The organism is Pseudomonas sp. SAS7, assembly GCF_052112345.1.
GTDB classification, from domain to species: domain Bacteria; phylum Pseudomonadota; class Gammaproteobacteria; order Pseudomonadales; family Pseudomonadaceae; genus Aquipseudomonas; species Aquipseudomonas putida_Q.
Map to the genome: position 1 here is coordinate 170,080 of NZ_JBEGGO010000011.1, position 56,203 is coordinate 226,282.

Consider the following 56,203-nt stretch of genomic DNA (forward strand, 5'->3'; position numbering starts at 1 on the left):
CCCAGATTTCAGCTTCGCCGCAGAGAATGCCGGGGGCCGCTGCGCGACCCTTTCGCGGCACAAGGCCGCTCCTACAGGGGAGGCGTTAAACCAAGTGGGCGTGGTCGCAAAGGCTGGCACCTTTGTTGCTTTACGTAGGCTATTCGCCGCATGAGTGTCAAAAAAATGCGGCCGCAGGAGAGAGAAGGGTCATGAGCCAAGGTGTTGAATTCAATCGTCTGATGCTGGACATGCGGGCCATGCAGGCCGATGCCATGTCGCTGCCCAAGGTCACCGCCGCCCCCGAGCTGGCGCCGGGGCAGAGTACCTTTGCCGACATGCTTGGCCAGGCCATCGGCAAGGTGCATGAGACCCAGCAGGCATCGACCCAGCTGGCCAATGCCTTCGAGATCGGCAAGAGCGGCGTCGACCTGACCGACGTGATGATCGCTTCGCAAAAGGCCAGTGTGTCGATGCAGGCCATGACCCAGGTACGCAACAAGCTGGTCCAGGCGTACCAGGACATCATGCAGATGCCGGTTTGAGGACGGACGTAGACCATGGCTGAAGCAGTCGTCGACAACCCCCCCGCCAAGACGGGCCCGGCAGCGGCCAAGCGCCCGCTGCCAGGTATGTCGTTCCTGGAAAACATCGCGCAGATGCCCATGCTGCGCCAAGTCGGCCTCATGGTCGGCCTGGCGGCCAGCGTGGCAATCGGCTTTGCCGTGGTGCTGTGGTCGCAACAACCCGATTACCGTCCGCTGTACGGCAGCCTGTCGGGCATGGACACCAAGCAGGTCATGGACACCCTGGCTGCTGCTGACATCCCCTATAACGTCGAGCCCAACTCCGGTGCTCTGCTGGTCAAGGCCGACGACCTCTCCCGTGCGCGCCTGAAACTGGCGGCCGCCGGCGTGGCGCCCAGCGATGGCAATGTTGGCTTCGAACTGCTCGACAAGGAGCAGGGCCTGGGCACCAGCCAGTTCATGGAAGCCACTCGCTACCGCCGCAGCCTGGAAGGCGAGCTGGCGCGTACCGTTTCCAGCCTGAACAACGTCAAGGCCGCACGCGTGCACCTGGCTATCCCGAAAAGCTCGGTGTTCGTGCGCGACGACCGCAAGCCCAGCGCCTCGGTACTGGTCGAGCTGTACCCGGGCCGTGCCCTGGAAGCCGGTCAGGTGTCGGCCATCGTCAACCTGGTGGCAACCAGTGTGCCGGAGCTGGACAAATCCCAGGTCACCGTGGTCGACCAGAAAGGTAACTTGCTGTCCGAGCAGCTGCAGGACTCTGCCCTGACCGAGGCCGGCAAGCAGTACGACTACAGCCGCCGCATGGAAAGCATGCTCACCCAGCGCGTGCGCAACATCCTGCAGCCCGTGCTGGGCAATGACCGCTACAAGGCCGAGGTGTCTGCCGACCTGGACTTCAGTGCCGTCGAGTCCACCGCCGAGCAGTTCAACCCCGACCAGCCGGCGCTGCGCAGCGAACAGTCGGTTGACGAACAACGCGCCAGCAGCCAGGGCCCGCAAGGCGTGCCTGGCGCGCTGAGCAACCAGCCGCCAGGCGCTGCCTCGGCACCGCAAACCACTGGTGGCGCCGCTACCCCGGCCGCAGCCATTCAGCCTGGCCAACCGCTGGTGGATGCCAACGGCCAGCAGATCATGGACCCGGCCACCGGCCAACCGATGCTCGCACCGTACCCGTCGGACAAACGCCAGCAAAGCACCAAGAACTTCGAGCTGGACCGCTCCATCAGCCACACCCGCCAGCAGCAGGGGCGCATGACCCGCCTGTCGGTGGCAGTGGTGGTGGACGACCAGGTCAAGATCGACCCGGCCACCGGCAACACCAGCCGTGCACCGTGGGCTGCCGAAGATCTGGCGCGCTTCACCCGCCTGGTGCAGGACGCGGTCGGCTTCGACGCTAGCCGTGGTGACAGCGTGACGGTGATCAACGTGCCATTTGCCGCCGACCGTAACGAAGAAATTGCCGATATCGCCTTTTACCAGCAGCCATGGTTCTGGGACATCGTCAAGCAAGTGCTGGGCGTGGTGTTCATTCTGGTGCTGGTGTTCGGCGTGCTGCGGCCGGTGCTCAACAACATTACAGGGGGCGGCAAGCAGGCTGCTTCGGATAGCGACATGGAGCTGGGCGGCATGGTGGGGTTGGATGGCGAACTGGCCAACGACCGCGTCAGCCTGGGTGGCCCGACAAGCATTCTGCTGCCTAGCCCGAGCGAGGGTTACGAGGCACAGCTCAACGCAATCAAAGGCCTGGTGGCCGAAGACCCGGGCCGTGTAGCCCAGGTCGTCAAAGACTGGATCAACGCCGATGAGTGATAACCGAGCCGTTACCGCCAAGCTGAGCCGTGTCGACAAGGCGGCAATCCTCCTGCTTTCGCTGGGCGAGACCGATGCGGCCCAGGTGCTGCGCCACATGGGCCCCAAGGAAGTGCAGCGGGTGGGTGTGGCCATGGCGCAGATGGGTAATGTGCACCGTGACCAGGTCGAGCAGGTGATGAGCGAGTTCGTCGACATTGTCGGCGACCAGACCAGCCTGGGCGTGGGGTCCGATGCCTACATCCGCAAGATGCTCAACCAGGCCTTGGGCGAGGACAAGGCCAATGGCCTGGTCGACCGCATCCTGCTGGGTGGCAACACCAGTGGCCTGGACAGCCTGAAATGGATGGAACCGCGCGCGGTAGCCGACGTGATCCGCTACGAGCACCCGCAGATCCAGGCTATCGTGGTCGCTTACCTCGACCCTGACCAGGCCGGCGAAGTGCTGAGCAACTTCGACCACAAGGTGCGCCTGGACATCGTCTTGCGCGTGTCGTCGCTGAACACCGTGCAGCCGGCGGCGCTGAAAGAGTTGAACCAGATCCTCGAGAAGCAGTTCTCGGGCAACTCCAACGCCGCGCGCACCACCTTGGGCGGTATCAAGCGCGCTGCCGACATCATGAACTTCCTGGACAGCTCGGTGGAAGGTGCACTGATGGATGCGATCCGCGAAGTCGACAGCGACCTGTCGGAGCAGATCGAAGACCTGATGTTCGTCTTCAACAACCTGGCCGACGTCGACGACCGTGGCATCCAGGCGCTGCTGCGCGAAGTGTCGTCCGACGTGCTGGTGGTGTCGCTCAAGGGCGCCGACGAGCGGGTCAAGGACAAGATTTTCAAGAACATGTCCAAACGTGCCTCCGAACTGCTGCGCGACGACCTGGAGGCCAAGGGGCCGGTGCGGGTCAGCGACGTGGAAACGGCGCAGAAGGAAATCCTCACCATCGCCCGCCGCATGGCCGAGGCCGGCGAGATCGTGCTCGGCGGCAAGGGTGCCGAGGAAATGATCTAAAGCATTTGCGCTCTACAGGCCGACACCGCACTTTGTAGGAGCGGCCTTGTGTCGCGATAGGGCCGCAAAGCGGCCCCAGATTTCAGCTTCGCCGCAACTATTGCCGGGGCCGCTTTGCGGCCCTGTCGCGACACAAGGCCGCTCCTACAAGGGGGCGCGTTGGTTGCTGATGGCTTTTGAGTACTTTAAAACATGTCCAGCAAAGAACATCACCCCAGCGACCTGATCCGCGCCCGCGACCTCGAGGGCGTGGACGTGTGGACGCTGCCCAGCTTCGACCCGGAGCCAGAGCCCGTACCCGAGCCTGAGCCGGAACCCGAGCCGGTCGAGGAAGAGATCGAGGAAGTGCCGCTGGAAGAAGTCCAGCCGCTCACCCTGGAAGAGCTCGAGGCCATCCGCCAGGAAGCCTACAACGAAGGCTTCGCCACCGGCGAGCGAGAGGGCTTTCACAGCACCCAGCTCAAGGTCCGCCAAGAGGCCGAGGCGGCCCTGCAGGCCAAGCTCGACAGCCTTGAGCAGCTGATGGCCAACCTGATGGAGCCGATCGCCGAGCAAGACACCCAGATCGAGAAAACCCTCGTGCACCTGGTGGCGCACATGACACGTCAGGTGATCGGCCGCGAATTGCGCAACGACTCCAGCCAGATTACCCAGGTGCTGCGCGAAGCCCTGAAGCTGCTGCCCGTGGGCGCGGACAATATCCGCATCCACCTCAACCCGCAGGACTTCGAGCTGGCCAAAGCCCTGCGCGAACGCCATGAGGAAAACTGGCGGTTGCTGGAAGACAGCGCACTTCTGCCGGGGGGCTGCCGTATCGAAACTGCCCATAGCCGCATCGATGCGACCATGGAAACGCGCATCGAGAAAGCCGTGGCGCAGTTGTTCGACCAGTTGCACGACCATTCCCTGCACCCGGCGGCGCCAGACATGTCGGTAGACCTGGACGCCCCGGTCGAGCGTTCGGTGGAAAGCCCTGATGCACCTTAAGCGCACCAGCTTCGGCAAGCGCCTGGGCAGTTATGCCGAGGCCATCGAGCTGCCGGCCCAGCCCATCGTCGAAGGCCGCCTGCTGCGCATGGTCGGGCTCACCCTGGAGGCCGAAGGCCTGCGCGCCGCGGTGGGTAGCCGCTGCCTGGTGATCAACGACGACAGCTACCACCCGGTCCAGGTAGAAGCCGAAGTCATGGGTTTTGCCGGGCCCAAGGTGTTCCTCATGCCCGTCGGCAGCATTGTCGGTATCGCCCCCGGCGCCCGGGTGGTGCCGCTGGATGACGGCGGCCGGCTGCCCATGGGCATGAGCATGCTCGGCCGTGTGCTGGACGGCGCGGGGCGTGCGCTGGATGGCAAGGGCGGGATGAAGGCCGAGGACTGGGTGCCGATGGACGGCCCGGTGATCAACCCGCTCAACCGTGACCCCATCAGCAAGCCGCTGGACGTGGGCATCCGCAGCATCAATGGCCTGCTGACCGTCGGTCGCGGCCAGCGCCTGGGCCTGTTCGCCGGTACTGGCGTAGGTAAGTCGGTGTTGCTGGGCATGATGACCCGCTTCACCGAAGCCGAGATCATCGTGGTTGGCCTGATCGGCGAACGGGGCCGTGAGGTGAAGGAGTTCATCGAGCACATCCTGGGCGAAGAAGGCCTCAAGCGTTCGGTGGTGGTGGCTTCGCCTGCCGACGATGCGCCGCTGATGCGCCTGCGTGCTGCCATGTATTGCACGCGCATTGCCGAGTACTTCCGCGACAAGGGCAAGAACGTGCTGTTGCTGATGGACTCGCTCACCCGTTTCGCCCAGGCCCAGCGTGAAATTGCCCTGGCCATCGGCGAGCCACCGGCCACCCGGGGTTACCCGCCGTCGGTATTCGCCAAGCTGCCCAAGCTGGTGGAGCGGGCGGGCAATGGCGAGGCGGGCGGTGGTTCGATTACCGCGTTTTACACCGTGTTGTCCGAAGGTGATGACCAGCAGGACCCGATCGCCGACTCGGCGCGCGGTGTGCTCGACGGCCACTTCGTGCTGTCCCGCCGGCTGGCCGAAGAGGGCCATTACCCGGCCATCGACATCGAAGCCTCGATCAGCCGGGTGATGCCCCAGGTGGTCGATGCCGACCACTTGCGCCAGGCGCAGAAGTTCAAGCAGCTGTGGTCGCGCCTGTCGCAAAGCCGCGACCTGATCAGCGTGGGCGCCTATGTGGCTGGCGGTGACCCGGAAACCGACCTGGCCATTGCCTTGCAATCGAAGCTGGTGGAGTTTCTGCGCCAAGGCCTGCAGGAGAATGTGGGCATGGCGCAGAGCCGCGAACAGCTGGGGGCGATCTTCACGCCCCCGGCGGGCTGATAGGCCATGGCGCTGCCCGGACGCGCTGCGCGCCTGGCGCCGGTGGTGGACATGGCCGAGGAAGCCGAGCGCAAGGCCGCCCAGCGCCTTGGGCATTTCCAGCAGCAGGTGGCCACGTCCCAGGCCAAGCTGGCCGAACTCGAACGGTTTCGCGAGGATTACCAGCTGCAGTGGATCAACCGCGGCGGGCAGGGGGTCAATGGCAGCTGGCTGGTCAACTACCAGCGTTTTCTGGGGCAGCTGGAAACGGCCATGACCCAGCAGCGCCAGAGCCTGGTGTGGCACCAGAACAACCTCAACAACGCCCGTGGCACCTGGCAGCAGGCCTATGCCCGGGTAGAGGGTTTACGCAAGCTGGTGCAGCGCTACCTGGACGAAGCCCGGCGCGCCGAAGACAAGCGTGAGCAGCGGCTGCTGGATGAACTGTCGCAGCGCCTGCCCCGCCAAAACCACTTTTAATCCTGTCTTGCACCATCAATCAGGCAACCGCGCGCCCCTGTAGGAGCAGCCTTGCGCTGCGAAGAGGCCATTGCAGCCAAAGCTAATCTTTGGCGTTACCGGCCTCTTCGCAGCGCAAGGCTGCTCCTGCAGGGGCCACGTCGCCTGCTGGAGCCATATCCTTGCCACCCATGCCATCGCCTGCTAAACCTTAATGGAGTTGCATTCGCCATCATCGAAGGAATCGCTAGCATGGCAGTCGAGACTGATTTTTCGCAGGAAGGGAAAAAGCTGACGATCAAGATCAAAGGGCGCTTCGATTTCGGCAAACATCAGGAATTTCGTGACGCCTACGAACGCCAGCCCTATAGGCCTGATTCGGTAATCGTTGACCTGAAAGACACCACCTACCTCGACAGTTCTGCGCTCGGCATGCTGCTGTTGCTGAGGGACCATGCGGGCGGCGATGAGTCGGATGTGCGCGTGGTGCACGCCAGCTCCGATGTGCGCAAGATCCTCGCCATCTCCAATTTCGAAAAATTGTTCGACATCAGTTGAGCGCCGACATGCCGCCCCAACAGGCGTTGAGCGTGCTGGTCGCCGAAGACGGTGCCGCCGATAGAATGCTGTTGGCGCAGATCGTGCGCCGCCAGGGCCATCAGGTATTCACCGCAGAAAACGGCGAGCAGGCGGTGGCGCTGTTCGTCGAGCGGCGCCCGCAGCTGGTGCTGCTGGATGCGCTGATGCCGGTGATGGACGGCTTCGAGGCGGCGCGGCAGATCAAGGCCCTGGCCGGTGAGGCGCTGGTGCCGATCATTTTCCTGACGTCGCTGAATGAGGAAGAGGGCCTGGTGCGCTGCCTGGAGGCCGGGGGCGATGACTTCATGGCCAAGCCCTACAGTGCGGTGATCCTCGGCGCCAAGATCCGCGCCATGGACCGCCTGCGCCGGCTGCAGGCTACCGTGCTGGAGCAGCGTGACCAGATTACCCGGCATCACCACCACCTGCTCAACGAGCAGCGGGTGGCCAAGGCGGTGTTCGACAAGGTGGCCCACTCCGGCTGCCTTTCTGCCCCCAACATCCGCTACCTGCAATCGCCCTATGCGCTGTTCAACGGCGACCTGATGCTGGCCGCGTTCACGCCGGCCGGTGACATGCGTGTGCTGCTTGGCGATTTCACCGGCCATGGTCTGCCAGCGGCGGTAGGGGCGATGCCGCTGGCCGAAGTGTTCTACGGCATGACCGCCAAGGGCTACGGCATGGCGCAGATCCTGCGCGAGATGAACGCCAAGCTCAAACGCATCCTGCCGGTGGACATGTTCTGCTGTGCACTGCTGCTCGACCTCAGTTTGCAGCGCGGTTCGGTCGAGGTGTGGAACGGGGGCATGCCCGATGGCTATCGCCTGTCGGTAAATGGCCATATGCTATCATCACTGAGTTCTCGGCACCTGCCGCTGGGTATCCTGGCTGCAGAGCGTTTCGATGACAGCACTGAAGTGCTGCCGTTGGCGCCGGGCGAGCGCTTGTTGCTGTTGTCGGACGGCGTGCTGGACACCGCCGATGACCAGGAACGGTTATTCGGCGTGGAGCGTTTGCGTGCGGTGCTGGCCGACAACCGCGACCCTGCGCAGCTGTTCGATGAAGTGATGCAGGCGCTGGAGCAATTTGGCGGGCACCCGCGTGATGACATCAGCCTGTGCGACATCCGCATGTTCAGCGCTGAGGAGCGGGTGCCGGCGCCGATGATCTACTCTGATAGCGGCCGCTCCAGCCCCCTGGACTGGTCGCTGGGGTTCGAGGTGCGTGGCGAGAGCCTCAAGCGCTTCAATCCGGTGCCGTACCTGGTGCAGTTGCTACAGGAAATACACGGCCTGCGTGCGCGCACCGGCAGCCTGCACGCAGTGCTCAGCGAACTGTATTCCAACGCCCTGGAACATGGCGTGTTGGGCCTGGACTCGCGGCTCAAGCGCGATGTACAGGGGTTTGCCGATTATTATCAGGAGCGCGCCCGGCGTCTGAGTGCGTTGACCGACGGTTTCGTGCGTATCGACTTTACGGTTGAACCGCATGCCGATGGCGGGCGTCTGATGATTGAGGTCCTCGACAGCGGCGCCGGGTTCGATGTGCAGCGTGTGCTGTCGCGGCCCTCGCTGGCGAAGGGCCTGAGCGGGCGGGGCCTTAACCTGATTCAGCGGCTGGCCAGCAATGCCCGCTGGAGCGAAGGCGGGCGTTGCGCACATGTGGAGTTCGTATGGTGAGCCACAGGCTGGCTCGGGCATAATCTGGCTTGATCAAGGAGTGAACAAGTGACTGACATGCATATTGACCACAAGGTCCTCAGTGACCTGCGTGAAGTCATGGAGGATGGCTACCTGCAGTTGGTGCAAACCTTTCTCGACGACTCTGAACGGCGCCTGAGCCAGCTGCACGCGGCCAAAAGCGCCGAAGAGCTCGGTGCGGCCGCCCACAGCTTCAAGGGCAGCAGCAGCAACATGGGCGCCGTGGCCTTGGCTTGCCTGTGCCAGCAACTGGAAGACCGCGCGCGGCAGCGCCCGCTGTATGGGATCGAAGACCTGATCAACCGCATTGATCTGGAATATGTCGAGGTGCAGCACTTCTACCGCGATGAGCATCAGCGTATTTCTGCAGGCTGATGTGTAAGTTGGCGCGAGTCTTGCTTTTCTCCGGCTGGATGATCTTTCTGTTCCTGGCGCGGAGACCGCTCAATGCCTGTCGCACCCAACCCTTTGTTGCAAGCCAACGCCATTACCAGCACCTCGCGTTCGGCCACCGCGCAGGCGGATAAACCGCTGCAGGCGCTGGGTGACAAGGGCGACGGCTTTGGCCAGGTGATGGCCAGGCAGGGGCGTGACAAGGCCGTCGGGCAGGATGACAAGGCTGCCCCGGCCAAGCCCAAAGACAAACCTGAGGCGGCAGCGGGTGGCAAGAAAGACCCCACCGACAAAACTGCGGTTGCCGATGACGGCAACAAATTGCCAGCTGACGACGCGGCCCAGGCCGATATCGGGCTGCGTGATGCCAGCCTGGTGGCCGGCCAGGTCACCGACGCCCAGCCTGGTGCGCAACTGATCCAGGCCCAGGCCGAGGCCGTCGCGCCGGTACTGCAGGCTGCCACGGCGCAGGTTGCTGCGCTGCCCGAAGAACCCGCTGCCGAAGAAGCCTTCGACCCCGATGCCGACCCGTTGGCCAACCTGCCAACCTTGCGCCTGGCGTTGGAACATAGCGCCCAGGCCAAGGGGGGTACTTCGGCACATGCGCTGGATCCGTCCCGGGCCCAAGGCGAAGATGGTCAGGCAGCCGTCAATACCTTGGCGAATCTGGTGGACAACAGCGAGGGTGAAGCGGGTGAGGCGAGTGACAAGGCCTTTGGTGCCTTGCTTGAAGATGGCCTGAAAGACACCAAGAGCGCCAGCAGCGACACCCGCATCGATGATTTCGCCAATCGCCTGGCCAGCCTGACCCAGGCTGCCACGGCCAAGACCGCCAATGCCGTGCCGGCCAATGCCAGCCCGTTGCACCAGCCATTGCCGATGAACCAGGGTGCCTGGGCCGAGGGCCTGGTCAACCGGGTCATGTACCTGTCCAGCCAGAACCTCAAGTCGGCGGATATCCAGTTGGAGCCGGCGGAGCTGGGTCGCCTGGACATTCGCGTCAATGTTGCGACGGACCAGTCGACCCAGGTCACCTTCATCAGCGGCCACGCCGGTGTGCGTGATGCCCTCGACAGCCAGGTCCACCGCCTGCGCGAACTGTTCGCCCAGCAGGGGCTAGCCCAGCCGGATGTCAACGTGGCCGACCAGTCGCGCGGGCAGCAACAGCAGCAGGGGCAGGCGCAGGGCAGCAACCTGTCCGGGGTGGCGGCGCGGCAGGCGGAGCAAGGCGGGGGCGAACCCGTCGAAGGCACCCGGCCTGTGGAGCAGCAGGTGGTTATCGGCGACAGTGCGGTTGATTACTACGCCTGAAACTCATTCGCCTGCGCCGGCCTCTTCGCAGCACAAGGCTGCTCCTACAGGTATCGCATTCCCCTGTAGGAGCAGCCTTGTGCTGCGAAGAGGCCGGTACAGGCTGTCCAGGCCCATTCTGGCATAACACTTGCTCAAGCCAAGCCATCCACCTTTGAACCCCCGATGGACGACGGATTATTGGCATGGCGAAGAGCGAAGCAGTCAAAGACCCCGCCACTAAAGGCAAACTCAAACTGATCCTGCTGGCCGTTGTAGGCCTGTTGCTGGCGATCGGCCTTTCGGTGGGCGCTACCTGGTTCATCATGCACAAGAGCGATTCGGCCCCGGCTGCCGAGCCTGCGGCCGGCAACGTCAAGCCAGCGGCGATCTACGAGGCGCTGACCCCGGCATTTGTGGTGAATTTCAACCAGAACGGCCGCCAGCGCTACATGCAGTTGAGCATCACCATGCAGGCGCGCAACCAGGCGGACCTGGATGCCCTGAAGGTGCACATGCCGGTGATCCGCAACAACCTGGTGATGATGTTCTCCGGGCAGGGTTTCGACACCCTGGCCAGCAGCCCGGTCGGGCAGGAGATGTTGCGCCAGAAGGCTACCGCCGTGGTCCAGGAAGTGGCGCAGAAGGAAGTCGGCAAGCCGGTCATCGACCAGTTGCTGTTCACCAATTTCGTATTGCAGTAGGAGTCCGCAATGGCCGTACAGGACCTGCTGTCCCAGGATGAAATCGATGCCCTGTTGCACGGCGTCGACGACGGGCTGGTGCAGACCGAAAGTGCATCCGAGCCTGGCAGTATCAAAAGTTACGACCTGACCAGTCAGGACCGTATCGTACGGGGTCGCATGCCGACCCTGGAAATGATCAACGAGCGCTTCGCCCGTTACACCCGTATCAGCATGTTCAACCTGCTGCGCCGTTCCGCCGACGTGGCCGTGGGTGGCGTACAGGTGATGAAATTCGGCGAATACGTGCACTCGCTGTACGTGCCGACCAGCCTCAACCTGGTCAAGATCAAGCCGCTGCGCGGCACATCGCTGTTCATCCTCGATGCCAAGCTGGTGTTCAAGCTGGTGGACAACTTCTTCGGTGGCGATGGCCGCCACGCCAAGATCGAAGGCCGCGAATTCACCCCTACCGAGTTGCGCGTGGTGCGCATGGTCCTGGACCAGTGTTTCGTCGACCTCAAGGAAGCCTGGCAGGCAATCATGCCGGTCACCTTCGAGTACATGAACTCCGAGGTCAACCCGGCCATGGCCAACATCGTCGGCCCCAGCGAGGCGGTGGTGGTGTCCACCTTCCACATCGAGCTGGACGGTGGTGGCGGCGACCTGCACGTGACCATGCCGTACTCGATGATCGAGCCGGTGCGGGAAATGCTCGATGCCGGGTTCCAGTCCGACCTGGACGACCAGGATGAGCGCTGGGTCAAGGCCCTGCGCGAGGACGTGCTGGATGTGGCCGTGCCGCTGACCGCCACGGTCGCCCGGCGCCAGCTGAAGCTGCGCGACATCCTGCACATGCAGCCTGGCGACGTGATCCCAGTGGAGCTGCCCGAGCACCTTGTGCTGCGCGCCAACGGTGTGCCGTCGTTCAAGGCGCGGCTGGGCTCGCACAAGGGCAACCTGGCCCTGCAGATCATCGACCCGATCGAACGCCGCTGACGGCGTGCCGGTCGCTCATAACGAATTGAATGCCTGTCGAGGAAACCATGGCTAACGAAAACGAGATCACCTCCGCAGAGGACCAGGCGCTGGCCGATGAGTGGGCTGCGGCCCTTGAGGAAACCGGCTCGGCCGGGCAGGCCGACATCGATGCGCTGCTGGGCGGTGACACCGGCAGCAGCGGCGGCGCTGGCCGCATGCCGATGGAAGAGTTCGCCAGCTCGCCGAAGCCGAACGAAAACGTCAGCCTCGAAGGCCCGAACCTGGATGTGATCCTGGACATTCCGGTGAACATTTCCATGGAAGTGGGCAGCACCGAAATCAATATCCGCAACCTGCTGCAGCTCAACCAGGGCTCGGTGATCGAGCTTGACCGCCTGGCCGGCGAGCCGCTCGACGTGCTGGTCAACGGCACGCTGATCGCCCATGGCGAAGTGGTGGTGGTCAACGAGAAGTTCGGCATTCGCCTGACCGACGTGATCAGCCCCAGCGAACGTATCAAGAAGCTGCGCTGAGTGAAGGGCACGATGCGCGCCATCGCGGCGTTCGCTGCACTGCTGGCCAGCCAGGCGTGCCTGGCTGCGGCCACGCCCGCGGCGACCCCGGTGACGGCGCCTGGCAGCCTTGGCGGGCAGTTGGCGCAGATGGTCTTCGGCCTGCTGCTGGTGGTGGGCCTGATTTTCTTCCTGGCCTGGGTGCTGCGGCGCATGCAGAGCACGGCGGTGAAGGGCGGGCAGGTGATCGAGATCGTCGGCAGTCGGGCCATCGGCCCGCGTGACCGCCTGCTGCTGGTGCAGGTGGGCAAGGAGCAGATCCTGATTGGCCACACCCCCGGTAGCATCGAGGCCCTGCATGTGCTGGCCGAACCCGTGGAAGTGCCGGCTGGCGCACGTCAGGCAACGCCGGAATTTGCCCAGCGGCTGATGGAGCTGATGGGCAAGGACCCTAAGGACAAGAAGTGATGAGCGGCCCGCTGCGTTTGTTGTTGACTTTGGCGCTGCTGCTGGCTGCGCCGCTGGCCCTGGCCGCCGACCCGTTGTCGATCCCGGCCATTACCCTGTCCAACGGGGCGGACGGGCAGCAGGAGTATTCGGTCAGCCTGCAAATTTTGCTGATCATGACGGCGCTCAGCTTCATCCCGGCGTTCGTCATCCTGATGACCAGCTTTACCCGCATCATCATCGTGTTCTCGATCCTGCGCCAGGCCCTGGGCCTGCAGCAGACGCCGTCGAACCAGATCCTGACCGGCATGGCGCTGTTCCTGACCATGTTCATCATGGCACCGGTGTTCGACCGGGTGAACACGGACGCCCTGCAGCCGTACCTCAAGGAGCAGATGACCGCCCAGCAGGCCATCGACAAGGCCCAGGTGCCGCTAAAGGACTTCATGCTGGCGCAAACCCGGCAAAGCGACCTCGACCTGTTCATGCGCCTGTCCAAGCGCACCGACATCGCCGGCCCCGACCAGGTGCCGCTGACGATCCTGGTGCCGGCATTCGTCACCTCCGAGCTGAAAACCGCGTTCCAGATCGGTTTCATGATCTTCATCCCGTTCCTGATCATCGACATGGTGGTGGCGAGTGTGCTGATGGCCATGGGTATGATGATGCTGTCGCCGCTGATCATCTCGCTGCCGTTCAAGATCATGCTGTTTGTGCTGGTGGATGGCTGGGCGCTGATCATGGGTACCTTGGCCAGCAGTTTCGGCGGCGTCTGACGCCGTCAAGGAGAGCCGCCGATGACACCTGAAGTAGCTGTCGACCTGTTCCGTGATGCCCTGTGGCTGACCACCCTGATGGTCGCCGTGCTGGTGGTGCCGAGCCTGTTGGTGGGCCTGGTGGTTGCGATGTTCCAGGCCGCCACCCAGATCAACGAACAGACCCTGAGCTTTCTGCCGCGTCTGCTGGTGATGCTGATCACGCTGATCGTCGCCGGGCCATGGCTGGTGCAGAAGTTCATGGAGTACATCACCACCCTCTACACCAACATCCCGCAGCTGATCGGTTGACGCGGATATGCTGGAGCTGACCGACGCGCAGATCGGCACCTGGGTTGCCACCTTCATCCTGCCGTTGTTCAGGGTGACTGCGGTGCTGATGACCATGCCGATCCTTGGCACGCGCATGCTGCCGGCGCGGGTGCGCCTGTACGTGGCGGTGGCCATTACCGTGGTGATCGTGCCGGCGCTGCCGCCGTTGCCCGAATTCGACCCGCTGAGCCTGCGTGGCCTGCTGCTGTGTGGCGAACAGATCATTGTCGGCGCGCTGTTCGGCCTGGCCTTGCAGTTGCTGTTCCAGGCTTTCGTTATCGCCGGGCAGGTCGTCGCGGTGCAGATGGGCATGGCCTTCGCCTCGATGGTCGACCCCGCCAACGGCGTTAACGTCACGGTCATCAGCCAGTTCATGACCATGCTGGTGAGCGTGCTGTTCCTGTTGATGAACGGCCACCTGGTGGTGTTCGAGGTACTCACCGAAAGCTTTACCACCTTGCCGGTGGGCAATGCGCTGGTGGTCAACCAGTTCTGGGAGCTGGCCGGGCGGCTGGGCTGGGTATTTTCTGCCGGCCTGTTGCTGATCCTGCCGGTGATCGCTGCGTTGCTGGTGGTGAACATTGCCTTCGGCGTGATGACCCGCGCCGCGCCGCAGTTGAACATCTTCTCCATTGGCTTTCCGCTGACCCTGGTCATGGGTATGTTCATTTTCTGGGTCGGCCTGGCCGATGTGCTGTCCCACTACCAGGCATTGGCCAGCGAAGCGCTGCAATGGCTGCGTGAACTGGCGAGGGCGCGCTGAGCATGGCAGAAAGCGAGAGCGGTCAGGACAAGACAGAAGACCCCACCGACAAGCGTAAGCGCGATGCCCGCGAGAAAGGCGAGATCGCCCGCTCCAAGGAGCTGAATACGGTGGCGGTGACCCTGGCTGGCGCGGGTGGCCTGCTGGCATTCGGCGGTCATATGGCGGAGACGTTGCTGAGCATCATGCGCATCAACTTCAGCCTGACCCGCGACATCATTGTCGACGAGCGGGCCATGGGCGCCTTCCTGCTGGCCTCGGGCAAGATGGCGATATGGGCGGTGCAGCCGGTGCTGATCCTGCTGTTCGTGATTTCCTTCGTGGCACCTATTGCCCTCAGTGGTTTCCTGTTCTCTGGCAGCCTGCTGCAGCCAAAATTCAGCCGCATGAACCCACTGGCCGGGCTCAAACGCATGTTCTCCATGCATGGCTTGACCGAGCTGCTCAAGGCGCTGGCCAAGTTTTTCGTGATCCTGGCGGTGGCGGTGGTGGTGCTGATCAACGACCGCCAGGCATTGCTGTCGATTGCCAACGAACCGCTGGAGCAGGCGATCATTCACAGCCTGCAGGTGGTGGGCTGGAGTGCGCTGTGGATGTCGGCCGGGCTGCTGCTGATCGCAGCGGCGGACGTGCCCATCCAGCTGTACCAGACGCACAAGAAAATGAAGATGACCAAGCAGGAAGTGCGCGACGAGTACAAGGACAGCGAGGGCAAGCCCGAGGTCAAGCAACGCATTCGCCAGCTGCAGCGCGAGATGTCGCAGCGGCGCATGATGGCGGCGGTGCCGCAGGCCGATGTGATCATCACCAACCCGACGCACTATGCGGTGGCCCTGCAGTACGACCCGGAGAAGGGCGGGGCGGCGCCGTTGCTGCTGGCCAAGGGCACCGACTTCATGGCCTTGAAGATTCGGGAGATTGGCGTGGAGCACAAGATCCAGATCCTCGAATCGCCGGCGCTGGCGCGGGCGATCTACTACTCCACCGAGCCTGAGCAGGAAATTCCCGCCGGCTTGTACCTGGCTGTGGCGCAGGTGCTGGCCTATGTGTTCCAGATCCGCCAGTACCGCGCTGGCAGGGGCAAGCGGCCAGAGCCGTTGAAAGAAGATTTGCCGATCCCGCCGGACCTGCGCCGCGACAGCTGACCTCTTGTTATCCGGAGGGGCGGCGCGGTGCCTGTAGGAGCAGCCTTGTGCTGCGAAGAGGCCGGTAAGGCTGAAGTTGATCTTCGCTTGCAATGGCCTCTTCGCAGCACAAGGCTGCTCCTACAAAAACAGCATCCTCTCCAGTGCAAAGTTGGAAGGCTTCTTGCAAAGCCACGCCCAGGCGCCCCTTGGGCGTCAAAGTTTTGCATCAAGAGGACTCGCGGTGGATCGCACTCAGTTAATCAGCAACGCCCGCAATAACCTGGCCGGTCTCGGCCGGGGCAACCTGGGCGTGCCGCTGCTGCTGCTGGTGATGTTGGCAATGATGATGTTGCCGATACCGCCGTTCCTGCTCGACGTGTTCTTCACCTTCAACATCGCCCTGTCGATCGTGGTGCTGCTGGTGTGTGTATACGCGCTGCGCCCGCTGGACTTCGCCGCCTTCCCCACCATCCTGCTGGTGGCCACGCTGCTGCGCCTGGCGCTGAACGTGGCGTCCACCCGCGTGGTCATGCTGCATGGCCAGGAGGGCCACGGCGCTGCCGGTAAGGTGATCCAGGCCTTCGGTGAGGTGGTGATCGGCGGCAACTACGTGGTCGGTGGCGTGGTGTTTGCCATCCTCATGATCATCAACTTCGTGGTGGTGACCAAGGGTGCCGGGCGTATTTCCGAGGTGAGCGCGCGTTTCACCCTCGACGCCATGCCCGGCAAGCAGATGGCCATCGACGCCGACCTCAACGCCGGCCTGATCGACCAGGCCCAGGCCAAGCACCGCCGTGCCGAAGTGGCGCAAGAGGCGGAGTTCTACGGCTCGATGGACGGTGCCAGCAAGTTCGTCCGCGGTGACGCCATCGCCGGCCTGCTGATCCTGTTCATCAACCTGATCGGCGGCATGCTGATCGGCATGTTGCAACACGGCATGAGCTTCGGCGATGCCGGCAAGGTGTATGCCCTGCTGACCATTGGTGACGGTTTGGTGGCGCAATTGCCATCACTGCTGCTGTCCACCGCCGCCGCGATCATGGTCACCCGCGCCTCGGGCTCCGAGGACATGGGCAAGCTGATCAACCGGCAGATGTTCGATTCGCCCAAGGCCCTGGCGGTGTCCGGCGGGCTGATGATCGTCATGGGGCTGGTGCCGGGCATGCCGCACGTGGCCTTCCTCAGCCTTGGCGTGCTGGCCTGTGGCGGCGCCTACCTGGTGTGGAAGAAGCAGCACAAGGTCAAGCTTGAGGCGCAACAAGAGGCGCAGCGCCAGCAAGACCTGCTGCCCTCGCCGCAGCGCGCGCTCGATACCAAGGAGCTGGGCTGGGACGACGTGACGCCCATCGACATGATCGGCCTGGAAGTTGGCTACCGGCTGATCCCGCTGGTCGACCGCAACCAGGGCGGCCAGTTGCTGGCGCGGATCAAGGGTGTGCGCAAGAAGCTGTCCCAGGACCTGGGTTTCCTCATGCCCACCGTGCACATTCGTGACAACCTCGACTTGCAGCCCAGCGCCTATCGCCTGACCCTGATGGGGGTGATCCTGGCCGAAGCGGAGATCTACCCGGACCGGGAGCTGGCGATCAACCCCGGGCAAGTGTTCGGCACCCTGAACGGCATTGCCGCGCGCGACCCGGCGTTTGGCCTGGAGGCGGTGTGGATCGACGTCGGCCAGCGTTCCCAGGCGCAGTCGCTGGGTTACACCGTGGTCGACGCAAGCACCGTGGTGGCCACTCACCTCAACCAGATCTTGCAGAAGCACTGCCATGAGCTGATCGGCCACGAAGAGGTGCAGCAACTGCTGCAGGTACTGTCCAAGGCATCGCCTAAACTGGCAGAAGAGCTGGTGCCGGGTGTCATTTCGTTGTCGGGCCTGCTCAAGGTGCTGCAAGCGCTGTTGTCGGAACAGGTGCCGGTGCGCGATATTCGCAGTATTGCCGAAGCCATCGCCAACAACGCTGGCAAGAGTCAAGATACCGCCGCGCTGGTGGCGGTAGTGCGCGTCGGATTGTGTCGCGCCATCGTGCAAAGCATTGTCGGCGTTGAGTCGGAGCTGCCAGTGATTACCCTGGAGCCAAGGTTGGAACAGATTTTGCTCAATAGTCTGCAAAGGGCCGGGCAAGGTCAGGAAGATGGTGTTCTTCTGGAGCCGAGCATGGCCGAGAAGCTGCAACGTTCGCTGATCGAAGCGGCCCAGCGCCAAGAAATGCAGGGCCAGCCGGCCATCCTGCTGGTCGCCGGCCCGATCCGCGCCATGCTGTCGCGTTTCGGTCGCCTGGCTGTACCGAATTTGCATGTTCTGGCGTATCAGGAAATACCGGACAACAAGCAAGTCACCATCGTTGCCACCGTGGGCCCTAACGGCTGAGGTAGTGGATAATGCAAGTTAAGCGATTTTTCGCCGCCGATATGCGTCAGGCCATGAAGCTGGTCCGTGACGAGCTGGGCGCCGATGCCGCGATCATTGGCAACCGCCGCATTGCCGGCGGTGTCGAACTGACGGCCGCGCTGGACTACAAGCTGTCCGCCCTGGCCCCGCGCGTGCCCAACGCCGAGCTGGAACAAGAGCTGCGCAAGACCCATACGCGCATCGCTACTGCCCAGGCCGAGCTGGACCACCGCCAGGACAGCAGCGACAACAACCGCCAATTGTTTGCCGGGCAGTCGCTGACGGCCGCCGAGCCGTTGATCGAGCCGCACGTCGATGCCCCTGAGGCTGTTGCTGCACCTGCTGCGGCGCCGGTTGATCCGCGCCTGTTCGATGCCATGCGCTCCGAGCTGTCGGGCCTGCGCGAGCTGCTGGAAGTGCAGCTCGGTTCGCTGGCCTGGACCCAGCTGCAGGGCAGCAAGCCACAGCAGGCCAACCTCTGGCGCCGCCTGCAGCGCATCGGCCTGTCCGGGCCGATCGCCCGTGAGTTGCTGGACCTCACTGCCGAGATCGAAGAGCCTCGCCAAGCCTGGCGCATGCTGCTGGCGCACTTGGCGCGGATGATCGACATTCCTGAAGTCGAGCCGATCGAAGAGGGTGGGGTTATTGCCATGGTCGGCCCGGCCGGCATGGGCAAGACCACCACCCTGGCCAAGCTGGCCGCACGCTACGTGCTCAAGTACGGCGCGCACAACCTGGCGCTGGTGAGCATGGACAGTTTCCGTATCGGCGCCCAGGAGCAGCTCAAGACCCTGGGCCGCATCCTCAACGTGCCAGTGACCTACGTCGACCCTGGCCAGTCGCTGGCTGCGGCGCTGGAACCGCTGTTGCGCAAGCGCGTCGTGCTGATTGATACCGCCGGCCTGCAGGCCAGCGACCCGGCACTGCGCATGCAACTGGAAACCCTGGCCGGGCGTGGCATTGCCGCGAAGAATTACCTGGTGCTGGCCACCACCAGTCAGAAACAGGTGCTGACCGCTGCCTACCACAGCTACAAGCGCTGTGGCCTGGCCGGTTGCATCCTGACCAAGCTGGATGAAACGGCAAGCCTTGGCGATGTGCTGAGCCTTGCCATCAATCATGAACTGCCCGTGGCCTACCTGACTGATGGCCCGCGCATTCCGGACGACCTGCACCTGCCGCGCGGCCACCAGCTGGTGTCCCGTGCGGTCAATGTGCAGCAGCAGGACGAGCCCAGCGAAGAGGCCATGGCCGACATGTTCGCTGATCTCTATCACAACCCCCGGCGGGCGGGTTGAGCATGAAGCGTGTGCAAAGTAGCTATGCCAAGGGGTACGCAGAATTGCCCCACGTGTGGCCTGAGTCCCAGCGAGACAAGGTAAAGAACAGACATGGGTAGCATGCATCCCGTACAGGTGATCGCCGTGACCGGTGGCAAAGGTGGCGTCGGCAAGACTAACGTTTCAGTGAACTTGTCCCTGGCGCTGGCCGAGCTTGGCCGCAGGGTCATGCTGCTGGACGCCGACCTGGGCCTGGCCAACGTCGACGTGTTGCTGGGCCTTACCCCCAAGCGTACCCTGGCCGATGTCATCGAAGGGCGCTGCGAGCTGCGCGACGTGATGTTGCAAGGCCCTGGCGGGGTGCGCATTGTCCCCGCGGCCTCGGGCACCCAGAGTATGGTGCACCTGGCCCCGGCCCAGCATGCCGGGCTTATCCAGGCGTTCAGCGAAGTGGGCGACAACCTCGACGTACTGGTGATTGACACTGCGGCGGGGATTGGTGAGTCGGTGGTCAGCTTCGTTCGCGCCGCCCAGGAAGTCCTGCTGGTGGTCTGCGACGAGCCCACCTCGATCACCGATGCCTACGCCCTGATCAAACTGCTCAACCGCGACTACGGGATGAATCGTTTCCGCGTGCTGGCCAACATGGCGCAGAGCCCGCAGGAAGGGCGCAACCTGTTCGCCAAGCTGACCAAGGTCACCGACCGCTTCCTCGACGTGGCCCTGCAGTACGTAGGTGCAGTACCGTACGACGAGTGTGTGCGCAAGGCAGTGCAGAAGCAGCGCGCCGTCTACGAAGCCTTCCCACGCTCCAAGTGCGCGCTGGCCTTCAAGGCGATTGCCCAGAAGGTTGACAGCTGGCCGCTGCCGGCCAATCCACGCGGCCACCTGGAGTTCTTTGTCGAGCGCCTGGTGCAGCCCACCAGCGCGGGCCCCGTGCTATGAACGCCAGTGGCTTCAAGATGTACAGCCGGGCCGCGAAAGACGCCCAGTACGAGCTGATCGAACGCTACGCCCCGTTGGTGAAGCGCATTGCCTACCACCTGTTGGCGCGGTTGCCGGCCAACGTGCAGGTCGAGGACTTGATCCAGGCCGGCATGATCGGCCTGCTTGAAGTGGCCAACAAATATGACGCCAGCAAAGGCGCCAGCTTTGAAACCTACGCCGGCATCCGCATCCGCGGGGCCATGCTGGACGAGGTGCGCAAGGGCGATTGGGCCCCGCGTTCGGTGCACCGCAACACCCGCATGGTCAGTGACGCGATGCGTGCCGTTGAAGCCAGAACAGGGCGAGACGCTAAAGATCATGAAGTTGCTGCCGAACTCCAATTGAGTCTCGATGATTACTACGGGATCTTGAACGATACCTTGGGTAGCCGCCTGTTCAGCTTTGACGACCTGTTGCAGGACGGCGAGCACGAAGGGCTGCATGAGGATGGCGCCAGTGGCCATGTCGAACCCGCGCGTGGCCTGGAGGACGAACGCTTCCAGGCTGCCCTGACCGAGGCCATTGCCAACCTGCCGGAGCGTGAGCGCCTGGTACTGGCGCTGTACTACGACGAAGAGCTGAACCTCAAGGAAATCGGCGAGGTGCTTGGGGTCAGCGAGTCGCGGGTCAGCCAGTTGCACAGCCAGTGTGCCGCGCGCCTGCGTAGCCGCCTGGGGGAATGGCGGGCACGTTGAGCCCGGTGTCGTTGCAGTCGTTTTCCACGCGCGTTATCCACGTTGTACCGAATTGAATGAGTGCGTGCCCGGTAGACCGGGCGCGTTTGAGACTGCTTGGAGGTCTAATTGGACAAGAACATGAAAATCCTCATCGTTGACGACTTTTCGACGATGCGGCGGATCATCAAGAACCTGTTGCGTGACCTGGGCTTCACCAACACCGAAGAAGCCGACGATGGCACCACGGCGCTGCCGATGCTGGAAAACGGCCACTACGACTTCCTGGTGACCGACTGGAACATGCCCGGCATGTCCGGCATCGACCTGCTGCGTAAAGTGCGTGCCAGTGAAAAGCTGAAAAGCATGCCGGTACTGATGGTGACTGCCGAGGCCAAGCGCGACCAGATCATCGAAGCGGCCCAGGCCGGCGTAAATGGCTATGTGGTCAAGCCGTTCACCGCCCAGGTGCTCAAAGAAAAGATCGAGAAGATCTTCGAACGCGTCAACGGCTGAGTCACGTCAGGGGGCGCGCCATGGATTCATCACAAACGTCTTTGGGGGAGTTCGAATCGACCCTGAAGAAACATGCCCAGGAGTTGGTCGAAAGCCTGGAACGGGGCCGTTTTGGCGAGGCGGTACAGCTGATTCACGAGCTGAACCAGACCCGCGACCGTGGCTTGTATCAGGAAGTCGGCAAGCTGACCCGAGAATTGCACAGCGCTATCGTCAGCTTCCAGATCGACCCGACCATCCCGCAGGCCGAGGAGGTGTCGCAGATTACTGACGCTACCGAGCGCCTGTCGTACGTGGTCAAGCTGACCGAGGGGGCGGCCAATCGCACCATGGACCTGGTCGAGGAAAGCACCCCGGTGCTCAACGACCTGGCCAGCGAAGCCAAGGCCCTGAGCACCGACTGGCAGCGCTTCATGCGCCGCGAAGTGGCTGCGCCTGAGTTCCGTAACCTGGTCAAACGCGTCGACAGTTTCCTGACGCACAGCGCTGAAGGTAACCGCAAGGTTGCCGGGCATCTCAACGACATTCTGCTGGCTCAGGACTATCAGGACCTGACCGGCCAGGTGATCAAGCGCGTCACCACTTTGGTGACCGAGGTGGAAAGCAACCTGCTCAAACTGGTGCTGATGGCCAGCCAGGTCGACCGCTTTGCGGGTATCCAGCATGACCACGATCAATTGCGCGCAGAAAAAGATCTAGAAAAACATCCGACTCGGGGTGAAGGTCCGCAGATTCATGCCGATAAGCGTGAAGACGTTGTGTCCGGTCAGGACGATGTCGATGATTTGCTGTCCAGCCTGGGTTTTTAAGGAGCACGTTTGATGAGCTTCGGCGCCGATGAAGAAATCCTCCAGGATTTCCTGGTAGAAGCCGGCGAAATTCTTGAGCAACTGTCCGAGCAACTGGTCGAGCTGGAAAGCCGACCCGACGATGCCGACCTGCTCAATGCGATCTTTCGCGGTTTCCACACTGTAAAAGGGGGCGCCGGCTTCCTTCAGCTGAACGAGCTGGTGGAGTGCTGCCATATCGCCGAGAACGTGTTCGATATCCTGCGCAAAGGTGAGCGCCGGGTCGATGCGGAACTGATGGACGTGGTGCTTGAGGCACTGGATACGGTCAACAGCATGTTTGGCCAGGTGCGTGAGCGTGCCGAAGTGACCCCGGCCACTCCAGAGCTGCTGGCGGCCCTGGCGCGGCTGGCCGAACCCGGTGGCGCCGAGGTTGCCCAGGCGCCTGCCACAGCGGCAGCCGTCGCCGAGGTGCCTGTCGCGGTATCGGCCCCTGCCGATGAGCAGGACATCACCGACAGCGAGTTTGAGCAGCTGCTCGATTCGCTCGATGCGGTCAAGGCGCAAGCCGCGGTCGACGAGCAGATGCAGGGCGAGGCTGCCAGTGGCGACGGAGACGAAATCACGGACGCCGAGTTCGAGTCGCTGCTCGACCAGTTGCACGGTAAAGGCCAGTTCAGTGTCGAGGTCGCGGCACAGCCGGTCGTGCCTGTAGACGCGACTAGCGACGAAATTACCGACGAAGAATTTGAATCGTTGCTCGACCAGTTGCATGGCAAGGGCACTTTCCAGGCCGACGTCTTGCCTGCCGCCAAAGCGCCGGCGCCGGTCACGGTTGACAACAGCGCCGCCAGCGACGAAATCAGCGAGCACGAGTTCGAGGCGCTGCTGGACCAGTTGCACGGCAAGGGCAAGTTTGGTGGTGACGTTGCTGCGGTCGAGGCCCCGGCTGCCGCCAAGGTGCAAGCGCCTGCCCAGGCCAAGGCCGACAGCCAGCCGGTGGCCAAGCCAGCCGCTGCTGCGCCTGCACCTGCGGCCGCCAGCAAGCCTGCCCCAGCCCCCCGTGCGCCGGCGCCGGCTGCCGAGAAGCATGCCGTCAGCGAAGCGGAAACCACCGTTCGCGTCGACACCGCGCGGCTGGACGAGATCATGAACATGGTCGGCGAACTGGTACTGGTGCGTAACCGCCTGGTGCGCCTGGGCCTGAATAGCGGCGACGAGGCCATGTCCAAGGCCGTGTCCAATCTCGACGTGGTCACTGCCGACCTGCAGACGGCGGTGATGAAAACCCGCATGCAGCCGATCAAGAAAGTGTTCGGCCGCTTCCCGCGGCTGGTACGCGACCTTGCCCGCCAGCTGAAAAAAGAGATCAACCTGGAGCTGGTCGGCGAAGAAACCGACCTGGACAAGAACCTGGTCGAGGCCCTGGCCGACCCGTTGGTGCACCTGGTGCGCAACGCCGTCGACCATGGTGTCGAGATGCCCGACGAGCGTGAAGCTTCTGGCAAGGCTCGCACGGGCCGTGTGGTGCTGTCGGCCGAACAGGAAGGTGACCACATCCTGCTGTCGATCTCTGACGACGGCAAGGGCATGGACCCGAACATCCTGCGCGCCAAGGCCGTGGAAAAAGGCCTGATGGACAAGGATGCCGCTGAGCGCCTGAGCGAATCGGACTGCTACAACCTGATCTTCGCCCCGGGCTTCTCGACCAAGACCGAAATTTCCGATGTGTCTGGCCGTGGCGTGGGGATGGACGTGGTGAAAACCAAGATTTCCCAGCTCAACGGTTCGATCAACATCTACTCGGCCAAGGGCCAGGGCTCGAAGATCGTCATCAAGGTACCGCTGACCCTGGCGATCATGCCCACCCTGATGGTGATGCTGGGCAACCAGGCGTTCGCCTTCCCGCTGGTCAACGTCAACGAGATCTTCCACCTCGACCTGTCGCGCACCAACGTGGTCGACGGCCAGGAAGTGGTGATCGTGCGCGACAAGGCGCTGCCGCTGTTCTACCTCAAGCGCTGGCTGGTACAGGGCCAGGTGCACGAAGAGCAGCACGAGGGTCATGTAGTGATCCTGTCGGTCGGCACGCAACGCATCGGCTTTGTCGTCGATCAACTGGTTGGCCAGGAAGAAGTGGTAATCAAGCCGCTGGGCAAGATGCTGCAGGGCACCCCGGGCATGTCCGGGGCCACCATCACCGGTGACGGTCGCATTGCGTTGATTCTCGACGTCCCGAGCATGCTCAAGCGTTACGCCGCGCGGCGTATTTGATTTCGGTGGCGCACCCTGGCGGGTGGCGCCGCCTAATGGAGTGTTTATGGCAGTCAAGGTCCTGGTGGTGGATGATTCCGGTTTCTTCCGCCGCCGCGTCTCGGAAATCCTCTCGGCGGATCCGACGATCCAGGTAGTGGGTACCGCGACCAATGGCAAGGAAGCAATCGACCAGGCGCTGGCGCTCAAGCCCGATGTCATCACCATGGACTACGAAATGCCCATGATGGACGGCATCACCGCGGTGCGGCACATCATGCAGCGCTGCCCGACGCCGGTGTTGATGTTCTCCTCGCTGACCCACGAAGGCGCTCGCGTCACCCTCGACGCGCTGGATGCTGGCGCGGTGGATTACCTGCCGAAAAACTTCGAGGACATTTCGCGCAACCCCGACAAGGTCAAGCAGATGCTGTGCGAGAAGGTGCATACCATTTCGCGCAGCAACCGTCGCCTTGGCAGCTATGCCAGGACGGCACCGGCCGCCGCGCCTGCGCCGGCCAGCAGCCCTGCGCCCGCCAGCAGCTTCACCAACCCGGCGCCGGCCCGCCCTGCGGCGCCTGCCCGTGCAGCGGCCCCGGCGGCGCACGCGCCAGCCCCCAAGCGCAAACCCTACAAGCTGGTGGCCATCGGCACCTCGACAGGCGGCCCGGTGGCCCTGCAACGGGTATTGACCCAGCTGCCGGCCAACTTCCCGGCGCCGATCGTGTTGATCCAGCACATGCCGGCGGCGTTTACCAAGGCCTTTGCCGAGCGCCTGGACAAGTTGTGCCGCATCAATGTGAAGGAAGCCGAGGACGGCGACGTGCTGCGCCCAGGCCTGGCCCTGCTGGCCCCCGGTGGTAAGCAGATGATGATCGACGGCCGAGGCACCGTGAAGATCCTGCCCGGTGACGAGCGCCTGAACTACAAGCCATGCGTGGACATCACCTTCGGGTCGGCCGCGAAGTCGTACGGCGACAAGGTGCTGTCGGTAGTGCTCACCGGCATGGGCGCCGATGGCCGCGAAGGTGCGCGCCTGCTCAAGCAGGGCGGCAGCACCGTGTGGGCCCAGGATGAAGCCAGCTGCGTGATCTATGGCATGCCCATGGCCATCGTCAAGGCCAACCTGGCGGATGCGGTGTACAGCCTGGACGAAATCGGCAAGCACCTGGTGGAGGCCTGCGTCTGATGGACGTGCTCAGCCTGATCGGCCTGATTCTCGCCTTTGTCGCCATCGTCGGTGGCAACTTCCTTGAGGGGGGGCATGCCGGTGCCCTGGTCAACGGCCCGGCAGCGCTGATCGTGTTGGGCGGCACCCTGGCGGCAGCCTTGTTGCAGTCGCCGCTGTCCTCCTTCAAGCGCGCCTTGCAGATTTTGCGCTGGATCCTGTTTCCGCCGCGGGTCGACCTGGCGGGTGGCATCGACCGCGTGGTGAACTGGAGCCTGACCGCGCGCAAGGAAGGCCTGCTGGGCCTGGAAGGTGTGGCCGATGCCGAGCCCGACCCGTATGCGCGCAAGGGCCTGCAGCTGCTGGTGGACGGCGCCGAGCCAGAAGCCATCCGCAGTATCCTTGAAGTCGATTTTCTGACCCAGGAAAGCCGTGACATCCAGGCTGCCAAGGTGTTCGAGAGCATGGGCGGCTACGCCCCGACCATCGGCATCATCGGTGCGGTGATGGGCCTGATCCACGTGATGGGCAACCTGGCCGACCCGTCGCAGTTGGGCAATGGCATTGCCGTGGCCTTTGTCGCCACCATTTACGGCGTTGCCAGCGCCAACCTGATCCTGCTGCCGATCGCCAACAAGCTCAAGGCCAACGTCATGCGCCAGTCGCGCTACCGCGAGATGCTGCTCGAAGGCCTGTTGTCGATTGCCGAGGGTGAAAACCCGCGCTCCATCGAGTTGAAGCTGCAAGGCTTCATGGAGTAACCCATGCGTCGCCGTCGTCATACCGAGGAACACGAAAACCACGAACGCTGGCTGGTGTCGTACGCCGACTTCATCACCTTGCTGTTCGCCTTTTTCGTGGTGATGTACTCGATTTCCTCGATCAACGAGGGCAAGTACAAGGTTATTTCCCAGGCCTTGCTCGGGGTGTTCAACGACCCTGAGCGCAGCATGAAACCGATCCCCATCGGCGATGAGCAGCCGTTGAGCGTGCGCCCGGCAGAGCCGCTGGTAAAAGACAGCGAGCAGACCGAAGCGGGCCTGGCGGCGACCAATGTGGACCCGTTGAAAACCATCAGCGATGACGTGCGCGATGCCTTTGGCGACCTGATCAACAGCAACCAGATGACTGTGCGCGGCAACGAGTTGTGGATCGAGATCGAGCTGAATTCGTCGCTGTTGTTCGGGAGTGGCGATGCCATGCCCAGCGACAAGGCATTTGCCATCATCGAAAAGGTGGCCAACATCCTCAAGCCGTTCGCCAACCCGGTGCATGTCGAAGGTTTCACCGACAACCTGCCAATCCGCACGGCGCAGTACCCGACCAACTGGGAGCTGTCGTCGGCACGGGCGGCGAGCATCGTACGCCTGCTGGCCATGGAAGGGGTCAACCCGGCGCGCATGGCCTCGGTGGGTTACGGCGAGTACCAGCCGGTGGCCGGCAATGACACCGCCGACGGTCGCGCGCGTAATCGCCGGGTGGTACTGGTGATTTCCCGTAACCTCGAAGTGCGCCGCAGCCTGACAGGCTCGGGCAGTGCCCATGCAACGCCAGATGCCGCATTGCGCCGGGCTGGCACACAAAGTGCACCTGCAACGCCAGCAACGGTGGCGGGGCAGTAACTCGTCAATTCTCTGTCACTGTTACCCAGTTGATGAGATTGCCAAAGATCCCTGTGGGAGCGGGTTAATCGAGGCGTCGAACCGCCGCGAACAACGCGACACGGTGTATGGCACCGGCTACGCCGGTGTTCGCGGGTAAACCCGCTCCCACACTGATTGCACACGCTTCCAAGTGTTGAGCAAGGCAGTTTTTTCTACAGTGTCCCTGCCAAATCAATAGATAGAGTTTGCTTGATGAGAGTCTGGGCAGTAGCCAATCAAAAAGGTGGCGTCGGCAAGACCACCACAACCATCGCCCTGGCTGGCCTGCTGGCTGAGGCAGGCAAGCGCGTGGTCGTTGTCGACCTCGATCCGCACGGTTCGATGACCAGCTATTTCGGGCACAACCCCGATGCGCTGGAGCACAGCTGCTATGACCTGTTCCTGCACAAGGGCGCAGTGCCAGACGGCCTGCCCGGGCAGTTGCTGCTGCCCACCAGCGACCAGCGCATTTCGCTGTTGCCGTCGAGCACCGCACTGGCCGTGCTGGAGCGCCAGTCACCGGGGCAGAATGGCCTGGGCCTGGTGATCGCCAAGAGTCTGGCGCAGCTGTGGCAGGATTTCGACTATGCCGTGATCGACAGCCCACCCTTGCTGGGCGTGCTGATGGTCAATGCCCTGGCCGCCAGCCAGCAGTTGGTGATACCGGTGCAGACTGAATTTTTGGCGGTGAAGGGCCTGGAGCGTATGGTCGGCACCCTTGCCATGATCAACCGCTCGCGCAAGCAGGCGCTGCCGTACCAGATCGTGCCAACGCTGTTCGACCGCCGTACCCAGGCCTCCCTGGGCACACTCAAGCTGCTGCGTGATACCTATGGGCAACAGGTGTGGCAGGGCTATATTCCGGTGGATACGCGCCTGCGCGATGCCAGCCGCAAGGGCGTCACGCCCTCGCAGTTCGACAGCAAAAGCCGCGGCCTGATTGCCTATCGGGCGCTGCTCAAGCACCTGCTGACCTACAAGACTGCGGGGCAGGTGGCCTGATGACCCAGACCCGACATACCACCCGGCCGCAGATGGCCCTGCAGTCGTACCTCGATGGCCTGCTGCAGGAGGCCACCGAAGCCGAAGACCTGTTGGAACCGCCAGCCGCGCCGGACGCGTTCGCCGAGGCGGTGCGCGAGGAACAGGCACGCGATGCCCGTCAGCCGGCAACACCGGTGCCAGCCGAAGCCCCTGGAAACCTTGCCCAACGGCCGTTTGCCGAACCCAGGCTGGCGGTGTTGCCCAGCGTCGTGCCAGTAGAGGCGCCGGTGGTGACGGTGGTCGAGCAGGAGGTGCTCGCCGAGGCCGCCATTCCGGTGCTGGTCGAAGAACAAACCGTGCAACCCGCAGTGCCGCTGGTCGATGTGCACCTGCCGGCGCCCAATCTGCCGGTGCCCCCGGCGACCGTCGACGGCCGCCCGGTGTGGGCGGCGGAGCCGTTCGAGTGCCTGCTGTTCGACGTCGCCGGCCTGACCCTGGCGGTGCCGTTGGTGTGCCTGGGCTCGATCTACAACCTGGCCGGCCAGGAGCTGACGCCGCTGTTCGGCCAGCCTGACTGGTTCCTGGGTATTTTGACCTGCCAGGCCGGCAACCTGAAGGTGCTGGACACTGCGCGTTGGGTAATGCCTGACCGCTACCGCGACGATTTTCGTCAAGGCCTGAATTACGTGATTTCCGTGCAGGGCTACGAATGGGGACTGGCCGTGCACCAGGTCAGCCGCTCGCTGCGCCTGGACCCGTCCGAGATCAAGTGGCGTAGCCAGCGCGGCCAGCGGCCGTGGCTGGCCGGCACGGTGATTGAACACATGTGTGCACTGCTCGACGTCGCCGCACTGGCCGAGCTGATCGCCAGCGGCGCGGTCAAGCAGCTGCACGCCAAACAGAAATGACACAGAACACAACCGCGAAACAGCGGATTTTGAGGGTAGGGGAATGAAAAAGTCGTCTGCACAAGGTTCCGAAGATCCGATCCTGCAGTGGGTTACCTTCCGTCTGGACAACGAGTCCTACGGCATCAACGTGATGCAGGTACAGGAAGTGCTGCGCTACACCGAGATCGCCCCGGTGCCGGGGGCGCCAAGCTACGTGCTGGGCATCATCAACCTGCGCGGCAATGTGGTGACCGTGATCGACACCCGCCAGCGTTTTGGCCTGATGCCGACCGAGGTCACCGACAACACCCGTATCGTCATCATCGAAGCCGACAAGCAAGTGGTCGGCATCCTGGTCGACAGCGTGGCCGAAGTGGTTTACCTGCGCCAGTCCGAAATCGAAACCGCACCGAACGTGGGTAACGAAGAGTCGGCCAAGTTCATCCAGGGCGTGTGCAACAAGAATGGCGAACTGCTGATCCTGGTCGAGCTGGACAAGATGATGACCGAGGAAGAGTGGTCCGAGCTGGAGAATATCTGAGTTGATCCTACAGGTTGCTGTCATCTTCCTGGCGTTGGTCTGGGCGCTGAGCCTGTGGTTTTTCCTCAACTACAGCAAGCGCCAGCGCGAGCTGGCTGCGCAGCAAGCCGAGGGCGATGCGCTGCGTGACCAGCGCATCAAGGACCTGGCCAAGCGCCTGGACGACTACCAGAACGGTACCGTGCGCATGGGCGAGGCGCTGCACGAACTGAGCGTGACGATGGCCCCGCTGCCTGACAGGCTCCAGCAGCTGGAGCAGCGCGACCCCAGCAACGTCACCTTCTCCCAGGCGGCCAAGCTGGTCGGCATGGGCGCCAGCGTGGCCGAGCTGACCGAAAGCTGTGGCCTGACCCAGGCCGAGGCGGAGCTGATGAGCAAGCTGCACCGCAGCGGGTAACCTGGTTTACAAGCCTGCCTCAGGGCCTGGCCCACGAGCCATATGAGCCCACGCGGGCAACCCGGTTCAATGGCAGCAATTGCCGTTGCGCCGCCTGTATCGCCGGCAGGTCGACGAACTGATAGGCGTTGACCCGTGGCATGGCATACAGGTTGGTTACCTGGCGCATTACCCTTAGCACGGGCAAACGCTGATCGACCATGTCGCTGAGCAGTTGCGGCCCGGTGAGGCGGCTGAGCGTGGTGGCGTAGCGGTAGAACCCCGCCCGATCGGTTTCACGCGAGGGCTTGCTGTCATAGAAGCCGGGTTCGCCAAGGTAGCGGGCGTGCATTTCTTCAAGGATGGCCCGCAGGGTGGGGTTACCTGGGTGACTGCCGATCATGCTGTTGTTGTACAGGCAGCGCATGCCCATGCTCTCGTTGGCCATGGGCGGGAACAGCAGCAGGCCGTCATCGGTGGTGCTCAGGTCAACGTCGCCCAACGCCTCTGCGGGCTCGCCCTGCGCTGCACCTTCGAGAACGGCGGGGTGCTCGCCAGCGGCCAGCAGGCTATCGTCGATGTCCATGTACAGACCACCCTCGGCATCCAGCAACGCGTAGCGCAGGATATCCGACGCCGAAGCGTAGTTGCTGGCCACCCCGCCATTGCCATCAATCGCGGCTGCATACTGCGGGTAATTGTCGCCGGCCTTGAAGCGGGCATAGAAGGGCTGCTGCTCCAGCGACAGCACACGCACTTGGGGGGCGCGTTCGGCCAGCAGGCGCAGGTTTTCCTGGTAGGCCGTTGGCGTACTGGTGGAGAGGTAGAGGCGCAGCGTGTAGTCGCTGCCGCGACTGTGTTCGGCATTGCGCGCGAGGTTGGCCAGCAATGTGTCGTCGATTACTCGGTCGCCGACCCAGATGCTCAGTATCTGCCTGGGGATGGGGCGCAGCGTGGCGGCCGCAGGCAGGGGTAACTGCACGGGCAGCTGCAGGTCGATACCCAGCGCCCGCAGGGTGTTCGTGCGCATATCGTTGCTCACCGGGCGACTGCCAACGGTCACCGGCACCAGATCGCGCGAGCCGGGGGCCGCCTGGAAATACGTCGGGTCCACTTCATTGAGGTCGCTTGCGCGCATGAACGCGTCCGCTTCAACGTCGTAGACCACATCGTCGAAATAGCCGCCGATCGACGCGCTCAGCGTGTCGGCCGTGCCGTCGTAGCTGGGGGTTCTGAGGACTGCGCCGGCGACCAGCGGATCTGCGCCGGCCAAGGCTGCCGCAGGCACTGGTAGGTGAAAGTATTGCTCCACCTCTGCGGCCGCCGCCAGGGGCAGCTTTGGCGGGTCTAGTGGGCTCAAGGGGTAGCCAACTTGCCCGTTGATCCGGCTGGGTACGACGAAACCGTCATATTTGAGGCGAAACAGCGCGGGTGCCCGGGTTACCCCGGCGTGGATCAGCGGTGCGGCGTTGAGTAGGCCGAACACCGCGTTGCCCACACCTTCGGCCTTGGCCTGGGCATGCTTTGCATTGATGGCCTGATCCAGGCCCAGCCCAAACTGCGCGGCGCCAGCGGCGGCAAACAATGGCGCGAGCTCGGGCACCGCCAGCGCCAGCGGCGCCAGCAGGTTGATCGAGGCGTTGAGGTAACCACGCCACTTCGCCTTGGTCACTTCGCTGTCGCTGGTGACGATGAAGTCGGCATCGCGGTAGCTGCGCTGCTTGTGGCGTCTGGCCAGGGCAAGGAACAGGTCTTCGCTGAGCGCCGGGCTGTAGGTGGCGGGCTTGTAGTTGATGTAATCGCGGGGCGACCAGATGCCTTCGGCGGTGAATCCCGGGCGATTGCTGTCCAGGTGGTACGGCTGCGGATAGCAACCCAGGCCGCTCAGAGCCGTGTGCAGACCGCTGTAGCTCAGCCCGTCCTCACGGTCGGCGAGGGCGAAGTGTGCCTCTACTGCTTCGCGCTTGCGCGGGTCCTGACACTGCTCGGCCAGCCAGTCCTGCATCTGCGCCAGGTCGCTGAACTCATGCAATGGCGAGGCGTTGCCGGGGATGTACAGCAGGGTCAGCCCGCTGACGGTGTCCTGCAGGCACAGCAGGTCGGTACTGACGTAACCATAGACATTGAGCAGGCTGGCACGAATCCGCGACCTGCTGCTGGGCTTGCCGTTGGCACGCAGCACCGGGCCTGGCCGCTCCAGCCCGGCAGCTTGCCAGGCCAGCCTGCGCCCGCCATCGCTGAGGCTGCCTTCGCTGACCTGTTTGTTGCAGGCGGTGATGAAGCTGATCTTCGCCGCCTTGCGGTAGGTGTCCAGGCCTTCGGCCCAGTAACGGTCAAGGGTGGCTTTGTAGTGGTTGTGGAAATCCAGCTGCCAGATGAACGCCTGGAAGTCTTCGGCAGGCAGTTGCACGTGGGTGCGGGCACTGTAGTCGGCGTTTTCGGTCTGTCGGAACAGGCCGTTGTACACCGAGTACTCGGCGCCGTAGTGAATAAGGCCCTTGCCATGCAGGGCGCCGACGATGGTCAACGGGCCCTCGGGAAAATGGCCGCCCCAGGGCGCACCCAGCGCTGCGCCGATCAGGTTGTTGCTGGATTCACCCTGCCAGTTGGCCAGCACGGCCTGGGTCAGGGTCATCTTTTCTGTGACTACACCCACCCAGCCGCGGTCCGGGTCGAACTGGTAATGCAGGGTGACTGCGTCGGTGGCGTCCGGGTCCAGCGTCAGGCCGCGCGCGTCGGCCCAGCGGCGGATGGCGTCTGCGGCAGCCCGGTCCGGGCGCGGGAACGCCGCCAGGCTATCGCGCACGTACTGCACGCCTTTGTCATTGAGGTAGCGGGTATTCATGCTGTCTGCACCTTTGTCGGTCGAAGGCCGACAAAGGTGGTGCCAGGGCAGCCACGCAAGGGGCTAACTATGTATCGGGCTGCGGATCAGGCAATGCCCAACTATGTTGCTGCCCCATATGGGCGATGCGGTCCAGGGGGACCTGTTCGCGCAGTACCTCGCTGAACTGGCGCAGGTTCAACGTGGCGTGCAGGTCGTAGACCGGCGAGACCAGCAGGTGGCAGATTTCGCGCAGTTGCCTAAGCAACGGCAGCCGCTCGTCGATCACGTCATTGAGCGCGCCGGGGCCGGAGATCAGGTTCAGGCGCCGCGCATAAGCCTGGAACGGCAACGGCTGCAGCTTTGGGTCCGGGCGGCTGTGGTAGAAATCCGGGGCCAGGTGGTAGCGGCGCAGGATCTCTTCGGATATCGCGTCCAGCGTCGGGTTGTTCGGGTGGCTGGCGATCATGCTGCTGTTGAATTTGATATACATGCCCAGCTGGTCGTTCGATACCGGTGGCGCCAACAGCAGGCCGTCCGGGGTAACCTGGAGCGTGCAATTGGCCAAAGGCGGGCGCGCTTCGGCAGCGCTGGCGGAAAGCAGCCGGTCGTCCGCGTCCAGGTACAGCCCGCCATAATACCGGAGCAGGCGATAACGCAGGATGTCGCACGCCGATGCGAAGTTGCGCCCAACGCCATTCTTGCCATGGAGCGCGTCGAGGTACTGCGGGTAGTAAACCGAGCGGCTGAATTCCTGAAAAAAGCCCTGGTGCTCCAGTGTCAGCACCTGCGCACCCTCGGCACGCGCGCCGAGCGTGCGAAGGTTGAACTCATAGCTGGCAGGGTGCTGGCGCGACAGGAAAATCTGCAGGCGATACCCGCTGGCGCGGGCGACCTGGGCATTATGCACCAGTGTTTCGAGGAACTGGCCCTGCAGCGGTTGGTCGCCCACCCACACACTGCTGATGAGCTTTGCAAGGGGCATGGTCTGCTGCTGGGTGTACAGCGAGTAGTCGACCGGCAGGTCCAGGTCGATGCCCAGCGCATGCAGGGTGGCCACGCGCTGCTGGTCGGTGGCAACGCGCCGCTCGGTCGACAGGCTCAGTGCCGTGTCGCCTTCGTTGGCCACTCGCCAGCGGGGGGGCGCAACCCACTGGTTATCGCGCGAGCGGATGAAACTGTCACTGGAAAATTCATATTCGACCCATTCGCTGACCAGGCCATCGCGGGTCTGCAACCAGGCCATGAAGCGATGCCTGAGGTTTTCGTCGACCCGCGTCACCAATGCGCCTGTGGTGTTGGAAACGACCGCCTGTTCGCGGAAGGCCATTTCTACCGAATCCAGGGCCGGTGCCTCCGGTGCCGCGCCGATCGGTGCGCCGAGCAGTTCGCTCAGCCGTGCGGGGCTGAAAAAACCTGGTCGGGTATAGCGAAACATTGCTGCGGGCCTGCCGATGGCGTTGGCCGCCGTGGGCAGTGCATTGAACAGGCCAAAGGCCTGGTTTGCCGCGCCGTCGGCCTTTTTGCCCAGGCTCTTGCCGTTGATCGCCTGGTCCAGGCCCAGGCTGAACTGGGCCAGGCCACCGCCAATCAGTAGCGGGGTCAGTTCGGGTAGCACGATGACCAGCGGCGTCAGTATTGCGCTGGCCAGTTGCAGGTAGCTGCTCCAGCGGGCTTTGTTGATGTCGTGGTTGCTGGTGATCTGGGCGTCGGCGTCGGCGTAGGTACGGTCCTGGCGGAGCAAGGCCAGGTACTCGAACAGGTCGGTGGTGATCGGCGGGCTATAGGTCTCAGGGCGGTAGCCGATGATCTGCGTCGGGTTCCAGAAACCGCTGGTGGCAAAACCGGGGTGCCTCGCGCTGAAGCGGTGCGGCCTAGGGTACAGCCCAAGCCCGCTCAAGGCGGTGCGCAGCCCGCTGAAGTCCAGGCCGTCGGGCCAATCGGCACGGGCGAAATGAGCCAGTAGTGCCTCACGTTTATGCGCCTCCTGGCACTGTGCCGCAAACCAGTGCTGCAAGGCCGATTCGTCTGCGAACCCGTGGAAGGGTGACGCATTGCCGGGTATGTACAGCAATACTTCAGGCCCGCTCCCGGGCCTGATCTGCAGAATATCGGTGGCGCTGTAGCCGTAGACGTTGAGCATAGACAGCCGCAGGTCGCCACGCGGCAGCAGGCCGGCAGCCCGCCATGCCAGTTGGCGCTGCGTTTCGTTCAGGCTGCCCTCCAGCATCTGCTGGTTGCAGGCGGCAATGAAGGCAATGCGCAGCGCCTTCTGATAATCAGTCAGGTGATGGTCCCAGTAGGCGTCGAGGCTTTGTTTGTAACTATTCAGAAAACTCAGGCTCCAGAGGTAGGCCTGGAAGTATTCGGCACGTACCGGCAGGCGCGTGTCGGGGGCATAGCGAGGTGGCTGCGTGCGTCGATACAGACCGTTGAACACCAGGTAGGGCGATGCATTGCTGAGCTCGCTTGGTGGCTCCAGGCGCTCGACCAGGGTCAACGGCCCGCGTGGTGGCAAGCCTGCCCAGTTGCCGTAGTGGAAGCCGCTGTAGCCTGCGGCAGGTTCGCCCTGCCAGTTGCCTAGCAGGGCCTCGACCAGGTTCATCTGTTGGCTGATGACCGCATTTTCCTGAAACCGGGTACGGCCCTCTCCCAGGGGTTCGAGCTGATAGTGGAAAGTGAGCACGTCGATCTCCAGCGGCGACTGCGCGATGCCTTGCGGCTCGAGCCACTTGCGTAGCGTCTGCTCGGCCAACTGGTCGGGGCGGGGGAAGTCCTGCAGGGCCTGGCGAACCAGGCCGAGATTATCTTGCGGGATGTGGCGCATGCGGTGACCCCTTGTGAAGATGGAGGGGCCACAGGGTGCGATAACGGTTCTCCCAAAGGTGTTAGATAGTGCTACCGCCTATTGGCCGTAAGTGCTTGGGCCGATGGCCTGGCACTGCAGGACGCCGACCTCAGGGTTTGCCCCAGGAGTGGTAGTTGCCGATTGTCACCACGCTACTCAGTGCCTGGTCGCTGTTGCGCGCCTGGGAAATGGGCAAGGCCAGGTTTTCCGTGAGGGCGCGATAAGTGGTCTGCGGAATCGACTCCAGCTTGCTTAGTTGCCGCAGGAACTGCAGCCTGGGTAGATGCCGAGCAACTATATCGTTTAGCAAGCCTGGCCCGGTCATCCTGCTCATTTCCCTGGCGTAGGCTGCGTAACCGTGGGTGCCTTCCAGCGGCCTGATGTCGTAGAACGACAGATTGCTGCGGTAGCGTGCGTCCATCTCTGCAGAAATCGCGAGCAGGGTCGGGTTGTTGGCATGGCTGCCGATCATGTTGCTGTTGTAGTCACAATGCATGCCCAGCAGCTCGTTGTTCACCGGGCTGCCGAGGACCAGGCCATCAGGCGTAGTTTTCAAGGCTACCGAGCTGATCATTGCGAAGTTGTCGGGGTTGTCTTCGAAGCTGCGCAGTGTGTCGTCGACGTCCATGTAGATTCCGCCCTCCGAATGGAGTAACGGGTAGCGCAGTATGTCGGAGGCAGACGCGAAGTTTGCCCCGTTGCTATCCAGTGCCTGGCGGTACTGATGGTAGAAGTCAGTTTGCTCGAAGGCCGCGTAGAAGGGCTGCTCTTCCAGGGTTTTGATCTGAACGTTCGAAGCAGCGGTCAGCTTTGCGCGGTTTTTCATGAAGGCTTTAGGGTTGGACTTCGACAGGTAGAACTCATAGGTAAAGCCCGTACCCTCAAGGCGGTTGGCATTGCTCGCGATGTTCTCCACCAGCTCATCGGGGATGCTTTTATTGCCGACCCAGATGCTGAGAATTTTCTTCGGCAGTGGGGCTGCTTCCGAGCTGTTGACCACAGGCACACTCAGCGGCAGTTGCAGGTCAACGTCCAGGTTGCGCAGCGTGTACATGCGCATTGCATTGCTGGCGCCACGCGTGGCCGGGTTGACCTCATACAGTTCGCGCGTACCCGCGGTTACCTGGTAGTAGTTGGGCAGTACTTCGTTGGCATCCTCCTGGAGGATGAAGGCATCGTTTTCTGTGTCATACACTACTTCGACTTCGTTGCCGTCGTTGAGCGCCAGCAGCGGATTGGTACCCGTTGCGCGATTCAACGGGCCCCTGGCGATCCGCGTTGCTTCCACAGGTGGCTCGGCTGGCACGAAAAAGTCTGCCAGTATTTCTTCAGGTAGCCGGGGAGGGCTGTTGGGGCTCAGCGGGTAGCCCCACTGATCGTTCAGGCGCGTGGGCAGGACGAAGCGCGAACTTTTGCCTGGGAAGAGCATGCGGGGGCGACTTGCAGGCAGCGAGGCCAACGGCGCGGCATTAAGCAGGCCGAAGGCGATGTTGCTCACGCCGTCGGCTTTGTCTTCTAGCGTCTTGCCGTTGATCGCCTGATCGATTCCCAGGCCAAACTGCGCGACACCGCCCGCTGCCAGCAGCGGAATCAGCTCGGGAACCACCAGGGCCAGCGGTGCCAGCAGGTTGATCGACGCCACCAGGTAGCCGCGCCAGCGAGCCTTGGTCACCTGTGCATTGCTGGTGATGATGAAGTCGGCATCGGCATAGCTGCGTTCGCGTTGACGTTGTGTGAGGGCTGCGAACAGATCACCTTCGAGTAACGGGCTGTACTGCTCGGCCTTGTAGTTGATGTACTCGCGGGGGTGCCAGGGGCTGTCGACGGTGAAGCCAGAACGATTGGGCGATCGATGGTGAATACCCGGGTAGGCGCCAAGGCCGTCCAGCGCGGTATCCAGCCCACTGAAATCCAGGCCATCGGGGGTGTCGACCAGCCGGAAAAACTGGCGCAGGCGCAGGCGTTTTTCGTTGTCGCGGCACTGTTCGGCGAACCAGTCTTGCATGGCTGCCATGCCGTCGAATTCATGCAAGGGCGATGCATTGCCTGGCAGGTACAGGAGTACTTCTGGCTGTGCCTGGTCAGTGATGCAGATCAGGTCGGTGGCAGCGTAGCCGTAAACGTTCAAAGGCCTCGCCTGCAAGCCGGGCGCTTTCGCCATCAGCCCCGCAACTTGCCAGGCCATCTGGCGGCCTGCATCGCTCAATGAGCCTTCCTCAACCTGCTTGTTGCAGGCGGCCATGAAGCTGATTTGCAGCGACTGGCGGTGCGTCTGTGTAGCGTGTTGCCAGTAATCGTCGAGCATGCCGACGAAGCGGGTGTGAAAGTCCAGATCCCAGATGAACTGCTGCATGGCCTCGACGTCGACCGGCAGATGTGTGCTGCTGTCGTAGCGGGCCGGCGTAGTCCGGCGAAACAGACCGTTGAACACCGAGAACCGGGCGCTGTTGTCAAGCTCCCCCAGCTCCGGCAGGCGCTCTACGATAGCCATCGGGCCATCTGGCAAAGTGCCTGCCCAGTGGCCCGGCAGCAACTGGCCGATCAGGTTGTTGGCTGTTTCACCCTGCCAGTCTGAAAGCATCGCTTGGGTAAGTGAAAGGCGCTGAACGATGACTGCCTGATTGCCGCGGTAGTGCAGGGTGACTACGTCGATCTGGTCGGGGTCAAGGTCATGGCCCCGCTGCGCCAGCCATTGGTGGATTTCACGGCTGGCTTCGCGGTCAGGGCGGGGGATATGGCTCAGGTGGTCGCGAACGTATTGCACGCCCGCGGTGTTGATGCGGCTTGTGGACATGGTGTTTACCTTGCTCATTGACGGGAATGGCAAGGCTGAACGGCTGACGCCGACTGCGGTGGTAGATAACTACCGGTGGTTGGCGGGTGGCAGCAGCGGGGTTACCGGAGTGATGTCGCGCGGCGCCTGGGCTTCGTCGCTGAAACCAGCGGGCACCTTGCCCCGCAGTTGCCAGGCGAAGGCGATGATCTCGGCGATGGTGAGGTACAGCGCTTCGGGAATCTGTTCGCCCAACTCCAGGCGTGCCAACAGGCGCACCAGCTCGGCGTTTTCGTAGATCGGCACCTCATGCTCGCGGGCCAGGGCCAGGATGGCCTCGGCCAGCGCATCGTCACCCTTGGCGCTGAGGGTAGGGGCCTGTTGGCCGTCGTAGGTCAGGGCAATGGCCTGACGCGGTGGTTTCTGTGTCATGCGTTTTCGTCTACCCAGCGTTGCTCCACCCGTGTGCGCGGGCCTTGAGGGGGAATGCCCGGGTGGCATTCCAGGTCGCCAACGTCCAGGCCGCGTTCCAGCAGGCGCTGGCGCAAGGCACCGAGCTGGCTGTCGATCAGCCTTGCGGTTTGTTCGCGCTCTGCCCACAGGTGCCCGCTCAGGCGGCCTTGGCTGAACTGCGCCTGTACTTGCAGCGGGCCGAGGGGTGAAAGGTCGAAGGCCAGTTCGATGCGCCACAGGGCTTGCAGCGGATCCTGTGCTTCGTGTTGGCGGTCGGCCTGCTGTTGTGGGGTTTCTTCACGCTGCAGTTTGACCTGCAATGGGATGAACTCCTGGCCGTGGCGGATCGGCACTTCGGTTTGCCAGGTGGTCTGCAGATTGCCGTTTTCCAGCGTGCCGGTTTGTTGCAGGCTGCTCATGGCATGGCTTTGCAGGCGCGAGATGGCGGCCGCGGCCAGGCGCAGCAGTTGTTGCAGGTCGCCTTCGTCTTCCAGTGCCTTGAGCAGGCGCGACGGTAGCGGAAATGCTCCAGGCTGCGGCTTGGGGCTGACCCGTTCAAGCATGCCCAGGGCGCTGCGCGCCAGCGCCGGCATGGTCACGGCCAGGCTGGCGGGGGCCAGGCTGGGGGCGCCCGCCGGGAGGGCCGGGGCTTGGGCAACCAGTCGCAGCAAGTGTGCCTTGAGGTCGGTGGCAACGCTGGCAGGGAAGCCGCCCAACAGTTTCGCTTCCAGGAAGGCACCGCTGCTATTCAGAGCCTGGGCCACGCCCTTGGCGTCCCCCAGTTGCCGGGCATCCGGCAGGCCGGCCAACAAGCGTTCGGCACTGGCGCGCAGGTCGCCCTCGACGCCCGGGTCGCGGGTGAGCTGCTGCAGGGCGTTGAGCAGGCCGGGCAGCGAGGCCTGGCGGTTTTGCTGGGTCAGCAGTTGCTGGGCAATGCTCAGTTGGTCCTGCCTGCCGCTAAGCGGTACGAAGCGCAGCGACTGGTCACCCTGCACCAATGCGCTGAGCAGGCTGCCAATGGCCAGTGGGCGCGGGCTGTCGACGCTCAACGTGGCGCCGGCCTGCGCACTGTTGAGCAGGCTGACCAGCGCCCGGTAGATCGCCGGTTGGCCGGGCGTTTGGGGTAACGCCTGGTTGGTCAGTACCTTGCCTTGCAGCAGGGTGCCGACGGGCACTTTGCTGGTATCCAGGCGAGTGAGGGTGGTGATCTGGCTGGCGTTGGCCTGCTGCAGCATGATTGCCAGGCGGTTGCTTTCGGTCTGGCTGACAGTGACCTGGCTGCCTTGGGGCAGGGGCTGGCTGGCGCTGGCTTGCAGTTGGGTCTGCACGCCGTTGGCTTGCATCAACCGCAGTACCAGCTGAAATTCCTGGCCCGTCTGGCGCAGCGACACGACCTCGGCCTGCGCGGTCTCGCCGGGTGCCAGCAGGCCGGGCTGCGCCTGGATCAGGCGCAGCAGTTCGCCGGTCATGCCAGCCTTCATGGCTTGGCTGTTGATCGCGGTTTGTGCGCCGAGACTATTGATTTCAGTCATGATTGTATACAACCTGTCGAACCCGGCCTCTTGGCAGCGCGGTGGCGCGTGTAATAATGCCGACCGCCCGTGGTTGCCAGTATAACGGCAGCGCGCGGGGCGACTTGAGACACAAGGGTTCTGGAGCGGCGTCGCCTGCTTCGCGGGCTTGCCCGCTCCCACAGGTTCAGCGCAGCTTTCAGAAACTGCACGAGACCTTGTGGGAGCGGGCAAGCCCGCGAAACAGGCGACGCCGGCCCGAAGCCCTACAAAGATAAGGCGAAACCGTGACCCTTCACCTCCAAGCTGCGGGCCTGGCCTGCGAGCGCGACTGGCGCCTGCTGTTCGAGCAGCTCGATTTCGAGCTGGGCGCCGGCGACATGCTGCAGATCAGCGGCCCCAACGGCAGCGGCAAGACCAGCTTGCTGCGCCTGCTGGCCGGGTTGATGCAACCCACCGCCGGGCAGATACTGCTGGGCGGCAAGCCACTGGCCGAGCAGCGCCATGCCCTGGCCAGCATTCTGCTGTGGATCGGTCACGCCGCGGGCATCAAGGACCTGCTCACCGCCGAGGAAAACCTCACCTGGCTGTGCGCCTTGCACCAGCCAGCCAGCCGCGAGGCGATCTGGGCGGCGCTGGAGGCGGTCGGTTTGCGCGGTTTCGAGGACGTACCCTGCCATACCCTGTCGGCCGGCCAGCAGCGTCGCGTGGCCCTGGCCCGTCTGCACCTGGCCAGCCCGCCGCTGTGGATTCTCGACGAGCCGTTCACTGCCCTGGACAAGCAAGGCGTAGCGCAGCTCGAAGCGCACCTGGCGGCCCACTGCGAGCAGGGCGGCACAGTGGTGCTGACCACCCACCACACGCTGGAACGCAAGCCCTCCGGTTACCGTGAACTGAACCTGGGGCAATGGGCGGCATGAGCGTATTCATCTTGTTGTTGCGCCGCGAAGCCCGCCTGCTGTTCCGGCGCCCTGCCGAGCTGGCCAACCCGTTGGTGTTCTTCGCCATCGTCGTGGCCATGTTCCCGCTGGCAGTCGGCCCGGAAAGCCAATTGTTGCAAACCTTGTCGCCGGGCCTGGTCTGGGTTGCGGCACTGCTGGCGGTGCTGCTGTCGCTGGACGGCTTGTTCCGCAGCGATTTCGAGGATGGCTCGCTGGAACAATGGGTGCTGTCGCCGCACCCGCTGGCGCTGCTGGTGCTGGCCAAGGTGCTGGCGCACTGGATCTTTTCCGGGCTGGCACTGGTATTGTTGGCGCCGCTGCTGGCGCTGATGCTGGGGCTACCAAGCCATTGCCTGCCGGTACTGCTCGGTTCCCTGCTGCTGGGCACACCGGTATTGAGCCTGCTGGGCGCGGTGGGCGCAGCACTGACGGTCGGTCTGAAGCGCGGTGGTTTGTTACTGGCGTTGCTGATTCTGCCGTTGTATATCCCTGTATTGATCCTGGGCAGTGGTGCGTTGCAAGCGGCGTTGCAAAATATGCCCGCAACCGGCCACCTGCTCTGGCTCGCCAGCCTGACGGCCCTGGCCGTTACCCTGGCACCCTTTGCGATAGCGGCCGGCCTGAAGATCAGCGTCGGCGAATAACGAGTCCCGGGCTTTCAAGCCCGGCAAATACCCTGGATGTACCCTGATGAAAATAAGCTGGACGTGGTTCCACAAGCTGGGCTCCCCGAAATGGTTCTATGCCATCAGCGGCCGCATGTTGCCATGGCTGGCCGGCGCTGCCGTGCTCCTGCTGCTGGTCGGTATCACCTGGGGCCTGGCATTCGCCCCCCAGGACTACCAGCAAGGCAACAGCTTCCGCATCATCTACATTCATGTGCCGGCGGCAATGCTGGCGCAGTCCTGCTACGTGCTGCTGGCAGTCGCCGGGGTAGTGGGGCTGGTGTGGAAGATGAAACTGGCCGACGTCGCCCTGCAATGTGCCGCGCCCATTGGCGCCTGGATGACCGCCGTGGCGCTGGTTACCGGCGCCATCTGGGGCAAGCCGACGTGGGGCAGTTGGTGGGTGTGGGACGCCCGCCTTACGTCCATGCTCATCCTGTTGTTCCTGTACTTCGGCATCATTGCGCTGGGCCAGGCGATCAGTAATCGTGACAGTGCGTCCAAGGCCTGTGCGGTGCTGGCGATTGTCGGCGTGGTCAACATCCCGATCATCAAGTACTCGGTGGAGTGGTGGAACACCCTGCACCAGGGCGCCACCTTCACCCTCACCGAAAAGCCGGCGATGCCCGCCGAAATGTGGCTGCCGTTGCTGTGCACGGCGTTGGGTTTCTACTGTTTCTTCGGCGCCGTGCTGTTGCTACGCATGCGCCTTGAAGTGCTCAAGCGCGAGGCGCGCGCCAGTTGGGTCAGGGACGAAGTGTTGAACAGCCTGGGGCGGAGGAGCGCACAATGAGCTTTGCCACCTTCGGTGATTTTCTCGCCATGGGCCACCATGGCCTGTACGTGTGGTCGGCCTATGGCATCTGCCTGGCGGTGCTGGCGCTGAATGTCGCCGCGCCGCTGCTGGCCCGCCGTCGCTACCTGCAAGAAGAGGCGCGCCGTTTGCGCCGGGAGAACAACCAGTGAATCCGCAGCGCAAGAAACGCCTGTTGCTCATCGTCGGCCTGCTGGTCGGCGTCGGGGTTGCCGTCGGCTTTGCCTTGAGCGCATTGCAGCAGAACATCAACCTGTTCTACACACCGACCCAGATCGCCAATGGCGAAGCGCCGATGGACACCCGCATTCGTGCCGGGGGCATGGTCGAGAAGGGCTCGGTGCAGCGCTCGTCCGACTCGCTGGATGTGCGCTTTGTGGTCACCGACTTCAACAAGTCGGTGCCAATCACCTACCGCGGCATCCTGCCCGACCTGTTCCGTGAAGGGCAGGGCATCGTCGCCCTGGGCAAGGTCAACGCCGAAGGCGTGGTGGTGGCCGATGAAGTACTGGCCAAACACGACGAGAAGTACATGCCGCCTGAGGTCACCAAGGCCCTGAAGGAAAGCGGCCAGGCCGCCACCAGCACGGAGGCCAAGCCATGAACGCGGCGTTGGTGATACCCGAACTCGGCCAGCTGGCGATGATTCTGGCCATCTGCTTTGCCGCCGTGCAGGCCAGTGTGCCGCTGCTCGGCGCCTGGCGTGGCGACAGCCTCTGGATGAGCCTGGCGCGGCCGGCGGCGTGGGGGCAATTCGCATTCCTGGCATTTGCCTTCGCCTGTTTGACCCATGCCTTCATGACTGACAATTTCTCGGTCGCCTATGTGGCCAGCAACTCCAACAGCGCCTTGCCCTGGTACTACAAGTTCAGCGCCGTGTGGGGCGCCCACGAGGGTTCGCTGCTGCTGTGGGCGTTTATCCTGGGCGGCTGGACCTTTGCCGTGTCGGTGTTTTCGCGCCAGTTGCCGCAGGTGATGCTGGCCCGCGTGCTGGCGGTGATGGGCATGATCAGCGTCGGCTTCCTGAGCTTCCTGATCATCACCTCCAACCCGTTCCAGCGCCTGCTGCCGCAAGTGCCCACCGACGGTCGCGATCTCAACCCGCTGCTGCAGGACTTTGGCCTGATTGTTCACCCGCCGATGCTGTACATGGGCTACGTGGGCTTCTCGGTGGCCTTTGCCTTCGCCATTGCCGCCTTGCTCGGCGGCCGCCTGGACGCTGCCTGGGCGCGCTGGTCGCGGCCCTGGACCATCGTCGCCTGGGCCTTCCTGGGTGTCGGTATCACCCTGGGCTCGTGGTGGGCCTACTATGAGCTGGGTTGGGGTGGCTGGTGGTTCTGGGACCCGGTGGAAAACGCCTCGTTCATGCCTTGGCTGGTGGGCACGGCGTTGATCCACTCGCTGGCGGTGACCGAAAAGCGCGGGGTGTTCAAGAGCTGGACCGTCTTGTTGGCAATTGCCGCATTCTCGCTGAGCCTGCTGGGTACCTTCCTGGTGCGTTCCGGTGTGCTGACCTCGGTGCACGCATTCGCCGCCGACCCGTCGCGGGGCATTTTCATCCTGTTCTTCCTGTTGTTCGTGGTCGGTGGTTCGCTCACCCTGTTCGCCCTGCGCGCACCGGTGGTCAAGAGCCAGGTCGGCTTCGCCCTGTGGTCGCGCGAGACGCTGCTGCTGGCCAACAACCTGGTGCTGGTGGTGGCCGCGTCGATGATTCTGCTCGGCACGCTGTACCCGCTGGTGCTTGATGCCCTGACCGGGGCCAAGCTGTCGGTGGGTCCGCCGTATTTCGATGCCTTGTTCCTTCCGCTGATGGCACTGCTGATGGTGGTAATGAGCGTGGGCGTGCTGGTGCGCTGGAAGGACACCCCGGGCAAATGGCTGGTCAGCATGATGACCCCGGTGCTGATCGGCAGTGCCATCCTTGCCCCGGTTGCCGGTTTTATCGTTGACGACTTCGACTGGCCGACCCTGACCGCCTTCGCCCTGGCTGCCTGGGTGGTACTCGGCGGGCTGCGCGACATCCTCGACAAGACCCGTCACAAAGGCCTGCTCAGGGGCCTGCCTGGCCTGGGGCGCAGCTACTGGGGCATGCAGCTGGCACACCTGGGCCTGGCGGTGTGTGCGCTGGGCGTAGTGCTGTCGAGCAACAACAGCGCCGAACGCGACCTGCGCATGGCCCCGGGCGAAAGCGTGGAGCTGGGTGGGTACCACTTCCTGTTCCAGGGCGCCAAGCACTTCGAGGGGCCGAACTTCATCTCCGACAAAGGTACCGTCGTGGTCAGCCGTGATGGCCGTGAAGTGACTACCCTGCACCCGGAAAAGCGCCTGTACACCGTGCAGCAGTCGATGATGACCGAAGCTGGCATCGATGCCGGCTTTACCCGCGACCTGTACGTTGCCCTGGGCGAGCCGCTGGAAAACGGCGCCTGGGCGGTGCGTGTGCACATCAAGCCTTATGTCCGCTGGATCTGGCTGGGCGGTCTGCTGACCGGCCTGGGCGGGTTGCTGGCGGCACTCGACCGGCGCTACCGCGTCAAGGTCAAGACCCGGGTGCGTGATGCCCTGGGCGTGTCTGGAGCAGCTGCATGAAGCGTTGGATCATGGTAGTCCCCCTGGCAGTGTTCCTGCTGGTGGCGGTGTTCCTCTACAAGGGGCTGTTTCTCAAGCCCGACGAGCTGCCGTCGGCAATGATCGGCAAACCGTTCCCGGTGTTTTCCCTGGCTTCTACCCAGGGCGACCGCACACTGACCCAGGCGGACTTGCAGGGCCGCCCGGCACTGGTCAACGTGTGGGCCACCTGGTGCCCGTCATGCAAGGTCGAGCACCCGTACCTGAACCAGCTGGCGCAGCAGGGCGTGGTGATCCACGGGGTCAATTACAAAGACGACAACGCCGCCGCGCAGAAATGGCTGGCCGAGTTCCACAACCCTTACCAGCTGGACATCCGTGACGAGCAGGGCAGCCTGGGCCTGGACCTTGGGGTGTACGGCGCGCCGGAAACCTTCCTGATCGACGCCAAGGGCATCATCCGCTACAAGCACGTGGGCATTGTCGATGCCACCGTCTGGCGTGAGCAGCTGGCGCCGTTGTACCAGGGCTTGGTCGACGAGGCCAAGCCATGAGGCGCTGGCTGGCAGCTGCCGTGCTGGGCATGAGCCTTGCCGGGGTGGCCAAGGCGGCCATCGACACGTACCAGTTCCGCGATGAAGCCGAACGCGAACGCTACCAGCAGTTGACCAAGGAACTGCGTTGCCCCAAGTGCCAGAACCAGGACATTGCCGACTCCAACGCGCCAATTGCTGCCGACCTGCGCCGCGAGATCTTCCGCATGCTTGGCGAAGGCAAGAGCAACCAGCAGATCGTCGACTTCATGGTCGACCGCTATGGTGACTTTGTGCGCTACAAGCCGGCGCTCAGTGGGCGTACCTGGCTGTTGTGGTTCGGCCCGGGCATCCTGTTGGCAGGTGGTTTCGTGGTGCTGGCGGTGATCGTGCGCCGACGCCGTGGTACGGCCTTGCCGGGCAACAACGAGCTTTCCGTCGAAGAACGCGAGCGACTCGCCAAACTGCTGGAAAAAGAACAGACCCATGATTGAATTCTGGCTTAGCGCGGGCCTGCTGCTGCTCGCCGCCCTCAGCTTTTTGCTGATCCCGATCCTGCGTGGCCGTGGCCGCCAGCAGGAAGAAGACCGTACCGCCCTGAACGTGACCCTGTACCAGGAGCGCGTCGCCGAACTGGCTGCCCAGCAGGCTGCCGGTGTGCTCGATGAGGCGCAGTTGACCAAGGGCCGTGACGAGGCTGCCCGCGAGCTGCTGGCCGATACCGAAGGTGCCGAGGCTCAGCGCCAGGGCCATCTGGGCAAAGCTCTGCCGCTGCTGGCCGCAGTGCTGGTACCGCTGATGGCGCTGGGGCTGTATCTGCATTTTGGCGGCGCAGACAAAGTGGCGTTGACCCAGGAATTCGCCGAAGCACCCAAGTCGATGGAAGAAATGACCACGCGCCTGGAGCGTGTGGTACAGGCCCAGCCTGAGTCGGCCGAGGCCCTGTACTTCCTGGGCCGTGCCTATATGGCCGAGCAGCGCCCGGCCGATGCTGCGCGTACCTTCGAGCGTGCGGTCGCCTTGGCTGGCCGCCAGCCCGAGCTGCTGGGCCAGTGGGCGCAGGCCATGTACTTTGCCGCCGACAAGCAGTGGAGCCCGCGGTTGCAGGCACTGACGGATGAAGCGCTGAAGGCCGACCCCAACGAAGTGACCAGCCTGGGCCTGCGCGGTATTGCCGCCTTTGAAGGTGAGCGTTACCAGGAAGCCATCGACTACTGGAAGCGCCTGCTGGCGCAGTTGCCAGAAGGCGATGCATCGCGTGCGGCCCTGCAGGGCGGCATCGACCGCGCTGCCGAGCGCCTGGGTGGGCCGGCAGGGCATGCTGCAGAGCCCGCGCCGGTAGCTGCGCGGCTGAAAGTACGGGTGGAACTGGCGGCGGCACTGAAGGACAAGGTAAAACCGGACGATACGGTGTTCATCTTCGCTCGCGCCAGCAATGGCCCGCCCATGCCTTTGGCAGCCAAGCGGGTGACCGTGGCACAGTTGCCGATCGAGGTGGAGTTGTCCGATGCTGACGCAATGATGCCGCAGATGAAACTGTCGCAATTTGCCGAAGTCCAACTGGTTGCACGGGTTTCCCGCGCTGGCCAGCCTACCCGTGGTGAGTGGATTGGCCAGGGCGCGCCGTTGCCCAGTGCCACCCAGGCTATCCAGCACCTGACCATCGACAGCCCAGACCCGTAAGAGAGCAAAGCCATGCACAGCACCGTCCGCCTGACCCTGATCACCCTGGCCCTGGGTTTGTCTGCGTGTACGGTGCATCAGCCGTATGAACAGCCCGCGCCACCGATCGAGCGCCTGCCGCCGCAGGGGCCGGTGGTCAAGCCGTTGCCGGGTGGGCAACCGTCCACCCAGCCGAGCAAACCGGCGGCGATTCCCAAGCCGATGCCGCGCACCTCGGCCAGCTTTGCGCCCCCACCTGGCGGGGCGAGCCACTGGGACCCCAAGCTGGGTGTGTATGTACTGGAGAAGCAGCCCAATACCTTCTACCGGCAGCGTACGTACTATCGGTTTGATAACGGCTGGAGCTGGTCGCTGAGCCCGAATGGGCCTTGGCAGGATACTGACAGCAGTGGTGTGCCGGGTGGGTTAGGGCGAGCGTTCGCCCAGTAGTGGGCTTTTCCGGGTCCGTCTTGAGTTATTTGGGTGTTCGAGATCGAGCGCCGCCCGCGCGGCGCTCGATCTCCCATGCACCGCATCTCTAACGCCGGACTCCCCGGCCGGTACGCAATCTCATCTCCCACTCCACCAATACAGTACAATTGTGCGCGCAATTACCGATTGACTGTACTGCACGGTCATTCCGCATAATGCCCCTTCAACATTAGGAGGTGGCATGCGCAAGACAGTCCTGGTATTGGTAGAAACCGTCGACGATTACCTGCCGATGCTGGAGCAGGCCGGTTACCGCCTTATCCGTGCCCCCTCACCGCAACTGCGCGCCGAGGCCATCCAGCGCCACGCCAGCGAAATCGATGCCGTGCTCACGCGCGGCCCGCTGGGCCTGACGGCTACCGAAATCGACGCCTTGCCCAATCTGCAGATCATCTGTGTGATCGGTGCCGGCTACGAGCAAGTCGACCTGGTTGCCGCCGCCGAGCGCGGCATCACCGTTACCAACGGCGCGGGTGCCAATGCCAGCGCGGTCGCCGACCACACCCTGGCGCTGTTGCTGGCGCTGCTGCGCGACATTCCCCGTGCTGACGCCAGCACCCGCCGCGGCGAGTGGAACCGGGTAATCAGCCCGTCGGTGAGTGGCAAGCGCCTGGGCATTCTTGGCCTGGGGGCGGTGGGGCAGGCCATTGCCAAGCGCGCCAACCTGGGCTTCGACATGCCCGTCAGCTATCACAGCCGCACGCCGCGCGAAGATGTGCCTTACACCTGGTACGACAGCCCGCTGCACCTGGCCGCTGCCGTCGACATCCTGGTCGTAGCCACCCCCGGTGGCGCCAATACCCAGCATCTGGTCGATGCCCAGGTACTAGATGCGCTGGGCGGCAAGGGCTATCTGGTGAATATCGCCCGGGCCAGCGTGGTCGACACGCAGGCTCTTATCACCGCATTGCAGCAGGGCCAACTGGCTGGCGCCGCGCTGGACGTATTCGACGACGAACCGGCAGTACCCGAAGCCCTCAAGGCCTTGGCCAACACCGTGCTCACGCCCCACGTGGCCGGCCAGTCGCCGGAAGCCGCGCGCGATACCGTGACCCTGGTGCTGCGCAACCTGCAGGCCTTCTTTGCCGGCGAACCAGTATTGACCCCGGTACGCCCGTAACCCCTATCCCGACATCTGCCTGGCAATGCCCGGGCAACAAGGAGCGTGTGCATGCAACTCGAAATCTTCCAGGTCGATGCCTTTTCCGCTGAACCGTTCGGTGGTAACCCGGCGGCGGTAATCCCGCTTGAGGCCTGGCTGCCGGACGATGTGCTGCAGCGCATTGCCGAAGAAAACAACTTGTCGGAAACGGCTTATTTCGTGCGCAACGGCGAAACCTTCGACCTGCGCTGGTTCACCCCAGCTGTGGAAGTTGACCTGTGCGGCCACGCCACCCTGGCGTCGGCTTATGTGCTGTTCGAGCAGCTGGGTGAGCAGGCGCAGGTACTGCGCTTCAACACCCGCAGTGGCGAACTGCGCGTCAGCCGTGGCGCTGACGGGCTGCTGGCCATGGATTTTCCGGCCAAGCAACCGGCCGTCGTGGAAACCCCGGTGGGCCTGCTGCAAGCGCTGGGCCTGACCCAGGCACAGGCGGTGTACCACAGCGATGACTATGTAGTAGTGATTGATGACGCCCTGTTGCTCGACACGCTGAAGCCCGACTTTGTGGCGCTGTCGGCCTTCGACGTGCGTGGCATTGCCGTGACGGCGGCAGGGCGTGGCTTTGATTTCGTCACCCGCTGGTTTGGCCCGCGGGTTGGCGTGAACGAAGACCCGGTCACAGGTTCGGCACACACCTCGCTGGCGCCAGTGTGGGCTGAGCGCCTGGGCAAGCATGTTCTCAGTTGCGAGCAGGGCGGGGCACGCAAAGGCCAGCTGCTGTGCGAAGTACCGGGCAATGGCCGGGTGATCATTAGCGGGCGAGCGGCGTTGTACCTGCGCGGTACTGTGTACATCTGAAGCTTCACGCGATCCTTTGTAGGAGCGGCCTTGTGTCGCGAGCGGCCGCCACGCGGCCCCTCGATTTTCGCGTGGATGCATCACTCAAGGGGCTGCTTTGCAGCCCGATCGCGACACAAGGCCGCTCCTACACCGACCGCGTTGCAGCTGGCATCTATAATTGCTGGCCCATCTTCCGCTCGAGGAGCCAGCCATGGCCCTGGAAAAACACGGCACCTGCCTGTGCGGCGCCACCACGCTCAAGGTCACCGTCGACAACACCCATATCAGCGCCTGCCACTGCAGCATGTGCCGCAAGTGGACCGGCGGCCCGTTGCTGGTGGTGCATTGCAGCCAGCCACCGGTGATCGAAGGGCGTGCCCCCAGTGTCTACGATTCGTCCGACTGGGCCCAGCGAGGGTTTTGCGGCCAATGCGGCACGCACCTGTATTACCGGCTGAAGGCCAACGACTTCCATGCGGTGCCGGTCGGCCTGCTGGATGGGGATCAGGAATGGGATTTCGATCTGCAGATTTTTGTCGAGCAGAAGCCCGCCTGGTACTGCTTTGCCAACCAGACCAAAGAGCTGACCGGCCAAGAGGTGTTTGAGCAGAACAGCTAATAGTGTGCCGTCGGTCCTGCTTGCCAAACCGGTGCATTCCTGAGAAAAGGGCGGCTTTGTTATTCAGCGTTGGAGTGTGCCCGTGAGCCAAGAACTGCAGATCATCGACCTGGTCGAGGGTGAAGGCAAAGCCGCCGTCAAAGGCGCCCTGATCACCACCCAGTACACCGGCTGGCTGGCCGACGGCAGCGAGTTCGATTCATCCTGGTCACGCGGCAAGCCGTTCCAGTGCGTGATCGGCACCGGTCGAGTGATCAAGGGTTGGGACCAGGGCCTGATGGGGATGCGCGTTGGCGGCAAGCGCAAACTGCTGGTGCCAGCGCACCTGGGCTATGGCGAGCGCAGTGTGGGGGCGATACCGCCTGGCTCGGACCTGACCTTTGAGATCGAATTGCTGGAAGTGCTGACGCGGGATGATTGAGTGGCTGCATTGCAACCTCAGGTTCTTGCACCTTACACAATTGCGCAACACCCATCCCCTAACCTAGGCCTTGCCCAGGGAACGGCATCCACCTCCAGGGAGGAACCAAACGGGTTCAGGGCACTCTGACCCTCACTCGTTGCCACGGATGGCATTCACTACAAGGGCGCCCTGCAGCTGACAGGGCGATGTGGCGGGTCAACCCGATTTCTCTGCCACACGAGCCTGCCTTGATGAAGTTGCCAACATTCTTCCGCCGTCGTCGCCATCTGCTGCTGAGCCTGGTACTCACGGCCGTCGCCGTACCGTTGGCGCTGGAGGCTGTCGAAAGCCGGGCTGAGCCGGTGGATGGCACCCAGACCCTGGTGTTCCTGCGCCATGCCGAGAAGCCGGGTGAGGGGCTTGGCCAGTTGAACTGCCAGGGCCTCAATCGCGCACTGGACCTGGCAACCTTGCTGCCGGAGCGCTTCGGCAATGCCGACTACGTGTTTGCCGCCAACCCTTCGCGGCATGTCGAGGAAGGCAGCAAGGACGAAAGCTACAGCTACATTCGCCCGCTGATGACCATCACCCCCAGCGCCATCCGCCTCGGCTTGCCGGTGAATATCGACTACGGCGCCAACGACACCGACGAACTGGCCGATGAGTTGCTGAGCGACAAATACCGCAATGCGACCGTCTATACCGCCTGGTCCCACGGCTACCTGCCTGAACTGATAAACACGGTCGCCGGCAAGGCCTTGGGTGAAGAGCGGGTGATCACCCAGGACTGGAGCGGCGATGACTTCGACACCCTCTATGTACTGACCCTGACCTGGCACGACGGCAAGGCCAGCCTGCTCAGCCGCAACGTGCGCCAGGGCCTGAATGACGGTGCGCATAGCTGCCCGACCTGATCCGCTGGTACTGTTTGGCCAGGAAGCCGGAACAGGGAAGCGCGATGAAGCAGCGGGTAACGGTAATCGGTGGCGGGGTGGTTGGCCTGGCAACGGCCTACGCGCTCGTGCGTGAAGGGCGGTCGGTGGATTTGATCGAGGCCCGCGACAGCCTGGCGTCGGCCACCAGCTTCGCCAATGGCGGGCAATTGTCCTATCGCTATGTGGCACCGCTGGCTGATGCCGGGGTGCCGTGGCAGGCGCTGGGTTGGCTGTTGCAGGGCGAGTCGCCGCTGCGCCTGCGCTTGCGTCTGGACCCGGCGCAGTGGCGCTGGCTGCTGGCATTCACCTTGGCATGCCGGCGCAGTGTCAACCGCCGAAATGCCGGGCAACTGCTGGAGCTGGCGCTGCAAAGCCAGGCTGTGCTGGCGCAATGGCGCGAGCATCATGACCTGGGGGATTTCAACTGGCGGCGCAATGGCAAGCTGGTGGCTTTTCGCAGCGAGCGGGCCTTTGCCGATGGCCGGGCACAGTTGACCGACCCGGCCAGCCAGCGGGTGCTGGCGGCCGCCGAGTTGCGCGCGCTGGACCCTGCCCTGGAGGGCGCACCGTTTGTGGGTGGCGTGTTCACAGCGGATGAAGAGGTTGGCGATTGCCACTTGTTCTGCCTGCGCCTGGAGGCACTGTTGCGCGCTTCGGGGCAATGCCGTTTCCTGCTTGGCCGGCCAGTGACGCAGCTGGTACGGCGCCAGGACCAGGTCGTAGCGCTGCAACTGGGCAACGAGCAACTGGACGTGGAACAGTTGGTGCTGTGTGCCGGGCATCGTGGCCCAGGCTTGGCATTACCGGGGGTGCAGATCCCGGTCTACCCGCTGAAGGGCTACAGCCTGACGGCACCGATCAGCGCCGGGCATCGGGCACCGGAGGTGAGCCTTACCGACTATGAGCGCAAGATCGTCTATGCCCGCCTGGGGCAGCAGCTGCGGGTAGCGGCGATGGTGGACATTGTCGGGTTCGACGAATCGGTGGAAAAGCGCAGGTTGCAGAGCATGCGACGGCTGGCGCTGGAGACATTACCGATGGCAGCGGATTATGGCCAGGCGGTGGAGTGGGCGGGAATGCGACCGGCGACACCGACCGGGGTGCCGATCATAGGGGGGACGGTGTATCGCAACCTGTGGCTGAACCTGGGGCATGGGGCCTTGGGGTTTACACTGGCCTGTGGCAGTGCAGAGCGGCTGGCTAGAGAAATCGGTTGACCATACCGGCCTCTTCGCGGGTAAACCCGCTCCCACAGGTTCACCACAAGCCTGAATGCTGTGGGATACCTGTGGGAGCGGGTTTACCCGCGAAGAGGCCAGTACAGGCAAACCTAGAATCAGCGGCCCAGGCGCATCGGCCAACCCACCACTTTCTTCACCCGCGGCATGGCATAGGTGCGCACCTTGGAGGTGCTCAAGCCCATGCGCACCAGCGATTCGGCAATGGTCACCGCTGCGCTCACACCGTCCACCACGGGCACGCCGGTGCGCTGGCGGATCTGCTCGTCCAGCCCGGCCATGCCACCGCAACCCAGGCAGATCACCTCGGCCTTGTCGTCATGCACGGCGCGTTCGGCCTGCTCGACAATCGCCTGCACGGCGCGCTGCGGGTCGGCTTCCAGCTCCAGCACCGCCAGCCCGCTGGCCCGCACCGATGCGCAGCGGTCATAAAGGCCAGACAGCTTCAGACGGTCTTCGATCAGTGGCACGGTGCGGTCCAGGGTGGTTACCACGGAATAAGCATGGCCCAGGTACATCGCGGTGCTGGCGGCCGCATCGGTAATGTCCACCACCGGCACGTTCAGCAGTTCTTGCAGGCCTTCGCGGCCGTGTTCGCCGTAACCGGCCTGGATCACTGCGTCGTAGGGGCCCTCGTAGGCCAGCACCCGGTCCATCACGGCGATGGCGGCCAGGTAGCTTTCGAAGTTGCCTTCCACCGACTCGGCACCGAACCAAGGGGTAAGGCCGACGATTTCGGTACCGGGCGCTGCTACGGCTCGGGCTTGCTGGGTAATGGCTTCGGTGATGGCTTCGGTGGTGTTGACGTTGGCGATCAGAATACGCATGGGCAGTCCTCCCTGATTAATGGCTGCTGTGGTCGACGGCGATGCATTCGCCGCTGACATCGTGGTAGTGGCGATTGCGTGGCGCGATCAGCAGGTACAGGACGGCAGCGATGCCGGCACCGATCAGCCAGGAGAACGGCGCCACGCTGTGGAAACTGGGTACCAGGGCCAGGACGATGGCCAGCAGCGCGGCCGGCACGAAGGCCGCCACGGCGCGCAGGTTGATGCCCTTGCTGTAGTGGTAGGCGCCGGTCGGGTGCTCGGTGTACAGCTCCGGCACGTTGATGCAGCCTTTGCGCAGCAGCCAGTAGTCGGACATGATCACCCCGTACAGCGGGCCGAGCAGGGCGCCCAGGCCGGACAGGAAGTACACGATCACCAGCGGGCTGTTGTACAGGTTCCACGGCAGGATCAGCACCGCCAGGGTGGCGCTGATCAGCCCCGCGCGGCGGAAGTTCAGGTGACGTGGCGCCAGGTTGCTGAGCACAAAGGCGGGGGCGACGAAGTTGGCCATGATGTTCACCGCCACGGTGACGATCAGGAACGCCATGCAGCCCAGTACCAGGAACAGTGTGCTGGGGATGGCGGCGACGATCTGGGTCGGGCTGTCGATGATCTGGCCGTTGATCTTGAACTGCGCGCCGCACAGCACCACGGTGATCACGGCAAACACCAGGATGTTCACCGGCAGGCTCCAGAAGTTGCCAACGCGGATGGTCTTGCGGCACGGCGAGGAACGGGCGAAATCACAGAAGTTCAGCACCAGGGTGCCGTAAATGGCCAGCCACAAGGCGCCGCCGGCGAAGATGTTGCGCCACATCTCAACGCCGGTCAGTGGCTCGCTTACCGACCAGGCGAGACGCGCGTCGGCCTTGAAGTACATGAACACCGCCAGGGCGGCCACGGTCAGCAGGATCACCGGGCCGGCAAAGGCCTCATAGCGGCGCACCATCTCCATGCCGTAGGCCAGGATCACCAGCTGCACCAGCCAGATCGACACGAAGCACGCCCAGCCCAGGCTCGACAGGCCAAGGATGCTGTCGTGGTCATAGGCGGCCATTTGCGGCCACACGGCGGTGAGCAGCACGCGCAGCACCACTGAGGCCAGGTAGGTCTGGATGCCGAACCAGGCAATGGCGATGACTGCTCGGATCAGTGCCGGTATCTGTGCGCCGTGGATGCCGAAGGCAATGCGGCTGATGACCGGGAACGGCACCCCGGTTTTCTGCCCCATGTAGCCGGACAGGTTCATGAAGAAGTACACCAGCGCCGCGCCAATGGCCAGCGACAGCAAAATCTGCCAACCACCCAGGCCAAGGGCGAACAAGCCCATGGCGAACGAGTAGTTGGCAATATTGTGCACATCGTTTGTCCACAACGCGAAGATGCTGTAGCCACCCCAGCGCCGCCCTTCGGTGCGTGTCGGGGCTAGATCGCGGTTGTGCAGGCGCGGGCTCAGGGCCAATTCCGGCGCATTGCCGACGAGGTTGGAAGCGGGGTGGGTGCTGGCGACGGATAGTTCAGGGGCAAGGTCGAGGCTGCTACTCATTCCGGCGGGCTCCTGATGCACTTTGACTGCGATGAGCGGGCATGCGCACGGGCTCGCCATCTCGTCGGTGCAGCTTGGCATCACAGGGTTCTGGGCGCGGCGGCCGGCTTTGGACCGGCGTCGCGGGTTCTTGTGTATTTATGTTTTGTTCAAGTTGTATACAAAACACGAACACACAAAAGCGAGTTCCATGCCAAGGGAAAGCAAGTTTCAACAGATGGACATTTCGAACTTATCTTGTTGAAAGATAAGTTAATGAAATAAGTGAGGTATAAGTTGACCAATTGAACAGGTTTAAATTGTCCATCGACTATTTAGTTGATCGAATGGTCAAAATTAGTTGCAGGGAGTGTGTAACGCAATGGGGTGTTTCTGGAGAAAGTGCACACAAAAATGGCACTTATGGTGACATTTATGTGTACAAAAAATAGTCAGCTTTTCTGCGCTGGCC

55 protein-coding genes are annotated in these 56,203 nt (G+C 63.4%); 48 read left to right on the forward strand and 7 right to left on the reverse strand.

Annotation, left to right across the window (positions count from 1 at the left end; translation table 11 throughout):
• The first annotated feature begins 191 nt into the window (after positions 1–191).
• From fliE to ABI582_RS19075, 32 genes are all read left to right on the forward strand, one after another.
• Positions 192–524, forward strand: a complete 333-nt coding sequence (gene fliE, locus ABI582_RS18920; RefSeq protein ID WP_003254438.1) for a flagellar hook-basal body complex protein FliE — start codon at positions 192–194, stop codon at positions 522–524.
• 15 nt (positions 525–539) lie between these two features.
• On the forward strand, positions 540–2,318 hold the full coding sequence (gene fliF / locus ABI582_RS18925; RefSeq protein WP_063423074.1) for a flagellar basal-body MS-ring/collar protein FliF: 1,779 nt from the start codon (positions 540–542) through the stop codon (positions 2,316–2,318).
• Complete coding sequence (fliG, locus tag ABI582_RS18930; RefSeq protein WP_016488432.1) at positions 2,311–3,330, forward strand: flagellar motor switch protein FliG; 1,020 nt, start codon at positions 2,311–2,313, stop codon at positions 3,328–3,330. The genes fliF and fliG overlap by 8 nt, the downstream gene beginning before the upstream one ends.
• 192 nt (positions 3,331–3,522) lie before the next feature.
• Positions 3,523–4,317, forward strand: coding sequence for a flagellar assembly protein FliH (gene fliH / locus ABI582_RS18935; protein ID WP_442119926.1), 795 nt, complete (start codon positions 3,523–3,525; stop codon positions 4,315–4,317).
• A complete protein-coding gene (gene fliI, locus ABI582_RS18940; RefSeq protein ID WP_043197133.1) occupies positions 4,307–5,662 on the forward strand; it encodes a flagellar protein export ATPase FliI in 1,356 nt (451 codons plus the stop codon). The genes fliH and fliI overlap by 11 nt, the downstream gene beginning before the upstream one ends.
• A 6-nt stretch (positions 5,663–5,668) precedes the next feature.
• Positions 5,669–6,121 (forward strand): flagellar export protein FliJ, encoded by a 453-nt coding sequence (gene fliJ, locus ABI582_RS18945; protein ID WP_063423077.1) that lies wholly within the window; start codon positions 5,669–5,671, stop codon positions 6,119–6,121.
• A gap of 231 nt (positions 6,122–6,352) precedes the next feature.
• Positions 6,353–6,658 (forward strand): STAS domain-containing protein, encoded by a 306-nt coding sequence (locus tag ABI582_RS18950; protein WP_016488428.1) that lies wholly within the window; start codon positions 6,353–6,355, stop codon positions 6,656–6,658.
• 8 nt (positions 6,659–6,666) lie between these two features.
• Entirely contained in the window at positions 6,667–8,358 is a 1,692-nt protein-coding gene (locus ABI582_RS18955; RefSeq protein WP_442119927.1) for a fused response regulator/phosphatase, read from the forward strand.
• A gap of 48 nt (positions 8,359–8,406) precedes the next feature.
• Positions 8,407–8,754 (forward strand): Hpt domain-containing protein, encoded by a 348-nt coding sequence (locus ABI582_RS18960; protein ID WP_442119928.1) that lies wholly within the window; start codon positions 8,407–8,409, stop codon positions 8,752–8,754.
• Between the two features lie 72 nt (positions 8,755–8,826).
• Positions 8,827–10,083 carry a flagellar hook-length control protein FliK gene (locus ABI582_RS18965; RefSeq protein ID WP_442119929.1) on the forward strand — a complete coding sequence of 419 codons (1,257 nt, stop codon included), beginning with the start codon at positions 8,827–8,829 and terminating at the stop codon, positions 10,081–10,083.
• 185 nt (positions 10,084–10,268) lie between these two features.
• Positions 10,269–10,766 (forward strand): flagellar basal body-associated protein FliL, encoded by a 498-nt coding sequence (gene fliL / locus ABI582_RS18970; protein ID WP_338744774.1) that lies wholly within the window; start codon positions 10,269–10,271, stop codon positions 10,764–10,766.
• Positions 10,767–10,775: 9 nt separating this feature from the next.
• Entirely contained in the window at positions 10,776–11,744 is a 969-nt protein-coding gene (gene fliM / locus ABI582_RS18975; protein ID WP_013973595.1) for a flagellar motor switch protein FliM, read from the forward strand.
• Positions 11,745–11,791: 47 nt separating this feature from the next.
• On the forward strand, positions 11,792–12,259 hold the full coding sequence (gene fliN, locus ABI582_RS18980) for a flagellar motor switch protein FliN (protein ID WP_049274740.1): 468 nt from the start codon (positions 11,792–11,794) through the stop codon (positions 12,257–12,259).
• A 12-nt stretch (positions 12,260–12,271) separates the two neighbouring features.
• Positions 12,272–12,706, forward strand: a complete 435-nt coding sequence (gene fliO, locus ABI582_RS18985; RefSeq protein WP_258657738.1) for a flagellar biosynthetic protein FliO — start codon at positions 12,272–12,274, stop codon at positions 12,704–12,706.
• Positions 12,706–13,461 (forward strand): flagellar type III secretion system pore protein FliP, encoded by a 756-nt coding sequence (gene fliP, locus ABI582_RS18990; RefSeq protein WP_063423080.1) that lies wholly within the window; start codon positions 12,706–12,708, stop codon positions 13,459–13,461. Before fliO ends, fliP begins: the two co-directional genes overlap by 1 nt.
• 21 nt (positions 13,462–13,482) lie before the next feature.
• Entirely contained in the window at positions 13,483–13,752 is a 270-nt protein-coding gene (gene fliQ / locus ABI582_RS18995; protein WP_012273497.1) for a flagellar biosynthesis protein FliQ, read from the forward strand.
• Positions 13,753–13,759: 7 nt separating this feature from the next.
• A complete protein-coding gene (fliR, locus tag ABI582_RS19000) occupies positions 13,760–14,536 on the forward strand; it encodes a flagellar biosynthetic protein FliR (protein ID WP_338744773.1) in 777 nt (258 codons plus the stop codon).
• A 2-nt stretch (positions 14,537–14,538) separates the two neighbouring features.
• Positions 14,539–15,681 carry a flagellar biosynthesis protein FlhB gene (gene flhB / locus ABI582_RS19005; RefSeq protein WP_016498562.1) on the forward strand — a complete coding sequence of 381 codons (1,143 nt, stop codon included), beginning with the start codon at positions 14,539–14,541 and terminating at the stop codon, positions 15,679–15,681.
• A 223-nt stretch (positions 15,682–15,904) separates the two neighbouring features.
• The gene (gene flhA, locus ABI582_RS19010; RefSeq protein ID WP_442119930.1) at positions 15,905–18,034 is read left to right on the forward strand and encodes a flagellar biosynthesis protein FlhA; all 2,130 of its coding nucleotides are present in this window, start codon (positions 15,905–15,907) and stop codon (positions 18,032–18,034) included.
• An 11-nt stretch (positions 18,035–18,045) separates the two neighbouring features.
• Entirely contained in the window at positions 18,046–19,353 is a 1,308-nt protein-coding gene (gene flhF, locus ABI582_RS19015) for a flagellar biosynthesis protein FlhF (RefSeq protein WP_338744771.1), read from the forward strand.
• Between the two features lie 93 nt (positions 19,354–19,446).
• A complete protein-coding gene (gene fleN / locus ABI582_RS19020; RefSeq protein WP_016488415.1) occupies positions 19,447–20,280 on the forward strand; it encodes a flagellar synthesis regulator FleN in 834 nt (277 codons plus the stop codon).
• Positions 20,277–21,017 carry an RNA polymerase sigma factor FliA gene (gene fliA / locus ABI582_RS19025; RefSeq protein ID WP_019472908.1) on the forward strand — a complete coding sequence of 247 codons (741 nt, stop codon included), beginning with the start codon at positions 20,277–20,279 and terminating at the stop codon, positions 21,015–21,017. The genes fleN and fliA overlap by 4 nt, the downstream gene beginning before the upstream one ends.
• Before the next feature lie 120 nt (positions 21,018–21,137).
• Entirely contained in the window at positions 21,138–21,512 is a 375-nt protein-coding gene (locus tag ABI582_RS19030) for a chemotaxis response regulator CheY (RefSeq protein ID WP_171577279.1), read from the forward strand.
• 20 nt (positions 21,513–21,532) lie between these two features.
• A complete protein-coding gene (locus tag ABI582_RS19035; protein WP_442119931.1) occupies positions 21,533–22,321 on the forward strand; it encodes a protein phosphatase CheZ in 789 nt (262 codons plus the stop codon).
• A 12-nt stretch (positions 22,322–22,333) separates the two neighbouring features.
• The gene (locus ABI582_RS19040) at positions 22,334–24,574 is read left to right on the forward strand and encodes a chemotaxis protein CheA (protein WP_442119932.1); all 2,241 of its coding nucleotides are present in this window, start codon (positions 22,334–22,336) and stop codon (positions 24,572–24,574) included.
• A gap of 46 nt (positions 24,575–24,620) precedes the next feature.
• Positions 24,621–25,742, forward strand: a complete 1,122-nt coding sequence (locus ABI582_RS19045) for a protein-glutamate methylesterase/protein-glutamine glutaminase (RefSeq protein WP_442119933.1) — start codon at positions 24,621–24,623, stop codon at positions 25,740–25,742.
• The gene (locus ABI582_RS19050; protein WP_016488409.1) at positions 25,742–26,482 is read left to right on the forward strand and encodes a flagellar motor protein; all 741 of its coding nucleotides are present in this window, start codon (positions 25,742–25,744) and stop codon (positions 26,480–26,482) included. Before ABI582_RS19045 ends, ABI582_RS19050 begins: the two co-directional genes overlap by 1 nt.
• 3 nt (positions 26,483–26,485) lie before the next feature.
• A complete protein-coding gene (gene motD, locus ABI582_RS19055; RefSeq protein WP_338744768.1) occupies positions 26,486–27,343 on the forward strand; it encodes a flagellar motor protein MotD in 858 nt (285 codons plus the stop codon).
• Positions 27,344–27,577: 234 nt separating this feature from the next.
• Positions 27,578–28,366 (forward strand): ParA family protein, encoded by a 789-nt coding sequence (locus ABI582_RS19060; protein ID WP_338744767.1) that lies wholly within the window; start codon positions 27,578–27,580, stop codon positions 28,364–28,366.
• Positions 28,366–29,256, forward strand: a complete 891-nt coding sequence (locus ABI582_RS19065) for a chemotaxis protein CheW (RefSeq protein ID WP_442119934.1) — start codon at positions 28,366–28,368, stop codon at positions 29,254–29,256. Before ABI582_RS19060 ends, ABI582_RS19065 begins: the two co-directional genes overlap by 1 nt.
• A 43-nt stretch (positions 29,257–29,299) precedes the next feature.
• Complete coding sequence (locus ABI582_RS19070) at positions 29,300–29,779, forward strand: chemotaxis protein CheW (protein WP_003254393.1); 480 nt, start codon at positions 29,300–29,302, stop codon at positions 29,777–29,779.
• 1 nt (position 29,780) lies between these two features.
• Positions 29,781–30,176, forward strand: coding sequence for a DUF2802 domain-containing protein (locus ABI582_RS19075; RefSeq protein ID WP_338744765.1), 396 nt, complete (start codon positions 29,781–29,783; stop codon positions 30,174–30,176).
• Positions 30,177–30,195: 19 nt separating this feature from the next.
• Here ABI582_RS19075 and ABI582_RS19080 read toward each other — a convergent pair whose 3' ends face one another.
• The 5 genes from ABI582_RS19080 to fliK form a co-directional block, all read right to left on the reverse strand.
• Entirely contained in the window at positions 30,196–33,000 is a 2,805-nt protein-coding gene (locus tag ABI582_RS19080) for a dermonecrotic toxin domain-containing protein (RefSeq protein WP_442119935.1), read from the reverse strand.
• A gap of 67 nt (positions 33,001–33,067) precedes the next feature.
• Positions 33,068–35,806 (reverse strand): dermonecrotic toxin domain-containing protein, encoded by a 2,739-nt coding sequence (locus ABI582_RS19085; RefSeq protein WP_442119936.1) that lies wholly within the window; start codon positions 35,804–35,806, stop codon positions 33,068–33,070.
• Between the two features lie 130 nt (positions 35,807–35,936).
• Positions 35,937–38,621 (reverse strand): dermonecrotic toxin domain-containing protein, encoded by a 2,685-nt coding sequence (locus ABI582_RS19090; protein WP_442119937.1) that lies wholly within the window; start codon positions 38,619–38,621, stop codon positions 35,937–35,939.
• A 69-nt stretch (positions 38,622–38,690) separates the two neighbouring features.
• Complete coding sequence (locus tag ABI582_RS19095; protein WP_043197166.1) at positions 38,691–39,032, reverse strand: EscU/YscU/HrcU family type III secretion system export apparatus switch protein; 342 nt, start codon at positions 39,030–39,032, stop codon at positions 38,691–38,693.
• Positions 39,029–40,585, reverse strand: a complete 1,557-nt coding sequence (gene fliK, locus ABI582_RS19100) for a flagellar hook-length control protein FliK (RefSeq protein WP_442119938.1) — start codon at positions 40,583–40,585, stop codon at positions 39,029–39,031. The genes ABI582_RS19095 and fliK overlap by 4 nt, the downstream gene beginning before the upstream one ends.
• Positions 40,586–40,851: 266 nt before the next feature.
• On the opposite strand from fliK, the gene ccmA reads away from it, so the two are divergent.
• The 16 genes from ccmA (at position 40,852) to ABI582_RS19180 (ending at position 53,355) form a co-directional block, all read left to right on the forward strand.
• A complete protein-coding gene (gene ccmA, locus ABI582_RS19105) occupies positions 40,852–41,484 on the forward strand; it encodes a cytochrome c biogenesis heme-transporting ATPase CcmA (protein ID WP_043197171.1) in 633 nt (210 codons plus the stop codon).
• The gene (gene ccmB, locus ABI582_RS19110) at positions 41,481–42,149 is read left to right on the forward strand and encodes a heme exporter protein CcmB (RefSeq protein WP_012051653.1); all 669 of its coding nucleotides are present in this window, start codon (positions 41,481–41,483) and stop codon (positions 42,147–42,149) included. Before ccmA ends, ccmB begins: the two co-directional genes overlap by 4 nt.
• A 46-nt stretch (positions 42,150–42,195) precedes the next feature.
• A complete protein-coding gene (locus ABI582_RS19115) occupies positions 42,196–42,963 on the forward strand; it encodes a heme ABC transporter permease (protein ID WP_016498579.1) in 768 nt (255 codons plus the stop codon).
• Positions 42,960–43,136: a heme exporter protein CcmD gene (gene ccmD / locus ABI582_RS19120; protein ID WP_012273475.1), complete on the forward strand. Its 177-nt coding sequence runs from the start codon at positions 42,960–42,962 to the stop codon at positions 43,134–43,136. The genes ABI582_RS19115 and ccmD overlap by 4 nt, the downstream gene beginning before the upstream one ends.
• Positions 43,133–43,588, forward strand: coding sequence for a cytochrome c maturation protein CcmE (gene ccmE, locus ABI582_RS19125; protein ID WP_338744757.1), 456 nt, complete (start codon positions 43,133–43,135; stop codon positions 43,586–43,588). Before ccmD ends, ccmE begins: the two co-directional genes overlap by 4 nt.
• 11 nt (positions 43,589–43,599) lie before the next feature.
• On the forward strand, positions 43,600–45,573 hold the full coding sequence (locus tag ABI582_RS19130) for a heme lyase CcmF/NrfE family subunit (RefSeq protein ID WP_442119950.1): 1,974 nt from the start codon (positions 43,600–43,602) through the stop codon (positions 45,571–45,573).
• The gene (locus tag ABI582_RS19135; RefSeq protein ID WP_012273472.1) at positions 45,570–46,106 is read left to right on the forward strand and encodes a DsbE family thiol:disulfide interchange protein; all 537 of its coding nucleotides are present in this window, start codon (positions 45,570–45,572) and stop codon (positions 46,104–46,106) included. The genes ABI582_RS19130 and ABI582_RS19135 overlap by 4 nt, the downstream gene beginning before the upstream one ends.
• Positions 46,103–46,579, forward strand: a complete 477-nt coding sequence (locus ABI582_RS19140) for a cytochrome c-type biogenesis protein (RefSeq protein WP_442119939.1) — start codon at positions 46,103–46,105, stop codon at positions 46,577–46,579. The genes ABI582_RS19135 and ABI582_RS19140 overlap by 4 nt, the downstream gene beginning before the upstream one ends.
• Positions 46,572–47,768 carry a c-type cytochrome biogenesis protein CcmI gene (ccmI, locus tag ABI582_RS19145; protein WP_442119940.1) on the forward strand — a complete coding sequence of 399 codons (1,197 nt, stop codon included), beginning with the start codon at positions 46,572–46,574 and terminating at the stop codon, positions 47,766–47,768. Before ABI582_RS19140 ends, ccmI begins: the two co-directional genes overlap by 8 nt.
• Before the next feature lie 12 nt (positions 47,769–47,780).
• Complete coding sequence (locus ABI582_RS19150) at positions 47,781–48,197, forward strand: hypothetical protein (RefSeq protein WP_019473478.1); 417 nt, start codon at positions 47,781–47,783, stop codon at positions 48,195–48,197.
• A gap of 223 nt (positions 48,198–48,420) precedes the next feature.
• A complete protein-coding gene (locus tag ABI582_RS19155) occupies positions 48,421–49,359 on the forward strand; it encodes a 2-hydroxyacid dehydrogenase (RefSeq protein ID WP_442119941.1) in 939 nt (312 codons plus the stop codon).
• Between the two features lie 51 nt (positions 49,360–49,410).
• Positions 49,411–50,199, forward strand: coding sequence for a PhzF family phenazine biosynthesis protein (locus tag ABI582_RS19160; protein ID WP_442119942.1), 789 nt, complete (start codon positions 49,411–49,413; stop codon positions 50,197–50,199).
• 193 nt (positions 50,200–50,392) lie between these two features.
• A complete protein-coding gene (locus ABI582_RS19165) occupies positions 50,393–50,800 on the forward strand; it encodes a GFA family protein (RefSeq protein WP_442119943.1) in 408 nt (135 codons plus the stop codon).
• Positions 50,801–50,882: 82 nt separating this feature from the next.
• The gene (locus ABI582_RS19170) at positions 50,883–51,221 is read left to right on the forward strand and encodes an FKBP-type peptidyl-prolyl cis-trans isomerase (RefSeq protein ID WP_016498588.1); all 339 of its coding nucleotides are present in this window, start codon (positions 50,883–50,885) and stop codon (positions 51,219–51,221) included.
• 233 nt (positions 51,222–51,454) lie between these two features.
• Entirely contained in the window at positions 51,455–52,117 is a 663-nt protein-coding gene (locus tag ABI582_RS19175; RefSeq protein ID WP_258653484.1) for a histidine phosphatase family protein, read from the forward strand.
• Between the two features lie 44 nt (positions 52,118–52,161).
• Positions 52,162–53,355 (forward strand): D-amino acid dehydrogenase, encoded by a 1,194-nt coding sequence (locus tag ABI582_RS19180; RefSeq protein ID WP_442119944.1) that lies wholly within the window; start codon positions 52,162–52,164, stop codon positions 53,353–53,355.
• A gap of 119 nt (positions 53,356–53,474) precedes the next feature.
• Here ABI582_RS19180 and ABI582_RS19185 read toward each other — a convergent pair whose 3' ends face one another.
• A complete protein-coding gene (locus ABI582_RS19185; RefSeq protein WP_442119945.1) occupies positions 53,475–54,203 on the reverse strand; it encodes an aspartate/glutamate racemase family protein in 729 nt (242 codons plus the stop codon).
• A 16-nt stretch (positions 54,204–54,219) separates the two neighbouring features.
• Positions 54,220–55,752 (reverse strand): NCS1 family nucleobase:cation symporter-1, encoded by a 1,533-nt coding sequence (locus tag ABI582_RS19190; protein ID WP_442119946.1) that lies wholly within the window; start codon positions 55,750–55,752, stop codon positions 54,220–54,222.
• Positions 55,753–56,203: the final 451 nt, after the last annotated feature.

Bases quoted from the DNA above. Each gene is read 5' to 3' on its own strand.
- fliE (WP_003254438.1), top strand. From the start codon at position 192: ATGAGCCAAGGTGTTGAATTCAATCGTCTGATGCTGGACATGCGGGCC.
- fliF (WP_063423074.1), top strand. From the start codon at position 540: ATGGCTGAAGCAGTCGTCGACAACCCCCCCGCCAAGACGGGCCCGGCA.
- fliG (WP_016488432.1), top strand. From the start codon at position 2,311: ATGAGTGATAACCGAGCCGTTACCGCCAAGCTGAGCCGTGTCGACAAG.
- fliH (WP_442119926.1), top strand. From the start codon at position 3,523: ATGTCCAGCAAAGAACATCACCCCAGCGACCTGATCCGCGCCCGCGAC.
- fliI (WP_043197133.1), top strand. From the start codon at position 4,307: ATGCACCTTAAGCGCACCAGCTTCGGCAAGCGCCTGGGCAGTTATGCC.
- fliJ (WP_063423077.1), top strand. From the start codon at position 5,669: ATGGCGCTGCCCGGACGCGCTGCGCGCCTGGCGCCGGTGGTGGACATG.
- ABI582_RS18950 (WP_016488428.1), top strand. From the start codon at position 6,353: ATGGCAGTCGAGACTGATTTTTCGCAGGAAGGGAAAAAGCTGACGATC.
- ABI582_RS18955 (WP_442119927.1), top strand. From the start codon at position 6,667: ATGCCGCCCCAACAGGCGTTGAGCGTGCTGGTCGCCGAAGACGGTGCC.
- ABI582_RS18965 (WP_442119929.1), top strand. From the start codon at position 8,827: ATGCCTGTCGCACCCAACCCTTTGTTGCAAGCCAACGCCATTACCAGC.
- fliL (WP_338744774.1), top strand. From the start codon at position 10,269: ATGGCGAAGAGCGAAGCAGTCAAAGACCCCGCCACTAAAGGCAAACTC.
- fliM (WP_013973595.1), top strand. From the start codon at position 10,776: ATGGCCGTACAGGACCTGCTGTCCCAGGATGAAATCGATGCCCTGTTG.
- fliN (WP_049274740.1), top strand. From the start codon at position 11,792: ATGGCTAACGAAAACGAGATCACCTCCGCAGAGGACCAGGCGCTGGCC.
- fliO (WP_258657738.1), top strand. From the start codon at position 12,272: ATGCGCGCCATCGCGGCGTTCGCTGCACTGCTGGCCAGCCAGGCGTGC.
- fliP (WP_063423080.1), top strand. From the start codon at position 12,706: ATGAGCGGCCCGCTGCGTTTGTTGTTGACTTTGGCGCTGCTGCTGGCT.
- fliQ (WP_012273497.1), top strand. From the start codon at position 13,483: ATGACACCTGAAGTAGCTGTCGACCTGTTCCGTGATGCCCTGTGGCTG.
- fliR (WP_338744773.1), top strand. From the start codon at position 13,760: ATGCTGGAGCTGACCGACGCGCAGATCGGCACCTGGGTTGCCACCTTC.
- flhB (WP_016498562.1), top strand. From the start codon at position 14,539: ATGGCAGAAAGCGAGAGCGGTCAGGACAAGACAGAAGACCCCACCGAC.
- flhF (WP_338744771.1), top strand. From the start codon at position 18,046: ATGCAAGTTAAGCGATTTTTCGCCGCCGATATGCGTCAGGCCATGAAG.
- fleN (WP_016488415.1), top strand. From the start codon at position 19,447: ATGGGTAGCATGCATCCCGTACAGGTGATCGCCGTGACCGGTGGCAAA.
- fliA (WP_019472908.1), top strand. From the start codon at position 20,277: ATGAACGCCAGTGGCTTCAAGATGTACAGCCGGGCCGCGAAAGACGCC.
- ABI582_RS19030 (WP_171577279.1), top strand. From the start codon at position 21,138: ATGAAAATCCTCATCGTTGACGACTTTTCGACGATGCGGCGGATCATC.
- ABI582_RS19035 (WP_442119931.1), top strand. From the start codon at position 21,533: ATGGATTCATCACAAACGTCTTTGGGGGAGTTCGAATCGACCCTGAAG.
- ABI582_RS19040 (WP_442119932.1), top strand. From the start codon at position 22,334: ATGAGCTTCGGCGCCGATGAAGAAATCCTCCAGGATTTCCTGGTAGAA.
- ABI582_RS19045 (WP_442119933.1), top strand. From the start codon at position 24,621: ATGGCAGTCAAGGTCCTGGTGGTGGATGATTCCGGTTTCTTCCGCCGC.
- ABI582_RS19050 (WP_016488409.1), top strand. From the start codon at position 25,742: ATGGACGTGCTCAGCCTGATCGGCCTGATTCTCGCCTTTGTCGCCATC.
- motD (WP_338744768.1), top strand. From the start codon at position 26,486: ATGCGTCGCCGTCGTCATACCGAGGAACACGAAAACCACGAACGCTGG.
- ABI582_RS19060 (WP_338744767.1), top strand. From the start codon at position 27,578: ATGAGAGTCTGGGCAGTAGCCAATCAAAAAGGTGGCGTCGGCAAGACC.
- ABI582_RS19065 (WP_442119934.1), top strand. From the start codon at position 28,366: ATGACCCAGACCCGACATACCACCCGGCCGCAGATGGCCCTGCAGTCG.
- ABI582_RS19070 (WP_003254393.1), top strand. From the start codon at position 29,300: ATGAAAAAGTCGTCTGCACAAGGTTCCGAAGATCCGATCCTGCAGTGG.
- ABI582_RS19080 (WP_442119935.1), bottom strand. From the start codon at position 33,000: ATGAATACCCGCTACCTCAATGACAAAGGCGTGCAGTACGTGCGCGAT.
- ABI582_RS19085 (WP_442119936.1), bottom strand. From the start codon at position 35,806: ATGCGCCACATCCCGCAAGATAATCTCGGCCTGGTTCGCCAGGCCCTG.
- ABI582_RS19090 (WP_442119937.1), bottom strand. From the start codon at position 38,621: ATGTCCACAAGCCGCATCAACACCGCGGGCGTGCAATACGTTCGCGAC.
- ABI582_RS19095 (WP_043197166.1), bottom strand. From the start codon at position 39,032: ATGACACAGAAACCACCGCGTCAGGCCATTGCCCTGACCTACGACGGC.
- fliK (WP_442119938.1), bottom strand. From the start codon at position 40,585: ATGACTGAAATCAATAGTCTCGGCGCACAAACCGCGATCAACAGCCAA.
- ccmB (WP_012051653.1), top strand. From the start codon at position 41,481: ATGAGCGTATTCATCTTGTTGTTGCGCCGCGAAGCCCGCCTGCTGTTC.
- ABI582_RS19115 (WP_016498579.1), top strand. From the start codon at position 42,196: ATGAAAATAAGCTGGACGTGGTTCCACAAGCTGGGCTCCCCGAAATGG.
- ccmD (WP_012273475.1), top strand. From the start codon at position 42,960: ATGAGCTTTGCCACCTTCGGTGATTTTCTCGCCATGGGCCACCATGGC.
- ABI582_RS19135 (WP_012273472.1), top strand. From the start codon at position 45,570: ATGAAGCGTTGGATCATGGTAGTCCCCCTGGCAGTGTTCCTGCTGGTG.
- ABI582_RS19140 (WP_442119939.1), top strand. From the start codon at position 46,103: ATGAGGCGCTGGCTGGCAGCTGCCGTGCTGGGCATGAGCCTTGCCGGG.
- ccmI (WP_442119940.1), top strand. From the start codon at position 46,572: ATGATTGAATTCTGGCTTAGCGCGGGCCTGCTGCTGCTCGCCGCCCTC.
- ABI582_RS19150 (WP_019473478.1), top strand. From the start codon at position 47,781: ATGCACAGCACCGTCCGCCTGACCCTGATCACCCTGGCCCTGGGTTTG.
- ABI582_RS19155 (WP_442119941.1), top strand. From the start codon at position 48,421: ATGCGCAAGACAGTCCTGGTATTGGTAGAAACCGTCGACGATTACCTG.
- ABI582_RS19160 (WP_442119942.1), top strand. From the start codon at position 49,411: ATGCAACTCGAAATCTTCCAGGTCGATGCCTTTTCCGCTGAACCGTTC.
- ABI582_RS19165 (WP_442119943.1), top strand. From the start codon at position 50,393: ATGGCCCTGGAAAAACACGGCACCTGCCTGTGCGGCGCCACCACGCTC.
- ABI582_RS19175 (WP_258653484.1), top strand. From the start codon at position 51,455: ATGAAGTTGCCAACATTCTTCCGCCGTCGTCGCCATCTGCTGCTGAGC.
- ABI582_RS19180 (WP_442119944.1), top strand. From the start codon at position 52,162: ATGAAGCAGCGGGTAACGGTAATCGGTGGCGGGGTGGTTGGCCTGGCA.
- ABI582_RS19185 (WP_442119945.1), bottom strand. From the start codon at position 54,203: ATGCGTATTCTGATCGCCAACGTCAACACCACCGAAGCCATCACCGAA.
- ABI582_RS19190 (WP_442119946.1), bottom strand. From the start codon at position 55,752: ATGAGTAGCAGCCTCGACCTTGCCCCTGAACTATCCGTCGCCAGCACC.